The 56391-nt window shown below is 68.2% G+C and carries 51 protein-coding genes, 1 tRNA gene and 1 pseudogene (1 of these 53 cut by a window edge); 29 read left to right on the top strand and 24 right to left on the bottom strand.

What is annotated here, in order from left to right; genetic code table 11:
* The 6 genes in view from ACK3BB_RS14430 to ACK3BB_RS14455 are tightly spaced (at most 7 nt apart) and all read left to right on the top strand, a layout consistent with a single transcriptional unit that may run on beyond the window.
* Window positions 1–679 carry the 3' portion of a hypothetical protein gene (locus ACK3BB_RS14430; protein WP_428925339.1) on the top strand. Its footprint begins 230 nt before the window's first position, so the window shows 679 of its 909 coding nt (coding positions 231–909); its start codon lies off the left edge, out of view; the stop codon is at window positions 677–679.
* Window positions 676–1128: a hypothetical protein gene (locus ACK3BB_RS14435; protein ID WP_428925340.1), complete on the top strand. Its 453-nt coding sequence runs from the start codon at window positions 676–678 to the stop codon at window positions 1126–1128. Before ACK3BB_RS14430 ends, ACK3BB_RS14435 begins: the two co-directional genes overlap by 4 nt.
* 2 nt (window positions 1129–1130) lie before the next feature.
* Window positions 1131–3392, top strand: coding sequence for an ATP-binding cassette domain-containing protein (locus ACK3BB_RS14440; RefSeq protein WP_428925341.1), 2262 nt, complete (start codon window positions 1131–1133; stop codon window positions 3390–3392).
* A 4-nt stretch (window positions 3393–3396) separates the two neighbouring features.
* The gene (locus ACK3BB_RS14445; RefSeq protein ID WP_428925342.1) at window positions 3397–4176 is read left to right on the top strand and encodes a hypothetical protein; all 780 of its coding nucleotides are present in this window, start codon (window positions 3397–3399) and stop codon (window positions 4174–4176) included.
* A gap of 7 nt (window positions 4177–4183) precedes the next feature.
* Complete coding sequence (locus tag ACK3BB_RS14450; protein WP_428925343.1) at window positions 4184–6649, top strand: hypothetical protein; 2466 nt, start codon at window positions 4184–4186, stop codon at window positions 6647–6649.
* Complete coding sequence (locus ACK3BB_RS14455; protein WP_428925344.1) at window positions 6646–9225, top strand: hypothetical protein; 2580 nt, start codon at window positions 6646–6648, stop codon at window positions 9223–9225. Before ACK3BB_RS14450 ends, ACK3BB_RS14455 begins: the two co-directional genes overlap by 4 nt.
* 57 nt (window positions 9226–9282) lie before the next feature.
* On the opposite strand, the gene ACK3BB_RS14460 is transcribed toward ACK3BB_RS14455, so the two are convergent.
* Complete coding sequence (locus ACK3BB_RS14460; protein ID WP_428925345.1) at window positions 9283–9939, bottom strand: TadE/TadG family type IV pilus assembly protein; 657 nt, start codon at window positions 9937–9939, stop codon at window positions 9283–9285.
* 15 nt (window positions 9940–9954) lie between these two features.
* Here ACK3BB_RS14460 and ACK3BB_RS14465 point away from each other — a divergent pair, with 15 nt between their 5' ends.
* Together ACK3BB_RS14465 and ACK3BB_RS14470 are read left to right on the top strand one after the other, a co-directional pair.
* Window positions 9955–10485 carry a hypothetical protein gene (locus ACK3BB_RS14465; protein ID WP_428925346.1) on the top strand — a complete coding sequence of 177 codons (531 nt, stop codon included), beginning with the start codon at window positions 9955–9957 and terminating at the stop codon, window positions 10483–10485.
* A 373-nt stretch (window positions 10486–10858) separates the two neighbouring features.
* A complete protein-coding gene (locus tag ACK3BB_RS14470; RefSeq protein WP_428925347.1) occupies window positions 10859–13327 on the top strand; it encodes a S8 family serine peptidase in 2469 nt (822 codons plus the stop codon).
* A 111-nt stretch (window positions 13328–13438) separates the two neighbouring features.
* On the opposite strand, the gene ACK3BB_RS14475 is transcribed toward ACK3BB_RS14470, so the two are convergent.
* A tRNA-Leu gene (locus ACK3BB_RS14475) sits at window positions 13439–13523 on the bottom strand.
* A 231-nt stretch (window positions 13524–13754) separates the two neighbouring features.
* Between ACK3BB_RS14475 and ACK3BB_RS14480 the strand changes: the two genes are divergently transcribed.
* Window positions 13755–14297, top strand: a complete 543-nt coding sequence (locus ACK3BB_RS14480) for a Hint domain-containing protein (protein ID WP_428925348.1) — start codon at window positions 13755–13757, stop codon at window positions 14295–14297.
* Here ACK3BB_RS14480 and ACK3BB_RS14485 read toward each other — a convergent pair.
* Window positions 14265–15803 carry an NAD(P)H-hydrate dehydratase gene (locus ACK3BB_RS14485; protein WP_428925349.1) on the bottom strand — a complete coding sequence of 513 codons (1539 nt, stop codon included), beginning with the start codon at window positions 15801–15803 and terminating at the stop codon, window positions 14265–14267. The two genes, ACK3BB_RS14480 and ACK3BB_RS14485, sit on opposite strands and share 33 nt — an antisense overlap.
* A 221-nt stretch (window positions 15804–16024) precedes the next feature.
* Here ACK3BB_RS14485 and ACK3BB_RS14490 point away from each other — a divergent pair, with 221 nt between their 5' ends.
* From ACK3BB_RS14490 to ACK3BB_RS14510, 5 genes are all read left to right on the top strand, one after another.
* The gene (locus ACK3BB_RS14490; protein ID WP_428925350.1) at window positions 16025–16363 is read left to right on the top strand and encodes a P-II family nitrogen regulator; all 339 of its coding nucleotides are present in this window, start codon (window positions 16025–16027) and stop codon (window positions 16361–16363) included.
* Window positions 16364–16400: 37 nt separating this feature from the next.
* A complete protein-coding gene (gene glnA, locus ACK3BB_RS14495) occupies window positions 16401–17807 on the top strand; it encodes a type I glutamate--ammonia ligase (protein WP_428925351.1) in 1407 nt (468 codons plus the stop codon).
* Window positions 17808–18066: 259 nt separating this feature from the next.
* Window positions 18067–19314 carry an Hsp70 family protein gene (locus ACK3BB_RS14500; protein ID WP_428925352.1) on the top strand — a complete coding sequence of 416 codons (1248 nt, stop codon included), beginning with the start codon at window positions 18067–18069 and terminating at the stop codon, window positions 19312–19314.
* A gap of 140 nt (window positions 19315–19454) precedes the next feature.
* Window positions 19455–19982 carry a hypothetical protein gene (locus ACK3BB_RS14505; RefSeq protein ID WP_428925353.1) on the top strand — a complete coding sequence of 176 codons (528 nt, stop codon included), beginning with the start codon at window positions 19455–19457 and terminating at the stop codon, window positions 19980–19982.
* A 179-nt stretch (window positions 19983–20161) separates the two neighbouring features.
* Window positions 20162–20956: a lytic murein transglycosylase gene (locus tag ACK3BB_RS14510; RefSeq protein ID WP_428925354.1), complete on the top strand. Its 795-nt coding sequence runs from the start codon at window positions 20162–20164 to the stop codon at window positions 20954–20956.
* On the opposite strand, the gene ACK3BB_RS14515 is transcribed toward ACK3BB_RS14510, so the two are convergent.
* The 4 genes from ACK3BB_RS14515 to ACK3BB_RS14530 all read right to left on the bottom strand — a co-directional run bounded on the left by ACK3BB_RS14515 (window position 20953) and on the right by ACK3BB_RS14530 (window position 24038).
* Window positions 20953–21744 carry a heme-dependent oxidative N-demethylase family protein gene (locus tag ACK3BB_RS14515; protein ID WP_428925355.1) on the bottom strand — a complete coding sequence of 264 codons (792 nt, stop codon included), beginning with the start codon at window positions 21742–21744 and terminating at the stop codon, window positions 20953–20955. The genes ACK3BB_RS14510 and ACK3BB_RS14515 overlap by 4 nt on opposite strands.
* A 390-nt stretch (window positions 21745–22134) precedes the next feature.
* Complete coding sequence (locus tag ACK3BB_RS14520) at window positions 22135–22746, bottom strand: hypothetical protein (RefSeq protein ID WP_428925356.1); 612 nt, start codon at window positions 22744–22746, stop codon at window positions 22135–22137.
* Window positions 22747–22899: 153 nt separating this feature from the next.
* The gene (locus tag ACK3BB_RS14525) at window positions 22900–23499 is read right to left on the bottom strand and encodes a biotin transporter BioY (protein WP_428925357.1); all 600 of its coding nucleotides are present in this window, start codon (window positions 23497–23499) and stop codon (window positions 22900–22902) included.
* A gap of 56 nt (window positions 23500–23555) precedes the next feature.
* Entirely contained in the window at window positions 23556–24038 is a 483-nt protein-coding gene (locus ACK3BB_RS14530) for a DUF6314 family protein (RefSeq protein ID WP_428925358.1), read from the bottom strand.
* 74 nt (window positions 24039–24112) lie between these two features.
* Here ACK3BB_RS14530 and purB point away from each other — a divergent pair, with 74 nt between their 5' ends.
* The 6 genes from purB (at window position 24113) to ACK3BB_RS14560 (ending at window position 30275) form a co-directional block, all read left to right on the top strand.
* Complete coding sequence (purB, locus tag ACK3BB_RS14535) at window positions 24113–25417, top strand: adenylosuccinate lyase (RefSeq protein WP_428925359.1); 1305 nt, start codon at window positions 24113–24115, stop codon at window positions 25415–25417.
* Between the two features lie 172 nt (window positions 25418–25589).
* A complete protein-coding gene (locus ACK3BB_RS14540; RefSeq protein WP_428925360.1) occupies window positions 25590–25748 on the top strand; it encodes a hypothetical protein in 159 nt (52 codons plus the stop codon).
* 194 nt (window positions 25749–25942) lie between these two features.
* Complete coding sequence (locus ACK3BB_RS14545) at window positions 25943–26497, top strand: tetratricopeptide repeat protein (RefSeq protein WP_428925361.1); 555 nt, start codon at window positions 25943–25945, stop codon at window positions 26495–26497.
* A 152-nt stretch (window positions 26498–26649) separates the two neighbouring features.
* On the top strand, window positions 26650–27687 hold the full coding sequence (locus tag ACK3BB_RS14550) for a flagellar motor switch protein FliG (protein WP_428925362.1): 1038 nt from the start codon (window positions 26650–26652) through the stop codon (window positions 27685–27687).
* Window positions 27688–28515: 828 nt separating this feature from the next.
* Complete coding sequence (locus ACK3BB_RS14555) at window positions 28516–29388, top strand: DMT family transporter (RefSeq protein ID WP_428925363.1); 873 nt, start codon at window positions 28516–28518, stop codon at window positions 29386–29388.
* Window positions 29389–29396: 8 nt separating this feature from the next.
* Entirely contained in the window at window positions 29397–30275 is an 879-nt protein-coding gene (locus ACK3BB_RS14560) for a lysophospholipid acyltransferase family protein (RefSeq protein WP_428925364.1), read from the top strand.
* 380 nt (window positions 30276–30655) lie between these two features.
* Here ACK3BB_RS14560 and ACK3BB_RS14565 read toward each other — a convergent pair whose 3' ends face one another.
* Complete coding sequence (locus ACK3BB_RS14565; protein ID WP_428925365.1) at window positions 30656–31369, bottom strand: DUF1223 domain-containing protein; 714 nt, start codon at window positions 31367–31369, stop codon at window positions 30656–30658.
* A gap of 240 nt (window positions 31370–31609) precedes the next feature.
* Between ACK3BB_RS14565 and acnA the strand changes: the two genes are divergently transcribed.
* Entirely contained in the window at window positions 31610–34384 is a 2775-nt protein-coding gene (gene acnA, locus ACK3BB_RS14570; RefSeq protein WP_428925366.1) for an aconitate hydratase AcnA, read from the top strand.
* An 86-nt stretch (window positions 34385–34470) separates the two neighbouring features.
* On the opposite strand, the gene ACK3BB_RS14575 is transcribed toward acnA, so the two are convergent.
* Both ACK3BB_RS14575 and ACK3BB_RS14580 read right to left on the bottom strand, forming a co-directional pair.
* Window positions 34471–35121: a hypothetical protein gene (locus ACK3BB_RS14575; RefSeq protein WP_428925367.1), complete on the bottom strand. Its 651-nt coding sequence runs from the start codon at window positions 35119–35121 to the stop codon at window positions 34471–34473.
* A 102-nt stretch (window positions 35122–35223) separates the two neighbouring features.
* Window positions 35224–35832 carry a glutathione S-transferase family protein gene (locus ACK3BB_RS14580; RefSeq protein ID WP_428925368.1) on the bottom strand — a complete coding sequence of 203 codons (609 nt, stop codon included), beginning with the start codon at window positions 35830–35832 and terminating at the stop codon, window positions 35224–35226.
* A gap of 164 nt (window positions 35833–35996) precedes the next feature.
* On the opposite strand from ACK3BB_RS14580, the gene ACK3BB_RS14585 reads away from it, so the two are divergent.
* The 3 genes and pseudogenes from ACK3BB_RS14585 to ACK3BB_RS14595 form a co-directional block, all read left to right on the top strand.
* Window positions 35997–36614, top strand: a complete 618-nt coding sequence (locus ACK3BB_RS14585) for a trimeric intracellular cation channel family protein (RefSeq protein WP_428925369.1) — start codon at window positions 35997–35999, stop codon at window positions 36612–36614.
* Between the two features lie 19 nt (window positions 36615–36633).
* The gene (locus ACK3BB_RS14590) at window positions 36634–37326 is read left to right on the top strand and encodes an SDR family NAD(P)-dependent oxidoreductase (RefSeq protein ID WP_428925370.1); all 693 of its coding nucleotides are present in this window, start codon (window positions 36634–36636) and stop codon (window positions 37324–37326) included.
* Window positions 37327–37346: 20 nt separating this feature from the next.
* Window positions 37347–37472 (top strand): annotated as a pseudogene (locus ACK3BB_RS14595) (IS3 family transposase); the annotation flags it as partial.
* Window positions 37473–37976: 504 nt separating this feature from the next.
* Here the strand turns inward: ACK3BB_RS14595 and ACK3BB_RS14600 are convergent.
* The 11 genes from ACK3BB_RS14600 to yajC form a co-directional block, all read right to left on the bottom strand.
* Entirely contained in the window at window positions 37977–38780 is an 804-nt protein-coding gene (locus ACK3BB_RS14600; protein WP_428925371.1) for a calcium-binding protein, read from the bottom strand.
* Between the two features lie 154 nt (window positions 38781–38934).
* Window positions 38935–39474: a DsbE family thiol:disulfide interchange protein gene (locus tag ACK3BB_RS14605; protein ID WP_428925372.1), complete on the bottom strand. Its 540-nt coding sequence runs from the start codon at window positions 39472–39474 to the stop codon at window positions 38935–38937.
* The gene (gene ccmD / locus ACK3BB_RS14610) at window positions 39467–39622 is read right to left on the bottom strand and encodes a heme exporter protein CcmD (protein WP_428925373.1); all 156 of its coding nucleotides are present in this window, start codon (window positions 39620–39622) and stop codon (window positions 39467–39469) included. Before ccmD ends, ACK3BB_RS14605 begins: the two co-directional genes overlap by 8 nt.
* A complete protein-coding gene (locus ACK3BB_RS14615) occupies window positions 39622–40356 on the bottom strand; it encodes a heme ABC transporter permease (protein ID WP_428925374.1) in 735 nt (244 codons plus the stop codon). Before ACK3BB_RS14615 ends, ccmD begins: the two co-directional genes overlap by 1 nt.
* 45 nt (window positions 40357–40401) lie before the next feature.
* Window positions 40402–41058, bottom strand: a complete 657-nt coding sequence (ccmB, locus tag ACK3BB_RS14620) for a heme exporter protein CcmB (RefSeq protein ID WP_428925375.1) — start codon at window positions 41056–41058, stop codon at window positions 40402–40404.
* Window positions 41055–41690 carry a heme ABC exporter ATP-binding protein CcmA gene (ccmA, locus tag ACK3BB_RS14625; protein ID WP_428925376.1) on the bottom strand — a complete coding sequence of 212 codons (636 nt, stop codon included), beginning with the start codon at window positions 41688–41690 and terminating at the stop codon, window positions 41055–41057. The genes ccmB and ccmA overlap by 4 nt, the downstream gene beginning before the upstream one ends.
* A 95-nt stretch (window positions 41691–41785) precedes the next feature.
* Entirely contained in the window at window positions 41786–42139 is a 354-nt protein-coding gene (locus ACK3BB_RS14630; RefSeq protein WP_428925377.1) for an Mth938-like domain-containing protein, read from the bottom strand.
* A 4-nt stretch (window positions 42140–42143) separates the two neighbouring features.
* Window positions 42144–42896 (bottom strand): sulfite exporter TauE/SafE family protein, encoded by a 753-nt coding sequence (locus ACK3BB_RS14635; RefSeq protein WP_428925378.1) that lies wholly within the window; start codon window positions 42894–42896, stop codon window positions 42144–42146.
* Window positions 42889–43857, bottom strand: a complete 969-nt coding sequence (gene secF, locus ACK3BB_RS14640) for a protein translocase subunit SecF (RefSeq protein ID WP_428925379.1) — start codon at window positions 43855–43857, stop codon at window positions 42889–42891. Before secF ends, ACK3BB_RS14635 begins: the two co-directional genes overlap by 8 nt.
* A gap of 1 nt (window position 43858) precedes the next feature.
* Window positions 43859–45520, bottom strand: a complete 1662-nt coding sequence (gene secD, locus ACK3BB_RS14645) for a protein translocase subunit SecD (protein ID WP_428925380.1) — start codon at window positions 45518–45520, stop codon at window positions 43859–43861.
* A 33-nt stretch (window positions 45521–45553) separates the two neighbouring features.
* The gene (yajC, locus tag ACK3BB_RS14650) at window positions 45554–45838 is read right to left on the bottom strand and encodes a preprotein translocase subunit YajC (protein ID WP_428925381.1); all 285 of its coding nucleotides are present in this window, start codon (window positions 45836–45838) and stop codon (window positions 45554–45556) included.
* Between the two features lie 282 nt (window positions 45839–46120).
* On the opposite strand from yajC, the gene ACK3BB_RS14655 reads away from it, so the two are divergent.
* The 5 genes from ACK3BB_RS14655 to ACK3BB_RS14675 all read left to right on the top strand — a co-directional run bounded on the left by ACK3BB_RS14655 (window position 46121) and on the right by ACK3BB_RS14675 (window position 51959).
* Entirely contained in the window at window positions 46121–46864 is a 744-nt protein-coding gene (locus tag ACK3BB_RS14655) for a trypsin-like serine peptidase (RefSeq protein WP_428925382.1), read from the top strand.
* Window positions 46865–46936: 72 nt separating this feature from the next.
* A complete protein-coding gene (serS, locus tag ACK3BB_RS14660) occupies window positions 46937–48229 on the top strand; it encodes a serine--tRNA ligase (protein ID WP_428925383.1) in 1293 nt (430 codons plus the stop codon).
* Window positions 48226–48957 (top strand): hypothetical protein, encoded by a 732-nt coding sequence (locus ACK3BB_RS14665; RefSeq protein WP_428925384.1) that lies wholly within the window; start codon window positions 48226–48228, stop codon window positions 48955–48957. The genes serS and ACK3BB_RS14665 overlap by 4 nt, the downstream gene beginning before the upstream one ends.
* 371 nt (window positions 48958–49328) lie before the next feature.
* Entirely contained in the window at window positions 49329–50423 is a 1095-nt protein-coding gene (locus tag ACK3BB_RS14670; RefSeq protein ID WP_428925385.1) for a linear amide C-N hydrolase, read from the top strand.
* Between the two features lie 246 nt (window positions 50424–50669).
* The gene (locus tag ACK3BB_RS14675) at window positions 50670–51959 is read left to right on the top strand and encodes an MFS transporter (protein ID WP_428925386.1); all 1290 of its coding nucleotides are present in this window, start codon (window positions 50670–50672) and stop codon (window positions 51957–51959) included.
* Between the two features lie 151 nt (window positions 51960–52110).
* Here the strand turns inward: ACK3BB_RS14675 and ACK3BB_RS14680 are convergent, their stop codons facing one another.
* The 3 genes from ACK3BB_RS14680 to ACK3BB_RS14690 form a co-directional block, all read right to left on the bottom strand.
* Complete coding sequence (locus ACK3BB_RS14680; protein ID WP_428925387.1) at window positions 52111–53547, bottom strand: helix-hairpin-helix domain-containing protein; 1437 nt, start codon at window positions 53545–53547, stop codon at window positions 52111–52113.
* 311 nt (window positions 53548–53858) lie between these two features.
* Window positions 53859–54845 (bottom strand): fatty acid desaturase, encoded by a 987-nt coding sequence (locus ACK3BB_RS14685; protein ID WP_428925388.1) that lies wholly within the window; start codon window positions 54843–54845, stop codon window positions 53859–53861.
* Window positions 54846–55059: 214 nt separating this feature from the next.
* Window positions 55060–56235, bottom strand: a complete 1176-nt coding sequence (locus ACK3BB_RS14690; RefSeq protein ID WP_428925389.1) for a DUF2235 domain-containing protein — start codon at window positions 56233–56235, stop codon at window positions 55060–55062.
* Between the last annotated feature and the right edge of the window lie 156 nt (window positions 56236–56391).

Below are 56391 nucleotides of genomic sequence, written 5' to 3' on the forward strand. Positions count from 1 at the left end.
CACGTGGGAGGACCAGACCCGGCGGCTCGCCGCCATCGCCGCCCTGGCCGACCGCGCCGAGACAGCGCGCGAGGCGCTGGCCGAGGCCGACCCCGCCGGCGATGACCCGGCCCTGACCGACCTGCGCCTGCTGACGGCCCTGCAACTGGGCGACAGCCCGGACGTGCCCACCGGCGGCTTGCAGGGCCCGGCCCTCTCGGACCGGCTGTTCTGGCGGACCATGGTCGCAGCCCCCGGGGCCACGCCAAATCTCTGGGCCACGACGCTCCTGCCCGCGCTCGACGCGGCGCTGGCCGCCGATCCGACCAGCTTCCAGGTGCGCGCCTGGCGGGTGATCGGCTGGCTCCGGGCCGATGGCGCGGCGCGGGGCACCTGTGCTGCGCGGATCGCCGATTGGTCCACCCGGCTGCTCGACCTGTCCGAGGCCAGCGCCTGCCCGCTGATGCTGGGCCATGTCGCCCATGCCACCGACCTGGCCATGGGATCGCGGCCGGACACCGATACCGACGCCACCCGCGCCACCTGGCGGCGGTTCGGAGAAGCGCTGTTGGCCGTCGTGGCCGGCCGGCCCGAGGTCGCCGCCCACCAGCGCGCCGCGATCGCGCGGGCCGGCACGCCCTGCGCGGGGCCGCTGGTGGCCGAGCTGGACGCGCTGGCCCGGATCGGGGGGCGGCCATGACCGGGCTAACGCTTCTGCCGGCCGGGGCGGCGGCCCTGGGCCTGGCGCTGCTCGACGGGCGCATCGCCCCGGCGCTGTGGCTGTCGCTGCGGGTCGGGCTGGGTGTCGCGGGCTGGGTCGGCCTGTGGTGGGGCCTGGGCGGATGGCTCGCCGCATCGGGCCGGATGGAGGCGCTGCGGTCCGAAGGCGCCGATGCCCTGGCGGTGAATGCCGGGCTGATGCTGGCCGCGGCCATCCTGCCGGCTCTCGCCCTGGCGATCAGCGCCCGGTGGCACATGACCCGGCCGGCGTCGCTGGGCGCCTGGCACGGGCTGGCCTGGTATGGTGGGCTGGTCCTGCCGCAACTCGGCCAGGCGGGCGACTGGCCAATCGCCTCGCTGGTGCTTGCCACGGGGGCTGCGGCGACGGCCATGGGGCTGGGCGCATTGGCCGGCCGGGGAGGCGCCTGACCATGTTCCGCCTGCGCGGGGTCTCTTACCATCATGCCGCCTCTGCCGGGGCCGACGGGCCAGTGCGCGGGATCGAGATCGACCAACTCGACATCCCGGCGCGCGGGGTGACGGCGATCATCGGGCCGTCGGGGTCGGGCAAGACAACCCTGCTGTCGGTGCTGGCCGGGTTCCTGGCCCCGCGCGTGGCCCCGGATGGCGGGCTGTGGTTCGACGGCGCGGCGATGGGGACCCAGGGCCATCCGCCGGGCCGGGTGGCCTTTGTCTTTCAATCCTCGCTGCTGCTGGGCGCGGCCACCGGGCTGACCAATGCGCTGCAGGGCCGGGTTGCGGCGCGGGCGGCGGGTGCTGTGGGCCCGGCGCTGGACCCGGCCGAGATGCGGGGCATGCTGCGCCAGCTGGGCCTGGCCGATACCGGCAAGCGCCTGATCGCCCGGCGCGCCCGGCAATTGTCGGGTGGCGAGGCCCAGAGGGTGGCCATCCTGCGGGCGCTGCTGACCGATCCCCAGGCGATCCTCTGCGACGAGCCGACCTCCAGCCTGGATGCGGCCAATGCCGAGGCCGCGCTGACCGCGCTGCGGGCCTGGGCCGAACGGCGGCAGCGGCCGGTGGTCTGGGTGACCCATAACCTGGACCAGGCGGCGGCCCATGCGGATCATTTCGTCTTTGTCTCGGGCGGGCGGATCGTCGAGGCCCCGGACGAGGTGGCCCGGGCGCTGGCCGCGCCCGATCCCGGCCTGCGCCTGGCCGCGCTGCGCGCGATGGCCGGCGCGCTGACGCGCCCGGCGGCAACTACACCCGAGCCGGAGGCGGGCGCTGACGCGCCCGAAGAGCCGGGGCCGCGCGCTTACGCGCGCTGGATCGCCGCCGCCCTGTCGGCCGACGGAGCCACGACCGAGGTGCTGGAACGGGACCGGCCGGCGGCGCTGGTGCCCGGGCGCGAACGGCGCTGGCTGGCTGCGCTGGCCCCCGGGCTGGGCCGGGCGCCGCCCCTTGCGGGGCGGATGCTGGGCCGGGTCACGGCCTACAGCCGCCATGCGCTGGTGCTGATCCTGCTGGTGCTGATGACCCAGATCCTCGCCGCGTCCTTCTTTGGCGCGCTGGCCCAGCGGTACAGCCGCGAGCGGCTGGAAGACCCGTCGGTGGCGCGGATCGTGCTGGAACATGTCATCGGCGGCGGCGGCATCGGCGCGGTGCAGGCCGAACCGCTCTATCCCCAGGCCGGGCTGGCCGCGCTGCGCGACGGGTTAGCAGAGGCCTTGCAGACCGCCGGGCTGGACCCGGGCCGGGCGCAGGTCTTTGGCCGGCGCACGATCCCCGGATCGGCCCTGCGCTTTCCCGATGCCGGCCCGGCCTGCCAGGGCTGGCAAAGTTTCGAGACGGTGGCCCTGGCCCGGGCCGATCCGCTGCTGGGCCAGACCGTGCTGCGCCCGGACGCCGCGCCGCTGGAGCCCGGGATCGACGTGGTGCTGGCCCGCGACGGACGGGTGGCGCTGCTGGACGGGCGCATCGTCGATCTGTTGCGCTCGCGCTGCGGCCTGCCGGCCGACGGGCCGATCCGGGCCGATTGGGCCGCCGGACAGGCCGGCACGCTCCAACCCCTGCCGCTGGTCATCGCCGGCGCCATCGCCGAGCCGCCGCCGCTATACCCGGTTTCGGCCGACCTGATCGTCTTTGAAGAGGATTACCAGCAGGCGGCCAACCTGATGGATGGCGCGGCCCCCGATCCCTTTCGCATTGCCACGGCCTATTTCCCGATCGACGGGTTCGATGCCGCGCGCCGGGTGATCGAGGCCCGTGGCTATCGCATCCGCGACGACAGCGCGGCGGCGGTGACAACGCTGCGCCGGGTGGCCCGGCTGGCCCGCGAGGGTCCGCGAGCGGTCAAGCTGCTGAACGCGACGGGCTGTGTCGTCGTGCTGATCCTGGTGATCGGCAACATCCTTGAACTGAACAAGCGGGTCTTTGCCCTGTTCCAGGCCCATGGGTTCCGGCTGCGCGACATTCTCATGGTGCTGGGCCTGCACCTGGCCCCGGCGCTGGGATATGCGCTGGTGCTGCTGGCCGGCGGGCTGGCCCTGGCCTGGCCGGCGCTGGCCCGGGCCCTGCCGCAGGACCTGGGCAACCTAGCCCTGCTGCGCAACGCCGCCTTCCTTGAAACCCTCGTCATTGCCATACTGGCCATGATTGTCACCACCTGCGTGGTCGTCACGCTCTGGTGGCAGCAGACCCGGGCCCGGCTGACCCGCTACCTGCAGGAGTGAGACCATGATCCCAGAACGCCCCCATCCCCTGCCCGTTTGCCGTGTCGCCCGATGCCGCGCCGTCCGGTTCACCGTTGCCGGTCTTGCCGCGCTGGTGGCCCTGGGCGCGGGGACATCGGCCATGGCCCAGGAGGCGGGGCCGGACACCGGACAGGTCACCGAGCCGCCCGCGCAGGCCACCGCTGAAACCGAGCCCGACGCGCTGGCCGCCTGCATCACCGATCGCGACCGGCTGGCGCTGTTCACCACCGATCTCTCGGCCCGGCTGAGCGCAGCCCAGGATGCCTGCACCACCCGCATCGACACCGCGCTGGCCCCGGCGCAGGAAGCGATGACCCTCTGCCAGGCCGAGGTGGCCCAGCACCAGCGAACCAACATCACCCTGAACGACCGCCTGCTGGCCTGCGAGACCCGGCCGGCCGAAGACCCCGGGCGCATTGCCGAACTCGAAGCCGAGGTGGCCCGGCTGACCGAACGGCTGAGCAATGCCGGGCTGGGCAGCGAGCCGGGTTATGGCTATGCCGGGGGCAGCGTGTGGTCGTCTTTCGTGGCCGGCGACGAGTTGGAACGGGTACAGGGTTCGCTGCCCCGGCTGGGCATCGATGCCTGCCCGGCCGCGCTGGACTGGCTGGCCGAGCGCGGCGGGGCCGACCGGCCGGTGCGCATCCAGCTCTGGGCCTGGCAGGACGACGACCCCCAGATCTGCCGGCGCAATGCCGATGGCACGACCGGGCTGGCCCCCGCCCGGCCGCAGGACGAAGCCCATGTGGTGATCTTCAGGTGACATGATGATGCGATTTCTCTCCCGCCAGATCCTTGCGCCGATTGTCGGCCTGGGCACCGTCCTGTCCCCCGACCGGCCCTTGCGCCGCGCCCTGTCTGCGCCGGGGCCGATGCCGCCCGTCACCGGGCGCCCGGCCCGTGCCCATGTCCGGCTGCTTGCCTCCGGCCTCGCCCTCACCATGGCCCTGTCGGCCCCGACCATCGCCCACGCCCAGGACAGCCTGCCGCGCTTTGATTGCCCGGCCCTGCTGAACGGCACGGCCACCGGCGATGCGGCCGAGAAGAAACGCCAGGGTCTGATCGGCGCGCCCCTGCGGCTGAGCTGGGAGGGCCGCCCGGCGCCGGCGCGCAAGGCCCCGGTCGTGCTGGTGCCCCTGCGCATGCCGTCCAACGGGGTGACGCCGCTGATTGCCCGGTCCGAACCGGTGGTCACCGAGGACGGCGTGATGAGCTGCACGCTGGTCGGCATGGCCTTCCGCCCGCAGCTGGAAGCCTCTGCGCCCTATGTCCTGGAAGACCTGCGCGGCGGCCCGCGTGCGGCGGAACTGCCGCTCTTGCTGGTTGCCCGCCATGACAGCGTGGCCGAGGCCAACGCGGCCTTTTCGCAATGGGTCGAACGGGGCTTCGAGGTGCCGGTGCAATTTCCCGAACCGATCGAACGGCGCCGGGATGCGGGCGAAGGCGGCGGCACGATCTACCAGACCTTCGGCGATCACACGGTGTTCCGTCCCCTGCCGCTGCTGGGCGGGGCATCGACGACCGAGGCCAGCGTGCTGGCCCTGAACCCCGACCGCGCGCCTTTGGATGCCCAGACCTTCCTGCGCATGGCCGGGCTGGACGATGCCCGGGTGATCCTGGCGTTGTGCGGCAGCGGCGATTGCGCCGATTTCCGCCAGGGCGCCCAGCCCGCCGGCCAGGTGACCGAGGCTCCGTTAGCGCCCGAGCCAGGTCCGGCCCTGCCGGAAGACATGCCCATGGCGGCCAAGAGTGCCACCGAAGACACAGGCGCCAACGCCCCGGGCAACCCGGCCCTTACCTCGACGCCCGACGCCGCCCAAGCGCCCGACACCGCTGCCACCGCCCCGGAACCCGACAGCGCACCGGTGACCAGCCCGCGTCCCGGTGACCGCACGGCCCCGCCGGACGGCAGCGGCAGTCCCGCCGCGCCCCTGCGGCTGACCTACCTGGGCACCGACGGGCGCGAGGAGGCCCTGCCCGACGCCCTCGCCCGCCGGCTGGATTGCGTGCTGGCGGCGCTGGGGGCCGATGTCTTTACCCGCGCGCCCGATTGCGCCGGTCCGGCCTTTGCCGCGCTGCGCGAGCGCCGGGCGCTGATCCGGCCGGTCGACGATGGCCATTGGCAGATCGTGGCCGGTGCCCGTGACCGGCCGCCCCGGGCCGTCATCGTGACCCTGCCCGCCGGCCAGACCGGCGCGGCCTGCAGGATGGACCTGGTCTATGACGGGCCCGACGGCGCCGAGCAGCGGCTGCCGCTGGACCCTGTGCCCGGCGCCGACCCGGCCCAGTTCACGGCCGTTCCCCAGGTGCCGGTGCCGGTGGTGGCCGGGCAGGCCCGGCTGCGTCTCGAGGTGTCGTCGGCCGCGGCCTGCGGCGCACCGGGGCGCGAGATTGCCATGCCCACCGAAGCCGTGCTGTCGGTGCCGCTGAGCGACGACCGGGCGGTGAACCGCGCGGTCCTGAACGTGGTGGCGATGGATGCGGGCGACCTGGACGTGGCGCTGGGGCTGGACGGCCCGGCCCGCCAGCAGCTGGGCGCACAGCTGATCGGCGCGGTCGAGGCGGCCCAGGCCCGGCTGGCCGCGCAATGGGGCGACAGGGGCTGGTCACTGTCATCGGTCGGGCTGGCCCGGCTGGACGAGACCGAGGGGCTGGTGCCCATCCTGGCCCTGCCGGCCGATGCCCTGCGCGGCGGGGCTGCCACGCGTTTTGCCACGATCCCGCCGGCCGCCCGGAGCGCCCTGGCCGAGATGCGCCCGCGGGTCACGCCGGAGACCCTGGCCGCCGCGCTGGCTCCGGCCCTGCGCGATGCGGCGGACCGTGGGGTGGGCGCGCTGTCGGTCAACCTGATCGCCCCGGTCACCCCGCGCACGGCCGTGGCCCTGGGGGATCCCTGCGCCGATCCGCGCCTGGCCAGCCTGTCGCGCGACCTGGCCGACATCGCCGGGCCCGACGGGCCGGAGGTGGCGCTGGCGGTCTATCCGCTGGTCCGGCTGCGCCCCGGCGATGCGCCAGACCTGGCCGGGCTCCAGCCCCTGGCCTTCGATCCCGACGCACCCAGCCGGCCCGCCGGGCTGACCCGCTGCGCGGGCAGCGATGCCGCGCTGACGATCTATCCCTTCTTCATCGAACCCTGGCGCCCCGATGGCGACATCGCCGGGCGCTATGCCGCTGCGCTGGCTGACCGGCTGGCCCTGCACACGGCGGCGCAACTGACCGAGGACAAGGCCCGTTGACCCAGCTTTCCCCGCCCCGTTTCCGCCCGCGATCCGACCGGCGCACCCGGTCCCGCCTGGCGGCCCTGCTCGTCGGCCTCTGCGCGGCCGGCCTCGCCGCCCTGCCCCTGCCGGCCCGGGCCCAGGGGCTGATCGACACCGGCCTGTTGCAGATCGGCGACCTGGCCGATTGCACCGACCTGGCCCGGCTGACCCGCGGCCGCGAGAGCGGCGGGCAATGGCTGATCGGCCCGGATATCGAACTGTATGGCCTGCCCAATGCCCGCCGGCCGATTACCCGGCTGAACCAGAGTTTCGAACGGGTGTCCTGTTACGGCCAGGTCGGTGAAGGCGAGGCCGGCCGGGTCTTTGTGGCCACCGCCGGCGGGCTGTGCGGCTGGGTCACCCGGCGGGCCCTCCTGGATCTGCACCGCAGCGAAGAGCTCAGCCCCTTTGAACGCCAGGCCGAGGCCGTCTGCGAAACGCCCCGGGCGATGACCTTTGAAGATTTCTGCGCCAACCTGCCCACGCTGACCGCCTCGGCCGAGGCCGCCTGCCGGGGCGTGCCCCGGGGGCTGCGGGCCAAGGGCGTGCTGATGGGCTCGACCGAGGCCGCCCTGGCTGAGCCGCATCCGTTCATGACTGCGCCCAGGGGCGGCACCGAACGGGCCGCGCGGCTGTTCTTTTCGGTGCTGGAAATCCATGACGTGGCGCCCGGCGAGCAGGGCCAGGTCATGGTGCTGACCGGCGATGGCGAAGGCCAGATGTTCGGCTGGATCGACCTCGAGGCGCTGGCGCTCTGGCCGACCCGGCTGGGCCTGTTCTATGACCCCGACGGGCGCGGCGCGATGTTCCAGCGCCTGCGCGACCTGGTGCGCAACTGGCGCGAAGGCCGGCCCGACCCCGATATCCTGGCCGGGCTGCCTCCGGCGCGGCTGGCCGATTACATCCACGGCGGTCTGCAATTGCTGAGCTATCCGATCATCCGCACGGTCGATCCCGCCCGCGATCCGCTGGCATCCGATCCGGGCGACACGCCCTATCACGAGGTCATCTTCCTGGGCCAGACCGGCACCGGATCGGCCTCGCAGCTGATGAGCCAGTCGGCCTTTGCCCGCCAGGTCGAGGCCCTGCAGCAGGTCAACGTGATGATCGTCGTCGACACGACCGAAAGCATGCGCCCCTACCTGCCGCTGATCCGCGACGGCATGGCCGATTTCATCCGCGATTACGGCCAGCGCAGCCTGGATGCGGCCAACCGCATTCCCGACCTGCGCCTGTCGGTCGTGGCCTATTCCGATTTCCTCGATCCCGCCCGCACCGGGCCCGACGATCCGATCCGCACCGCCGAGCTGATGCCGCCCACGCGGATCGGCCCGGGCTTTGACGTCTCGGGGCCGCTGGCCGGCATCACCGCTCACCCGGGGCTGGACGATCCGGTCGGCCTGCGCGAGGAAAGCGCGATCGAGGCGGTGACCCAGCTGGCCCGGGGGTTTGACACCGGCCCGGCCTGGTTCGAGGACGGCCCGCGCATCATCCTGCATATCGCCGATCACGGGTCGCGCGCCGGGGTGTCGACCGCCGCCGCGCTGGACCGGCTGGCCGGGCTGAACACCTATTACGTGCCGATTGCCATCGTGACCGACGACAATGGCGATCCGGCGGCGACCATGGCCCGAGAGCGGTTCATGACCCAGGCCACCGACATGCTGGCCCCGCTGGTCCAGGGCACGGCCGGCCCGTCGGACGTGGCGCGGATCGATTTCCAGGATGCCCAGAGCCGCACGCCCGAAGTGGTGCGCGACCAGCTCGACCTGGTGCTGGCCGAGGTGGTCCAGGCCGTGACCTCGCTGCGCGGGCAGATCCTGGGCGACGAGCTGGCGCAAAGCTCGGCCATGGCCCAGGACCTGGCCGCCTCGCGGGTCATCCTGGACGAACGGCTGCTGGCCGATCGCGGGCTGGACCCGGATGCGGGCGAGCCCATCGTGCAGGCGGCCACAGGTTTCGCGCCGCTTTCCACGCGCGCCGACGGGCTGACGACGCCCATCGACTGGACCTATACCGTGTCGCTCGAACCCGGCCAGGCCCGGTTCCTGCGCCAGAATTTCGAAGCCATGTGCGGGCTTGTCGGCTCGCCCGAACAGCGCCGGTCGTTCCGCCAGCTGATCGTGCAGCTGGCCGAGGCCTTCTCGGGTGATACCGCCGACAGCAATGCCGATGTGCGCGCGATCCTGTCGGACCTGCGCGCCCTGCCCGGGGCCGATGCCAGTTTCCTGGCGCAATCGCCCGACGTGCTGCTGGCGCGGGCCGACAGCACCGACCCGGCGATCATCGACGAGCTGCGGCGCGATGTCTGCTGGATCAGCTACCACCTGGGCAACATGGACGCGCGGATCTATGCCCGGCCCGACCAGCTGCAATGGACCGGCCGGGAATTCGCGCTGAAACCGGGCGAAGAGGTCATCCGCCGGCTCTACCGGTTCAAGCCGGTGGTCGGGGCCGAAACGGTCTACCTGCCGGGCTTTTTCTTTGTCCTGCCCTCGATCGTCGAAGACCAGGCCTCGTCGGATGCGCCCTGCGAGTTCTTCTGCAACTAGCGCCCGGGCCGGCAGCCCCCTGCCGGCCTGTCCCCGCCCGTCCTGGCCCTGCCCGGCCTAACCCTGCCAAGCCACGTTCTGCACGAAGCGCGGGCTGGTGAAGACGAAATTGTCCAGCTTCATCTCGCCCAGACCGACCTTGAAGACCGGCAGGTAGGTGTTGCGCGTCTCGACCAGGATCAGCCGTTCGGCATTGGACATGACGGGCAGCTTGGCGGAATGGTCCATGACATTGCCATCCGACAGGATCTCGCCGCCGGCCCAGTCGCGTTCGGTCGACCAGTCGACGTAATAGCGGTCATCCGGCCCGCTCCAGCGCAGGACGCTGATGCGCAGGCCAGTGTCGGTGCCATTGGCGATCAGGAAGTCGAAGAGCGCATGCATGCTGTCGATATAGGTGTCGTCCACCGTCCCGGTTTCGCGCGACAGGATGTCCGAGACGGTATAGGCGGCCTTGAGGTTGATCGAACTCTGGCGGTAGCCGTCGAAATAGACATAGAGCGCCATGAAGGCCCAGAAGATCAGGGGCATCATGATGACAAACTCGATGGTCACGCTGCCCCGGGTGTCGCGCCCGAAACGCCGGGCGGCCCGCTTTGCACTGCCGATCAGGGGCCCCATGTGTCGGGCGATGCCGCGATCCGGGCGGGCAATGGCCTTGGGTGCGGCGCCGGTGCGCCGGGTGGCGCGCCCCGAGCGGAGGGTGCCGGCCATTGGATCTGTGACGCCGTGCGCCCGCCCGCCAAGGTCACGCTGCGCAGCTCGCTTGGGACCGCGCCGCAACGCGCCCTCAAAGCCGCGCTGCACGCCGCCCGCAAGACACCGCAGCACTTCGACGTCGACAGCGCCCTGGGCGTCGCGCTCAAGGTCGAAACGCGCGCCTCTCTCCAGACCACGTTGCACAGCGCCATCAAGGCAACATTGCGCACCGCCATCAAGGCCACGTTGCACACCGCCCTCAAGGCCACGCTGCGCACCGCCCTCAAGACCGCGTTGCACAGCGCCATCAAGCGGCCCCGCCGGGGCGGTCGCTGCATCGTGCGGTCTGGTCCGGGGCCCGCAGGACTCTTGTGTCGGGTCTGGCTGGATGAAACGCGCCATGCCGAAGTCTCCGAAGACCAAAGGCATGACAACATCGCCGCGCCGGTCGCCCAAAGCGACCCCGCCAGCGCCATACCTTCGGCGCGCCCCCGGCAGGAATATGGCGGAACCCGGGCAGAATGTGGCGGCAAATCCGCGAAACCGGCTAACTTTCCGTAAATTCCCGCGCGGCCATGGAGGGTCTGCCGGATGCGGGGCGGATTGTTTCCAAAAGTGATGACGATCCGGTGGTCAAAGGGCACCGGGACTCATGGCGACGCCGTGGCAGCCGCTGATGATCCCCTTGCCGGAACTATCCCCCGGGAACTGGCCGCAGCGCCCCGGTGCAAACCCACCCCGGCCAGGCGCGTGCCCCCTGACACTGCCCATTCTCAAGCCGCGCGTGGCGGCCATCGGTAGGCAGGGCCCGCCATTGACAGAATCGTGTTCTCGCTGACAATCTCCCGCCCAGATTGTGCCTTCTGCCGTGTTGGACCTGACCAGAAAACTCACCGATGCGGCGCTTGGAATTCCGTTGTTTGAGGATTTTACCATGACCTTTTCCCTCTTTCCCAAAGGCCCCCTTGATGACCTGGCCGATACCGGTCTCGCGCAGGACAGTGATGCCGACGCCCTGGCCCCGGTCGACAGCCTTCCCGTGAATCTGACCGCGACCGACGCCACCCCCGCCCTGCGCATGGCCCTGTCGGCCCGGACATTCGGCACCTCCGACGCCTCGGACGAAGATGGCGACGAGGCCAGGACCGTGACCCTCAGCGCACCCGCGATCATGGGCGCCGCGCTGACCGCCGCGACATCGGGCCCGTCCAAGGGCGCAACAGGCGCCGTCGAGATCGGCGCCGGCCTGCGGCAGGCCCTGCAGGATGCTCTTATCGGCGCCGCCACGCTTGCCCCCGACAAGGCTCGGCCCGACGCGGACAGCCGGGGCGACTATGCGGTGACCGTCATCCCGTCGGATGACCTCTTCCCGAACCAATGGCACCTGGACAACACCGGCCAGTCCGGCGGGGTCGACGGGGTCGACCTGAACGTGACCGAGGTCTGGGACGACTATACCGGCGACGGTGTCGTCGTTGGGGTCTGGGACGATGGCGTGCAATACACCCACCACGACCTGGACGACAATTACGACACCAGCCTGCACATCGTCATCGACGGCGTGACCCACAACCCACTGCCCTGGCGGCCGGCCTCGGCCCATGGCACGGCCGTGGCCGGGGTCATCGCCGCCGAGAACAACGGCGAAGGCACCGTCGGCGTGGCCTATGATGCGACGCTGGTGGGCGTCGACATGTTCTATGACCGGCGGCTGGATTTCGAAGCCTCGTTCTACGAGCTCGACAATTTCGACGTGACCAACCACAGCTGGGGCTGGGTCACGCCCTATGCCGACAGCATTTATGACACCAACGGCACCGGCGGGGTCGACTGGCAAAGCTTCTTCGGCGGGTTCTTCGAAAGCGTCGAGACCGGCCGCGGCGGGCTGGGCACGATCAACCTGGTCGCCAATGGCAACGACCGGACCATCGGGCGGCACGGCAACGATTCCAACTTCAACGCCATCCCCCAGACCATCGCCGTCGGCGCGACCAGCCATGACGGCTATGTGTCCTATTATTCGACGCCCGGCGCCAACCTGCTGATCTCGTCGCCGTCCAACGGCGCCGATGGCGCGGGCATCTACACGACCGACCGCACCGGCATCTGGGGCTATGACGACGGTGATTACACCTCGACCTTCGGCGGCACCTCGTCGGCCACCCCGGCCGCCGCGGGGGTTGTCGCCCTGATGCTGGAGGCCAACGACCAGCTGGGCTGGCGCGACGTGCAGGAGATCCTGGCCCTGACCGCCCGGCACACCGGATCGGATATCGGCGCCGCACCCGAGGCGGACGAGCTCTTCAGCTGGGAGTTCAACGGGGCCGAGACCTGGAACGGCGGCGGGCTGCATTTCTCGAACGATTACGGGTTCGGCCTGATCGACGCCCTGGCGGCCGTGCGGCTGGCCGAGACCTGGACCGAGCAGAAGACCAGCGCCAACTGGGAAGACCCGGTCGTGGCCAGCAGCAATGTCAACTCGATCATCCCCGACAACGATGCCACGGGCATCAGCTTCACCTTCGACACGACGGCGGATTTCGACATCGAACATGTCGGTCTGACCCTGGGGTTCTCGGGCGGGTATACCGGCGATTACCACATCGTGCTGATCTCGCCCGATGGCACGGAATCGGTGCTGTCGATCTCGACCAGCGACGGCACGGCGGTGACCGAGCAATGGTTCTACATGTCGAACGCCTTTCGCGGCGAGACCAGCATCGGCACCTGGACGGTCACGATCATCGACGAGGTGGCCGGCGACACCGGCACGGTGACCCAGGCGGATCTGCAGTTCTTCGGGGCCACGGCCGATGCCGATGACGTCTATGTCTATACCAACGAATTCAGCCTCTTCGCTGGCGACGGCAGCCACCTTCTGACGCTTGTGGACGACAATGGCGGCACCGACACGCTGAACGCCTCGGCGGTGACGGCGGCGTCGCTTGTCACCCTGGGCGGGTCGGCGGTGATCGACGGTCAGACGATCACCTCGGTTCAGGGCATCGAGAATGTCTATACCGGCGATGGCAATGACGAGATCTACGGCGATGCCGGGGCCAATGTCCTGTACGGCGGGCGCGGCGACGACATCATCTTCGGCGGCAAGGGCAAGGACACCCTGGGCGACGGGGCCGGCCGCGACATCCTGAAGGGACAGGCCGGCGCCGACATCTATGACATCTGCATCGACGGCATCAAGGACAGCATCAACGGGTTCTATGTCGGCAAGGATGTGATCCGGCTGGCCGATGGCGATCTGGATTTTGCCGACCTGGTCTTCACGGACATCGCTGTGGGCAAGGTGCGGATCGACTATGCCGACGATTTCCTGATCGTGCTGAATTCCGACCTGGGCCTGACCTCGGCCGATTTCGACGCGTCCGACTTCCTGTTCGCCTGAGCGACCCGATCCCGGCAGGGCCTGGTGCCTTGCCGGGGATGCCGTGTGGGCCGGGTGTCCAGACCGGTGATCCGACTGGCCCGTGGCCCGCCGGGCGAAGTGCAAAAGCTGTGGTGCGGGTGAAGGGACTTGAACCCCCACGCCTTGCGGCGCCAGAACCTAAATCTGGTGCGTCTACCAATTCCGCCACACCCGCACATGTCCGACCAGGGGCCGGTGCCGGCGATGATTAGCAAAGCCCGAGGCCCGAGGCGAGAGCAAATCGCGTCAGGCCCGCCCGCCCGGTACCAGATCGATCATCGTCCGATTGGACATGGATATGGGCCAGCAATGCGACAAAAGCGCCAGAAAGAGGACGACATTCACCCTTCCTTATCCTAGACTGGTGCAAAACAAAGACAAGAGCAGTGAAAACGAGGTAGATGTGATGCCGAACAGCGTCAGGGCTGGCTCGGACGTGCAACAGATATCGTTGCCCCGGGATGCGCGCGCGCCGGAACGGATCGGCCCTGCCGGGCTGCCCGTCGGAACTCAGATCTGGACCAGCGACGGCATCCTGCCCGTCGAGTACCTGTCGACCGGCGACCGGATCGTGACGCGTGACGGTGGCTATAGCCGGCTGACCCGGCTGGACACGGTGGCCACGGTCGTGCCCATGGTGCGCATTGCCGCCCGCGCCCTTGGCCCTCAACGCCCCGATACCGACCTGATCCTGCAGGCCAGCCAGGCAGTGCTGTTGCGCGACAAGGTCGCGCGGGACCTGACCGGGCGCGACCGTCATGTCTGCACGGCCGGCGACCTGGCCGAAGCCGGGCTGGCCGACGGGCTGGGCGCCTTTCCGGTCACGCTGATGGTGCTGCACCTGCGCCGCCAGGACGTGATCTATGCCGCCGGGCTCGACGTGGTCTGCGGCATTCGCGGGCCGTCGCGCCGGGCCTCAGCCCGCCAGCCTGCGCAGAACATCCGGTAACAGATCGGGCAGATCCTCGGCGATCAGCCCGGGGCCAAAACGCCGGGCGGTTTCGACATGCAGCCAGGCCCCGGCGCAGGCCGCGTCGAAGGGATCGAAACCACGGGCCAGCAGGCCGGTGATGAACCCCGCCAGCACATCTCCGGCACCGGCCGTGGCCAGCCAGGGCGCCTGGCGGTCATAGGCTGCCGACTGCACGGCGCAACGCCCGTCGGGGGCTGCGATGACCGTGTCGGGGCCCTTCAGCAGCACCACCGCCCCCGCGCGACCGGCGGCCAGCCGCGCGGCATCGATGCGGGAAAAGGCCGGGCCGGTTGCGGAGGGCTCGGCCAGACGGGCGGCCAGATCGGGGAACAGGCGGGCAAATTCGCCGCCATGCGGGGTAAGCACGCAGCCCGGATGCACCATCTCGAACAGGGTGTCGGGCCTGTCGCCAAAGGCCGTCAGCGCATCGGCATCCAGCACCATGGGCCGGGTCTCGACCGCACCGCCAAGCGCCGCGGCCACCAGTTCCGGCGCCCGGTCCAGCCCCAGCCCCGGCCCGATGCAGAGCGCGCTCAGGCGACCGTCGGCCAGCACATCGACCAGCCCCGGCCCGTCGTTCACCCGGCGCAGCATCAGCGCGGTGACCTGGCAGGCGACCTCCATCTGGGCCGAGCCCGGCACGCCCAGGGTCACCAGCCCGGCGCCGATCCGCAGGGCCCCCCGCGCGGCGAGCCGCGCCGCACCGCTGCGCCCGGCCCCGCCCGACAGGACCAGCGCGTGGCCGTGGCTGTACTTGTGGGCCGTCCCGCCCTTGTCCAACGCCCCCGGCCCGGTGATCAGCCCGGCGACGCCCTCCTCCGCCGCCGCAACCGGCAACCCGATGTCGACGACATGCACCCGCCCGCAATGCGCCGGGCCGTCGGCCAGCACATGCCCCGGCTTGGCCGTGTGGAATGTCACCGCCAGATCGGCCCGCAATGCCGCATCGCCCAGCACCCGGCCACTGTCGCTGCACAGGCCCGACGGCATGTCGATAGCCACCACCCGAGGCCGCGAAGACCCGTCGTCGCGCCACGCCAGCGTCCGGGCAAAGCCCGCACCGTCGGGCAGGCCGCGCGTCAGACCGGTGCCGAAAAGCGCATCGACAACAAGAGCATAGCCGGACAGGTCCGGCGCCTCTTCGGCCCGCCAGGGCCGGACATCGCCGGACCAGCGATCATGGTTGGCCCGCGCATCCCCCGGCAGCCGGGCGGGATCGCCAAAGAGCCGCAGGTCGATCTGCCAGCCCTGCGCCGCCAGAAGCCGCGCCACGACAAACCCGTCGCCACCATTGTTGCCCGGCCCGCAAAGGATCAGCGCGCGCTGCCCGGACGTCCCGGCCAGCTCGGGCCATTGGTCGAGGATTGCCGTGACAACCCCCTGCCCGGCCCGCTCCATCAGCGCCAGCCCTGTCACCGCGCCCGAGGTGATCGCCGCCTGCTCCGCCGCCCGCATCTGCCCCGCTGTCAACAGCGGCGCCATCACCGGCCCACGGCCCCGCGCCGGGCCGTTGCCCGGCCCCTGCCCGCCAAGTTGCACCATTTTCGCTCGATTCACTTTCGTCTATATTTTGATCACGACGATCCAAAAACAGGCAATCCCGGAGGAATCTCCGGTGCCCCCCAATTCACCCCACCCTAGCCGATTGTGGCCGGGTACAAGAAATGATCTGCCATCCGGCACATGGTTGCGAGGAGACCCCCATGAAGAAAATCGAAGCGATCATCAAACCCTTCAAGCTCGACGAAGTGAAGGAGGCCCTTCAGGATGTCGGCGTTCAGGGTCTCAGCGTGATCGAGGTCAAGGGCTTCGGACGCCAGAAGGGCCATACCGAACTCTACCGCGGCGCTGAATACGTGGTCGACTTCCTGCCCAAGGTGAAAATCGAGGTTGTGCTGGACGACGAACTGGTCGACCAAGCCATCGATGCCATCATCGGGGCCGCCAAGACCGACAAGATCGGTGACGGCAAGATTTTCGTCACGGCTGTCGAACAGACCGTGCGCATCCGGACCGGCGAGACCGGCTCGGACGCGCTCTGACAAAGCACGACATTCCAGTAAGAGAGGAACACAGGGAATGAGCAAGGACGCAGTTCTTAAGACGATCGCGGACGAGGACGTCGCCTATGTCGACATCCGGTTCACCGATCCGCGTGGCAAGCTGCAGCACGTGACGGTGATGTCGGACCAGGTGGACGAAGACTTCCTGGACGAAGGCTTCATGTTCGACGGCTCCTCGATCGCCGGCTGGAAGTCGATCGAAGCCTCCGACATGAAACTGATGCCCGACACCGACTCGGCCTATATCGACCCGTTCTACGCCGAGAAGACCCTGTGCATCCATTGCTCGGTCGTCGAACCCGACACGGGCGAAGCCTATGAGCGCGACCCGCGCGGCACCGCCGAGAAGGCCGAGAAGTACCTGATCGAAAGCGGCATCGGCGATGCGGCTTACATGGGCCCCGAAGCCGAATTCTTCCTGTTCGACGACGTGCGCTTTGCCGTGTCGATGAACAAGGTCTCCTACGAGGTCGACGCCACCGACGCAGCCTGGAACACGGACACCGAGTTCGAAACCGGCAACATGGGCCATCGCCCGGGCGTCAAGGGCGGCTACTTCCCGGTCAACCCGACCGACGAAGCCCAGGACCTGCGTTCGGAAATGCTCTCGACCATGAAGCGTCTGGGCATGAAGGTCGACAAGCACCACCACGAGGTGGCGTCCTGCCAGCACGAGCTGGGCCTGATCTTCGGCACCGTCACCAAGCAGGCGGACGAGCTGCAGAAGTACAAGTACGTCATCCACAACGTTGCACATGCCTATGGCAAGTCGGCCACCTTCATGCCGAAGCCCATCGCAGGCGACAACGGCACCGGCATGCACGTCAACATGTCGATCTGGAAGGACGGCAAGCCGCTTTTCGCAGGCGACAAGTATGCCGATCTGTCGGACGAGGCCCTGTGGTACATCGGCGGCATCCTGAAGCACGCCAAGGCGCTCAACGCCTTCACCAACCCCTCGACCAACTCCTACAAGCGCCTGATCCCGGGCTTCGAGGCCCCCGTTCTGCGCGCCTACTCGGCACGCAACCGGTCGGGCTGCATCCGGATCCCGTGGGCGGAATCGCCGAAGGCCAAGCGCGTCGAGGCCCGCTTCCCCGACCCGTCGTCGAACCCCTACCTGTGCTTTGCCGCGCTCCTGATGGCCGGCCTCGACGGCATCAAGAACAAGATCGATCCGGGCGAAGCCATGGACAAGAACCTGTACGACCTTCCCCCGGAAGAGCTGGCAGGCATCCCCACGGTCTGCGGCTCGCTGCGTGAAGCGCTCGAAGAGCTGGAAGCCGACATGGACTTCCTGCTGGCCGGCGACGTGTTCACCAAGGACCAGATCGAAGGCTACATCGAGCTCAAGATGGAAGAGATCGAAGCCTACGAACACACCCCGCACCCGGTCGAATACAAGCTGTACTACAGCTGCTGATCGCCGGATCGGAGCAACATGGAAAGGGCGTCCCACGGGGCGCCCTTTTCGCATCCGGGCGGTGCGGCCGGGCCGCCGCCTGTGCAACCGGGTGGCGCGTTGGAGATTGCCACACCCCGCATCCGGGTGGCGTTGGCGGGCGCCACGCCTCGAATCCAGCTGGCCCACCGGCGGCAGGTCCACTGAATTGCTCTTGCGTCATCCGCGCCGCTCGATTATGCGCCTCGGCTCCCCTCAGCCAGTGAAACGGAGCGGCACCATGACCGAACCCGCGACCTTGGGTATCGATTTCGGAACCTCGAATTCCGCGGCGGGCATCGCCCGCGACGGCCGGCCCCACCTGGTCGAGCTGGAACCCGGCGAACAGACCCTGCCCACCGCCGTCTTCTTCGAAGAAGACGGCCGCCAGATGGAGATCGGGCGCAAGGCCACCCGCGCGCTGATCGACGGCGACGAGGGGCGGTTCATGCGGGCGCTCAAGAGCGTGCTGGGCACGTCGCTGATGCACGAGGAACGGCGCATCCAGGGCAAGCGGCTGACCTTTGTCGACATCATCGCCCGCTTCCTGGCCGAGGTGAAGACCCGGGCCGAGGCGGCGACGGGCCAGGATTACACCCATGCGCTGTCGGGCCGGCCGGTGCGCTTTCACAGCGCCGACGACGACCGCAATGCCCGGGCCGAAGAGGACCTGCGGGCCTGTTACCTGGCCGCCGGTTTCCAGGACGTCCGGTTCATGTACGAACCCGAAGCCGCCCTGCGCGCCACGCCGCCCGCGCCCGGCTACGGGCTGATCGTCGACATCGGGGGGGGCACCTCGGATTTCACGGCCTTCGAACAGGGCGCCGGGGGTGATGCGATCATCCTGGCCAGCCACGGCGTGCGCATCGGCGGCACCGATTTCGACCGCCGGCTGAGCATCGACCACGTCATGCCCGAGCTGGGCCGGGGCAGCCAGATCCGCAACACCATGGGCCAGGACACCCTGCCCGCCCCCGCGCGGCTCTTCAACGACCTGGCGACCTGGGCGATGATCCCCTTCCTCTATACGCCCGACACCCGGCGCATGGCCCGCGACCTGGCCCGCCAGGCCGTCGAACCCGCGCGGCTGGCCCGGTTGGAAAAGGTGCTGGAGGAAGAACTCGGCCATGACCTGGCCTTTGCCGTCGAGGCCGGCAAGATCGCCGTCAATGCCGGCGAGACAGGGCGCATCGGGCTGGGCATGATCGAACGCGGGCTGTCGGTGCCGCTGAGCGAGGCCGGGCTGGTCGGGTCGCTGGCCGAGTCGATGACGGGCATCGCCGGGGCGGCAGCCGAAACGCTGGCCCTTGCCGGGCTTGGCGCCGATCGGATCGACCGCATCGTGCTGGTCGGGGGCTCGTCGCTGATGCATTCGGTGCAGGCGGCGGTGCAGGATGTCTGTCCGCAGGCCCGGGTCGAAAGCGGCAAGGCCCTGACCGGTGTGGCCGACGGCCTGGCCCTGGCCGCCGACAGCGCCTTTGCCGTCTGACGCCCCTGGCGTTGCAAACCGTCATGTAATTGTCTCTTTCCCGACAATTCGCTCCGGCATATGCTTGACCCGACGTCATCCAGGCGTCGTGCAGACCCCCGCGAAGGGGGCTTGAGCAGTCCCAGCCAGGAGCTTCCCCGATGACCCGTATCCCTACCCTTGCGGCCGCCGCCGCACTGACAGCCATGACCACCCTGCCCGCCCGGGCCGCCGATCCGCTGCCCGCCGAAGATGCGGTCTTCACGGTTTACGGCACGGTCGGCGACTGGACGGTCTATGCCGACAACCAGCGCCATTCCTGCCTGGTCGAAAAGCTGTTCAACGATGGCGAATACGTCCTGCAGATGGGCGCCACGCCCGACGAGACCAAGGGCTATCTCGGGGTCTTCACCACGGCCGACGTCAAGCAGTTCCGCCGCCAGAATGTCGTGCTCGACATCGACGGCAAGCAGTTCCCGGCCAAGGCCATCGGAACCAAGAGCCGGAAATTGCAGGGCAATTACAAGGGCAGCTATGTGCCCGTTCACACCCGGGCGCTGGCGGATGCGCTGGCCGGGGGCACGATGCTGACGGTTGTGCCGGCCAAGTCCTTCTCGTTCGAGCTGCCTCTCGACGGGCTGGGCGCGGCCATGGCCGAAGGCTCGGCCTGCATCAAGGCCCAGAGCTAGGGGCAGACCCCGGGCCCAGACCCGCCCGATCGGGGCCCGAAGCGCGACCACCCACGCAGGACCGGGGCCACGCCAGGCCCCGGCAAAGCGATCGGCCCGGGCAACGCCGGATTTTTCTTTGGACGAAATCGGGTGCTGAGATACCTTTGGTTCACGTATTTTCCTTAAGGACACTCGGCATGCGCAGATTTTTCGCCTCTCTCCTGGCCGCTTTCCTGGCCACCGGCCCGGCCCTGGCCGCCACCTGCGGCAACACGTCCTCTGGGTTCGAGGCCTGGAAAGCCGATTTCGCCCGCACCGCCCAGGCCAGTGGCGTGGGACAAGCCGGGCTGCACGCGCTGGCCCAGTCGCAATATGCCTCGCGCACCATCTCTGCCGACCGCAACCAGAAGAGCTTCAAGTATTCGCTCGACAAGTTCATGGAGATCCGCGGCGCCAACGTGATCGCCAGCCAGGGCCGCCAGCGCAAGGCCCAGAACCCCCAGTTCTACGCCTCGCTCGAACGGGTCTACGGCGTGCCGGCCGGGGTGCTGATCACCATTCACGGCATGGAAACGGGCTTTGGCCGGTTCATGGGCGACAGCCAGGTCGTGTCGGCCATCGTGACGCTGGCCTATGATTGCCGGCGCTCGGATTTCTTCATCCCCCATGCCCTGGGCGCGCTGCGGCTGGTCGACATGGGCTCGATATCGACCCAGACCCTGGGCGCGCGCCATGGCGAGCTGGGCCATACCCAGTTCCTGCCGGGCAATGCGCTGACCTACGGGGTGGATGGCAACGGTGACGGGCGGGTCAATTTCTATGACCTCTCCGATGCCATGGCCTCGACCGCCAATTTCCTGCGCCAGAAGGGCTGGCGCCCGGGCCAGGGTTATCAACCGGGCGAGCCGAATTATGCCGTGCTGCAGCAATGGAACGCGGCCACGGTCTATCAGCAGACCATTGCCATCGTCGCCGCGCGGATCGACGGCTAAGTCGGCGGCGCGTCGTCCCCTGTCCCTGCGGCGGCTCCGGTCCCTGCGGCGGCCCCTGTCCCTGCGGCGGCTTCGGTCCGGCGCAGGACGAAGGTGTGGATGGTAAAGACCACGGCCCGGGTCACCGGCAGGCGCAGGATGCATTGGCGTTCGCTGCGCAAATAGGGCATCGGCCCGTCGCGGCGCAGATCGGGCTTGGCGCTTTCGCTGAGCGGTTGATGCAGGTCCGGCCGGGCATAGTTCAGCACGTTGAACCGCCACAGCGGGCGCCCGGGCTGGACCCCGTCGAAGAGGCGCTGCACCCGGCGGGCCAGCATGTCGTCATATTCGGCAACCGGCCGGTGAATGGCGATGAGCGGGCGCATGAATTTCTCGGCGAGGGTCCAGCTGGCCGGAAAGCACAGCGCGGCCGCCGTCAGCACGTGTTCATCGCCGCGTTTTTCCAGGATGCAGAGGTCTTCCTGCACCAGCCGGCCCAGCGTGCCCATCGGATCGCCCCGGTCGATGGCCACCACCACCCCGTCGGGCCGGGTGACGCGATCGGTCGCACCGGGGTATTCGGCGGCCAGCACCGCGTCGAGCAGCTCTTCGGCCGCCGGCCCGGCGCCGGCATCCATGGCCAGCACCGCGTCGCGCCGGTCGCGCAACAGCCGGTCGCGTTCGGCCATCTGCCCGGCAAAGGCCTCGTCCCGCATCAGCCAATGGGCCTCGCCCAGGGGCGAGATGCCCGGCAAAGGTTTCTGGGCGCCCGTGTCATAGGGCAGCCTGGTCTGGAAAACGCCTGTCATGCCGGTACATTAGGGGCCTTGCCGCAACGCCGCAATCGCGCCGCGGCGGCAGGGCTCAGCGCGGCCGGTGCAGCGGCGGATGCGGCCGGGGGCCAGGCCCCGGGCCGGGTCGCGGCGGGCGTACACCCGGGCCAGGCCCCGGGCCGGGGCGTGGCGGGCGGATGCCCGGGCCGGGACCGGGCCCCGGACGCGGCGGACGCACCCCCGGCCCCGGGCGCGGCGGCGGCAACGGCCGGTCATAATAATAATCGTTCCAGCCCATCGAATCGTAATAGATCCCGCCGCCCACCGACACGGTGCCCGGCTGGCATCCGGCCAGCAGCAGCGCCCCGGCGACCAGCCCGGCCATCAGCCCCGTCCTGCCTGTGATCCCGCCCATGCGTTTCCCCCTCACCGCGCGGCCCGGAACGAGCCGTAGATCTCGTTGACCGGCCCCAGCCAGGCCGGATCGGCGCCGTCTTCGATCACGGTGACCGACACGGCGACGCGCGGCCCCGGCAGCTCGATCGTGACGGCGGTAAAGGCCACGCCACGCCCGTTGCGCCGGCCCGAACCGGTAAAGCGCATGGCGTCCAGCCCGCCGACGCGGGCGGCCGTGCGACCGGTCATCACCGGGTCGCGCACCAGGTGCGGCCCGATATCGCGCAGGTAATCGGCGGCCTGGTCCATCGTGGTCACGCCCCGGGGCACGATGAAGCCGACCCAGACATGATCATCGGCCGTGGGCTGCAGGCCGATGATGCGGGCGACCGGGCGGGCCACGTCGGTTTCGGGATCGGCGACAAGCCGGTCGCCACCGCTGCGCAGGGTCCAGAAATCGGGGGCATCGAAGGTGAACAGCGCCCGTCCGGCCTCGGTATAGGTCACCGGCACCTGGGCCTCGGCCGGCCGGGCCAGCCCCAGGCCGAACCCCAGCCCAATTCCCGGCACAAGCACCGTGGCACAGGCCAGCGCAAGGCCGCGCCACCCCCGCCGGGCCGGTCTGTCGTCACGCTCACTCATCACCCGTCTCCCTCGTTCGTTGCGGCCATATTCGGGAACCGGGCACGACTTGTAAACCATTGCCAACCCCATGGGCCGGAACGAAAAAGGGCGCGGCGACCCTGCGGCCCCGCGCCCTTGGCATTACTGTCGGGGCATCAAGCCCCGGCCGGGTCAGCCGCGCAGGCGGTTGACCAGCTTCCAGGTGGCCGGCAGCAGCAGCGCCGCCAGGGCCAGCTTGATCGCGTCACCGACCAGGAAGGGCGTCAGGCCCCATTCCAGGATCGGCTTGTCCCAGCCGTACAGCATGCCCAGCCAGATCAGGCCCGGCACGTAGATGATGACATTGCCCAGCAGCAGCGCCGCGGCCATCTTGCCCATCGACCGGTCCCAGCCGCGCTGCGCCAGCGCGCCCAGGGCCAGGGTGGCCAGGACATAGCCCACCAGGTAGCCGCCGGTGCCGCCCATCATGTATTCCAGACCCGCGGCCTCGGCCGAGCTGCCGGCAAAGACATCGAACCCCAATGCGCCAAGCAGCATGTAGCCCAGGATCGTCACCAGGCCGAGCCGCGCGCCATAGGCCGCGCCGACGGTGAGCACGGCGAATGTGCCCATGGTGATCGGCACCGGCCACATCGGCACCTTGATCTTGGCGGCAACCGCCAGCAGGGCAATGCCCAGAACGACCAGCGCCAGCTGGCTCACACGGCGCGCGGCGCCCGAACGGGGGGCCAGCACATCGGCGAGGGTCGGCACGGAAACGGCTTGGGTCATGGGTGTTCCTCCAGTCCTTCTTGTTCAGACGCCGGCTTGATGCCCGTTCGGCATCGTCATCGCAAGCACGATTTCGCGCCTGCAGAATCCGCCATATCGGCCCCGGGGCCGTCCGCCAGGCGCCGGTAGGCCGAGACCATGCGGTAGGACTTGCGCGGGCCGTCGACCTGCCAGGTCGTGTGGAATTCGGCCAGGGCATTGGCGCTCAACAGGAATTCGTAATCGACCACGTAGCGATCGGGATCGCACCAATGATCGGCCCGCCCGCCCCGGGCCGGCACCTGGTGAAAGAACCGGCCGTCGTCGAAGAACACCGCCAGGTCCGCCCCCCAGCGATAGCGCCGCTCGGCCGTGAACCGCCCCTGCCCCTCGATCTGCAACGTGCCCGTCTCGACCTGCACGAACCCATCGCCCTCGGCCGTCCAGCGGGCGGTGCCCGTGAACCGGGCCGGCGGGCCGAGCGCGTCTTCGATGTGCCGCTCCAGCGTCCAGCTGCCGGCGAAATCCCCGGCCACGCAGGGCCGCCCTGTCCCAGTCATCCGCGCCTCCCTTGCCGTTGCGCGGCACACAGTCTATAGCCCCGCACGACTTCCCCACAACCAGGATGCATTGCATGATCCCGCGCTATTCCCGCCCCGACATGGTTTCCATCTGGTCGCCAGAGACGAAGTTCCGCATCTGGTACGAGATCGAGGCCCATGCCTGTGACGCCATGGCCGAGCTGGGCGTGATCCCCAAGGAAAACGCCGCCGCCGTGTGGAAAGCCAAGGATGTCGAATTCGATGTCGCGCGGATCGACGAGATCGAGGCCGTGACCAAGCATGACGTCATCGCCTTCCTGACCCACCTGGCCGAGATCATCGGCAATGACGAGGCGCGCTTCGTTCACCAGGGCATGACCTCGTCCGACGTGCTGGACACGACGTTCAACGTCCAGCTGACCCGCGCGGCCGACATCCTGATCGCCGATCTCGAAGGCCTGCTGGCCGCGCTCAAGCGCCGGGCCATCGAACACAAGGACACCGTGCGCATCGGCCGGTCGCACGGCATCCATGCCGAGCCGACGACCATGGGCCTGACCTTTGCCCGGTTCTATGCCGAGATGGATCGCAACCTCAGCCGCATGCGCGACGCCCGGGCCGAGATTGCCACCGGCGCGATTTCCGGGGCCGTGGGCACCTTTGCCAATATCGACCCGCGGGTCGAGGAACATGTCTGCGACCAGATGGGCCTGGTGCCCGAGCCGATTTCCACCCAGGTCATCCCGCGCGACCGCCACGCGGCCTTCTTTGCCACGCTGGGCGTGATCGCCTCGTCGGTCGAGAACATCGCGACCGAAATCCGCCACATGCAGCGAACCGAAGTGCTGGAAGCCGAGGAATTCTTCAGCGCCGGCCAGAAGGGCTCGTCGGCCATGCCGCACAAGCGCAACCCGGTGCTGACCGAGAACCTGACCGGCCTGGCCCGGCTGGTGCGGTCGATGGCCCTGCCGGCGATGGAGAACGTGGCGCTCTGGCACGAGCGCGACATTTCCCATTCCTCGGTCGAGCGCAACATCGGCCCCGATGCGACCGTGACGCTCGATTTCGCCCTGGCCCGGCTGACCGGGGTGATCGACAAGCTGGTGGTCTATCCCGACAACATGCTGGCCAACATGAACAAGTTCCGCGGGCTGGTGATGTCGCAGCGGGTTCTGCTGGCGCTGACCCAGGCCGGTGTCAGCCGCGAGGACAGCTACAAGCTGGTCCAGCGCAACGCCATGAAGGTCTGGGAAGAAGGCAAGGATTTCAAGACCGAGCTGCTGGGTGATGCCGATGTGACCGCCGCGCTGTCGGCCGAGGAGATCGAGGAGAAATTCGATCTGGGCTATCACACCAAGCATGTCGACACGATCTTCGCCCGCGTCTTCGGCGAGTGATCGCGCCACGGGCGGCGGATCGCGGATCCGCGCGCCCGAACCGGCGGCAAAAGGCCCATCACAGACCCCGGCACGCGCGGCCGGGGTCTTTTTCGTTCGGGAACGGCCCGGCCTCTGTTACCCTCGGGCCACCCGGCGGCGGATGCTCCCTGCCGGCCCACAGGAGGATGCCATGACCGTCAAGACCGCACTTGCCGCACTTGCCCTGACCTGCCTGCCCGCCCTGGGCTTTGCCGAATGCAACTGGAGCAAGCAGCAGGCCCAGAGCTGCGCTCCGGGCACGACCTGGGACAGCGAAGCCATGGCCTGTGTCGACCAGGTGACCAGCTAGGCCACCGCCCCCAAGGCCGGGCGCGCCCGCCGCATGGGCGGGGCGCCTGGCCGGGATGATCACGGTTTCGTGATGAACCGTCAGGGCCCCGGACACGACCCATAAGCGCAAACGATGCACAATCCCGGCGGGTTTCGCCTGCCGTTCCCTTCCTGCGGGTCCTGCCCGACACGCGTCAGACATTGGAGTATCCCATGCGCAAGCTCACCGCCCTCGCCCTGACCTCGGCCGTGACCGCGGCCATTGCCATCCCCGGCCTGGCCCTGGCCGCCGGATCGGGCAGCGACGCCCCGCCCAAGCCGACCGAGACCACCAAGACCTGCCTCTTCGGCAAGGTCTTCGACCCGGCGACCAAGAAATGCGTCAAGGTCGAGAAAAGCTCGGCCCTGGACCCGGACCTGCTTTACGGCGCCGTGCGCGAGCTGGCCTATGCCGGGGAATACGACCGTGCCCAGCAAGTGCTGTCGGTGATGGACCAGGACGACGACCGGGTGCTGACCTACTGGGGCTTCACCCACCGCAAGATGGGCCATGACGCCCTGGCCGAAGAGTATTACCAGCAGGCCCTGGCCAGCAATCCCGACAATATCCTGGCGCGCTCCTACATGGGCCAGGGCTATGTCGCCCAGGGCCGCATCGAAGAGGCCATCACCCAGTGGAAGGAAATCGTCGCCCGTGGCGGGGACAAGACCTGGGCCGAGGCTTCGCTGCGCGAGGCGATCATGACGGGCATGACCTACAGCTACTGAACTTAGCCGTTTCTTTACGCCTGCCGGTCTAGTGTCGGCGTCGACGATACAGGCAAGAGCAGGCTATGCAGAACGAAGTTGGCTCACAGCTTCCCATGGCGATGGACTTCGGTTCATCGCCACTGGAAGATCTATCCTCCGGCCCGTCCCCTATGAACCACGGCGGCGGCAGGGCGTCCTCTCTCAACAGCGTGTCCAAGGCGGCGATTGTCGTGCGGCTGCTGCTCAAGGAAGGCGCGGACATTCCCCTTGAACAATTGCCCGAGGACCTGCAGGCCAAGCTGGCCCAGCAGATGAGCCGGATGGGCCTTGTCGACCGCGACACGCTTGAAGACGTGCTTCAGGAATTCGCCTCGCAGGTCGATGGCGTGGGGCTGCATTTCCCCCACGGGCTGCATGCGGCCATCGAATCGCTGGATGGCCGGATCAGCGTCAAGACGGCGGACAAGCTGCGCAAGGCGGCGGGCATGCCGAAATCCGGCGATCCCTGGCCCCGGCTGATGGACCGAACCGAGGCCGAGCTGGCCGAGATCATGAAGGGCGAAAGCATCGAGGTGGCGGCCGTGCTGCTGTCGAAGCTGAGCACCGAAAAGGCCGCGGCGCTGCTGGGCCTGCTGCCCGGGCCGATGGCGCGCAAGATCACCCATGCGGTGTCGCTGACGCGCAACGTGACCCCCGACGCCGTACTGCGCATCGGCCAGTCGCTGGCCGAGCAATTCGACGACCAGCCCGACCTGGCCTTTGATGTCGGGCCCGACGAACGGCTGGGCGCGATCCTGAACCGCACCTCGGCCTCGGTGCGCGACGAGGTGCTGGGCGCGCTCGACGAGGTCGACCAGCCGTTCAGCACCCAGGTCAAGCGCCACATCTTCACCTTTGAACATATCCCCGACCGGATCGATCCGATGGATGTGCCCAAGATCATCCGCTCGGCCGACCAGATGACGCTGGTCACGGCCCTGGCCGGCTGCGAGGCGGCCGGTTACGGCGAGGTGGCGGAATTCATCTATCGCAACCTGTCGACGCGGATGTCGGACAACCTGAAGGAAGAGACCAACGAGATCGGCACCGTACGGGCCGAGGATGTCGAGGCGGCGATGCAACAGGTGATCGAGGCGATCAACGGCGAGGTGGAAAAGGGCGAGATCAAGCTGATCCCGATGGATGGCCCCGACGTCCAGGTCGACTGACGGCGTGCTCAGGGATGGCCCTGCGCGTCGTTGGCGGCGCTCTTGGTCGAACACGCGCGCCATTGATGGTGTCCGGGCGGACGCGCGCGATACTGATAGCGCCCCCCGGTCGGACCTGGACGCCACTGACGGCGCCCCGCTCGGACCCGCGCGTCATTGACGGCTCGCTCGGTCGGACCCGTGCGTTACTGATGGCGCCCACGCTCGGGCTCGCGCGGCACTGACAGCGCCGCCTGGTCCGACCGGCACACCTCTGACGGCTCCTCCGCTCGGACCCGTGCGTCATTGACGGCGACCCCCGGTTCGACTTGCGCGCCGCTGATGGCGCCCCCGCTCGGACACGCGCGGCACTGACAGCGCCCACCGATCCGACCTGCACGCCACTGACGGCGCCCCGCTCGGACCCGCGCGTCATTGACGGCTCGCTCGGTCAGCCCCGTGCGTCACTGATCGCCCCCACGCTCGGGCTCGCGCGGCACTGACAGCGCCGCCTGGTTCGACCTGCAAACCACTGACGGCCCCTCCGCTCGGACCCGTGCGTCATTAACGCCCCCCCGGTTCGGCTTGCACGCCGCTGATGGCGCCCCCGCTCGGACACGCGCGGCACTGGCAGCGCCCACCGATCCGACCTGCACGCCACTGATGGCGCTCCTGCTCGGACTCGTGCGCCACTGACAGCGATCTCCGGTCCGACCTGCACGCCACCGACGGCGCCCCCCGGTTGGACCCGCGCACCCTGGTGGCGGCATGCGGTGGCAGGTGATGGACAGCGGCCCGCCCCGGCCCTAAGACAGCAGCCATGCCTGCCGTTGCCCTCCTGTCCCGCGTATGACCCATGTTGCCCTGCCCGGCAGTTCCGAGCGCCAGGCCATCCTCTACATGCTCGCGGCCGTCCTGGCCTTTTCGGTCATGGATGCCACGGTCAAGGGCTTTGCCCCGCGGGTCGGCGTGCTGCCCGCGCTCTGGGCCCGCTATACCGGCCAGATGATCGTGGTCACCCTGCTGGTCCTGCCCCGCCTGCGCAGCGTCGCCCGCACCCGCCGGCCGGGCACCCAGATCCTGCGCTCGGCCCTGCTGATGGGCGCCACCGGGTTCTTCTTTACCGGGCTCAGCCTGATCCCCCTGACCGAGGCCAGCGCGCTGATGTCGGTCAACCCGGTGCTGATCACCCTGGGCGCCGCGCTGTTTCTCGGCGAACGCCTGGGCCCGCGCCGCATCGCCGGCATCGTCGCCGCGCTTGTCGGGGCCTTCCTGGTCATCCGCCCGGGTAGCGCGGTCTTTACCCCCGCCGCCCTGCTGCCCCTGGGCGCGGCCTGCTGCTATTCGTCCTACGTGCTGATCACCCGGCGGATCGGCGCCGACGAGGATATCTGGACCTCGCTCTTCTACACCGGCACCGTCGGCACCCTGGTGCTGAGTGCCATCATCCCCTTTGCCTGGACCCCGCTCGACACGACCTCGATCCTGATGATGCTGGTCATCGCCGCCGCAGGCACCACCGGCCAGCTCTTCCTGATCCGCGCCTTCACCGCCGGAGAGGCCGCCATGCTGGCCCCCTATTCCTACCTGGGCCTGGTCCTGGCCGCGCTCTGGGGGCTGTTCCTTTATGGCGAGATACCCGATAGTTGGACCATCCTCGGGGCCATCGTCATCTCCAGCGCGGGCCTGTATGTCTGGTACCGCGAAACCCACCGCAACTGACAGCGACCATGCCTGACAAAGCTTCCTTTCCCAAACGCGCCGGCCAGTACCTGACGAACCTGGCGCTGATGTCGGTCATCGGCACGGCCCGGCTGCTGCCCTATGCCAGCCGGGTGCGGTTCATCGGCTGGCTGACCTCGCGGGTCATTGCCCCGCTGGCCGGGTTCGACAAGCGCATCCGCAACAACCTGGCCCATACCCTGCCCGACATGCCCGCAGACGAGGTCGACCGCATGGTCCGCGCCGTGCCCGACAACATGGGCCGCGCCCTGATCGAGACCTATTCCGGCGCGCCCTTCGTCCGGCTGGCCCAGCAGGCGCCGGTCACCGGGCCGGGGCTGGAGGTGCTGGAACAGGCCCGGGCCGAGGGCAAGCCGGTGATCATCGTCACCGCACATTTCGGCAATTACGACGCCGCCCGCGCCAGCCTGATCCACCACGGGTTCGAGATCGGCGGGTTCTATCGGCCGCTCGACAACCCCTATGTCAACAAGCACTACACCCGGGCGATCACGGCCATCGGCGAGCCGCTTTTCACCCAGAGCCGCAAGGGCATGGCCAACATGGTGCGCCATCTCAAGGGCGGCGGCGTGGTGGCCATCGTGGCCGACCGGCATGCCGTGGGCGGCGAGATCATGCCCTTCTTCGGCAAGCCCGCGGCGACCTCGCTGGTCACGGCCGAACTGGCCCTGCGCTTCGGCGCGCCGTTGCTGCCGGTCTACGGGCTGCGCAAGCCCGACGGGCTGAACTTCGAGATCGTGACCCAGGAGCCGATCCCGCATTCCGACCCCGAGACCATGACGCGCGAGATCACCGACCGGCTGGAAACGCTGGTGCGCGAACACATGGATCAATGGTTCTGGATTCACCGGCGGTGGAAGGTCTGACCTTCGAGGCAACGGGCCGGCTTGGTTGACATGATGAGCCGCGTGCGACCGGCTGTCGGGCTCATCCGTCCATTCCGGTTGTACCTCGCGCCGGGATGATCCGAGCGGGTCAGCAGGTACCGAACGCCGCGATGACCAGACCTGGCAAATTCAGCCGCCCGAATGACTTGCCCGGATCCGGCACAATAGGCCGCCGCGATGATCAATCCGCTGGGATCCAGCTTGGGCGGCCAGATGATCTGATCGGACACATCACGCTCGGCCCCCGGAAGGACCTATCCGATTGAGGCGACCGAGTGCAGGAATGACCGACCCAGAGCGAGATTGGCGGCCCCAAAGACCTGACCGCATCAAGCAACCAGCGGGACAACCCGACCGGTTCAGTCCAGCTCGGCCGCCGCGATGATCTGGCCCGGGCCCTGTTCCTGCACGAGGATCACGGCCGGCCGGTCGCCGTCGATCCGTGCCTCGATCGACTTGACGCTGACCCCGTCCCAATCGCCGATGGTCTCCCAGCCGTCGACCACGTGCAGATAGGTGATGGTCTGGCCGGCATTCTCGCCGCGGGTGATCTTGACCGTGCGTTCGTCGGTATAACGCACCAGCTGCAGCACATAGGCCCCGCCGCGCCCCTCGCCCAGGGGCAGCAGGCCGATGCGCAGCCGGTCGCCATCGCGTTCGACCATGACCTCGGCCCGGCGCTCGGCCCCGGCATGGGCGGTGATCACGTCGGCCAGTTCCATCGGCTTGGCGCCGACAACCTGGTCGATGCCGTTGACGATCATCTGGGGCGTATAGACCATGTTGCGCCCGCTGGACCGGGCATAGGCCTTTTGCCGGGCGGTATAGGCCGGATCGGCAAACCGGTCCTTCCAGCCGATGTAATCCCAGTAATCCACATGCAGCGACAGCGCGATGACGTGATCCTTGGCCACCAGCTTTTCCATCAGCGCATCGGCCGGCGGGCAGGACGAACAGCCCTGCGAGGTGAACAGCTCGACCACCACCGTTTTCTCGCCGGCCCGCAGGGGCGTTGCAACGGCCGCACCAATGGCCAGAGCAAGGGACAGGACGACGGGTTCGAGCATGCGCATTCAGGACGTCTTTCGCGGTTGAAAACAGCATCGGGTTTAGGACCAGCCCGGTTGAAACGCCAATCACCCTTTCGAGATAACCCGGCGATCCTGCGAAAGTGTTGCCATTGCCGGACATTTTCGGTGTGCAACGGTATACAAATTTTGCAGTCGCGGCATCCGACCTGTTGATCGCGCGGATTCCCGGCTACATATGAAGGGCAGCAACATCCCCAACTTCTTGATCTGAGGGAGCCACATATGCCCATCACCGTAGGACAGGACACCGCCAAGACCCGCCGCACGCTCAGCGTCGGCGACCAGAGCGTGGCCTATTATTCGATCCCGGCCGCAACCGAAGCGGGCCTGGGCGATTTCTCGAAACTGCCGGCCGCGCTGAAGGTCGTTCTGGAAAACATGCTGCGGTTCGAGGATGGCAAGACGGTCAGCACCGACGACATCCGGGCCTTTGCCGAATGGGCCACGCTGGGCGGCAACAACCCGCGCGAGATCGCCTATCGCCCGGCCCGCGTGCTGATGCAGGATTTCACCGGCGTGCCGGCGGTTGTCGACCTGGCGGCCATGCGCGACGGCATCGTGGCGCTTGGCGGTGACCCCGAGAAGATCAACCCGCTCAACCCCGTCGACCTGGTCATCGACCATTCGGTCATGATCGACGAGTTCGGCAATCCGCGGGCGTTCCAGATGAATGTCGACCGCGAATACGAACGCAACATGGAACGCTATACCTTCCTGAAATGGGGTCAGAACGCGTTCAACAATTTCCGCGTCGTGCCGCCGGGTACGGGGATCTGCCACCAGGTCAACCTGGAATACCTGGCCCAGACCGTCTGGACCGACACCGACCAGGCCGGCGAAGACGTGGCCTACCCCGACACGCTGGTGGGCACCGACAGCCACACCACCATGGTCAACGGCGCGGCCGTCCTGGGCTGGGGCGTGGGCGGCATCGAGGCCGAGGCCGCGATGCTGGGCCAGCCGATTTCCATGCTGATCCCCGAGGTCGTGGGCTTCAAGCTGACCGGCGAGATGGTCGAAGGCACAACGGGCACCGACCTGGTGCTGAAGGTCGTCGAGATGCTGCGCGCCAAGGGCGTGGTCGGCAAGTTCGTCGAATTCTACGGGCCGGGCCTCGACAACCTGCCGCTGGCGCAACGGGCGACGATTGCCAACATGGCACCGGAATACGGGGCCACCTGCGGTTTCTTCCCGATCGACGATGAAACCCTGCGCTACCTGCGCGTGACCGGCCGCGACGAGGACCGCATCGCGCTGGTCGAGGCCTATGCCAAGGAAAACGGGTTCTGGCGGACGCCGGATTACGATCCGGTCTATACCGACACGCTGGAACTGGACATGGGCACCATCGTGCCGGCGATTTCCGGGCCGAAACGGCCGCAGGATTACATCGCGCTGGACAGCGCCGGCACCGCTTTTGGCCAGTTCATCAAGGGCCTGCGCGAAGGCAAGGACGCCAGCGAAACGGCCGAGGTCCGCTGGGAAGGCGAAGGCGGCGCGCCCGAGCCGCGCGACATTCCCGGCAACGAGGGGCTGCACAAATACGGCTGGGTGCATGGCGAGGACGGGCCCTACCAGCTGCATGACGGGTCCATCGTGATCGCCTCGATCACGTCCTGCACCAACACGTCGAACCCCTATGTCATGATCGGCGCGGGGCTGGTGGCCAAGAAGGCCCACGAGCTGGGCCTGACGCGCAAGCCCTGGGTCAAGACCTCGCTGGCGCCGGGCAGCCAGGTCGTGTCGGAATACCTTGAGGCCGCTGGCCTGCAGGAGCACCTGGACGCCATCGGGTTCAACCTGGTGGGCTATGGCTGCACGACCTGCATCGGCAATTCCGGCCCGCTGGACGCGCCGATTTCAAAGGCGATCAACGATTACGACCTGGTGGCCACCTCGGTCCTGTCGGGCAACCGCAACTTCGAAGGCCGGATCAGCCCCGACGTGCGGGCCAATTACCTGGCCTCGCCGCCGCTGGTCGTGGCCTATGCGCTGGTCGGCGACATGAATGTCGACATCACCCGCGAGCCGATCGGCCAGGACAAGGACGGCAACGACGTCTATCTCAAGGACATCTGGCCCAGCCAGGCCGAGATTTCCGAGCTGGTCGACAAGACCGTCACCCGCGAGGCGTTCCAGTCGAAATATGCCGACGTCTTCAAGGGTGACGAGAAATGGCGGGCGGTGGAAACCACCGATGCCCAGACCTATGATTGGCCGCCGGCCTCGACCTATGTCCAGAACCCGCCCTATTTCCAGGGCATGACCATGGACACCAAGAAGATCGAGAACATCGACGGCGCGCGCATCCTGGCCGTGCTGGGCGACATGATCACCACCGACCACATCTCGCCCGCCGGGTCCTTCAAGGAAACCACGCCCGCCGGCAAGTACCTGGTCGAACACCAGGTTCCACTGCGCGAGTTCAACTCCTACGGCTCGCGCCGGGGCAACCACGAGGTCATGATGCGCGGCACCTTTGCCAACATCCGCATCAAGAACGAGATGCTCGATGGCGTCGAGGGCGGCTATACCAAGGGCCCCGACGGCGACCAGACCTCGATCTACGATGCCTCGATGGAATGGCAGGACAAGGGCGTGCCGCTGGTCATCTTCGGGGGCGAGCAATACGGCGCCGGGTCGTCGCGCGACTGGGCGGCCAAGGGCACGGCCCTGCTGGGCGTCAAGGCGGTGATCGCCGAGAGCTTCGAGCGCATCCACCGGTCCAACCTGGTGGGCATGGGCGTGATCCCCTTCGAATTCACCGGCGGCGACACGCGCAAGACCCTGGGCCTGACCGGCGAAGAGACCGTGGCGATCCACGGGCTGGATGCCATCACCCCGCTGGCCGAGGTGCCCTGCACGATCACCTTTGCCGATGGCAGCGAAAAGACGATCACCCTGAAGTGCCGGATCGATACCGCCGTGGAAATCGAGTATATCGAAAACGGCGGGGTGCTGCATTACGTGCTGCGCAACCTGGCCCGCGCGGCCTGATCCAGGCCACAGCGGACCTTGACAGAACGGCCCCGGGCACCCACATGTTAGTTATGTGCCCAGGAGACCCGAGAGAGAGAAGGAGCCTAGGAATGTCCAGCCCTGACCCGATCCAAGTCTGATTGCAGCTTGCGCAACCGCCCTGCGAGGTGGTCGTCATGCTCATCCGGGCGCGCCAACTTCGGTTCGGCGCGCCTTTTCAATTCCAGGTCACTGTATCGCAGCTGCATCTTGGCCAGGATCTCGCGGCCCAGGGCCTCGCAATCCTCGCTGGTGCCATAGATGTTGCGGATCGTCCCGACCCGCCCGGCCGGCGAGATCCGGCGGAAACTGTCCTGTTGCAGCCCGTCGATCTGGGCCTTGATCTTTTCCAGGTCGCCGTAGAACCGCACGACATCGCCGATCAGCCCGTCCTCGATCGCATGCAATTCGCTGATCCGCGAGCGGTAGACATCGGTGTGGCGGGCATCGGTGATATGCGGCACGAAGTGCGGATCGCGGAACAGGTGTTCGAACCGGGCGATGGACGGCGCGGTATCGAGAAAGCGCTTCATGTCGGCGGCGTTGAAATCAATCTCGGCAAAGAGCGCACGCAGGAGCGACTTGCGGTCGTCCGACCGGCGCTTGCGGGCCTGCCAGATATCCCACCCGCGCGAGCCCAGCCACAACAGGATGGTGACAATCCCCAGCCGGGTGATCGTCACCAGATCCGCAATCACGTCTTCTTCGCCCATCATGGCTGCGGGCCTCCCTGCCAGCGCCGGCCCGGGGCGCGGCCCCTTGGCCATAGCGCGTTTGCGCCCGCCGCAACACCCCGGGCCTGCGACGGGCCGCAGGGGTCAGGCGGCCAGCATCACCCGGTCCTGGGCATTGGCCCAGAGCTGGCTGGGATGCGCGGCGCAGCGCGCCAGCCAGTCGCGCAGGGCCGGGCGATCCGGCGCCCAGTCCGGCGCCCAGAGCCAGACCGAGGCCACCAGGATGTCAGCCGCCGAATACCGCTCGCCCAGCAGCCAGGGCCCCCGGGCCAGCGCGGTTTCGATCCGGTCGGCGATCTCGGCCTCGCCGCGCCACGTCGCCCGCACCAGCGGCTCGTTGCCATGGCCGCCGGCATTGGCCACGTACCAGGGTTCGACCACCCCCGCCGCCCAGCCGAGCCAGGTCAGATAGGCGCCCCGGTCGGGATGGCCGATGCCCCGCCCCAGCGGGCTGTCGAAATGATCGGTCAGGAACAGCATGATGGCATTGCTTTCGGTCATCACACCATGCCCGGTGTCGAGCGCGGGCACCTTGGCCTCGGGGTGCGGGTTGCGCGGGTCGGTCCGCCCGCCGCCGTCCACCCGCAGGATGTCGACGGTGCACAGCCGCACCTTGTCGCGCATACCCATGGCATGCAGCAGCACGTTGATCCGCGTGGCGCGGCTTTGCGGGGCGTAATACAGGGTCAGCATGGGGTGTCCTTTCGATCCGGTCCGTCCGGTCTGTTCCGGTGCCCCCGCCTAGCAGACAGCTGCTGACAGGGTCCTGTCAGCATTCGCCCGGCGCTGGACAATCGCCCCCCGGCCCGCCGATAAGCAGGCCGTCCGACCAGGCGCGCAAAAGGCAGGAACGGCCCATGTGGTTCAGTGTTTTCGACATCATCGGCACGGTGGCCTTTGCCTATTCCGGCTTTGTCGCCGGGGCGCGGCGGCGGCTGGACCTGCTGGGCGTGGTCATCGTGGCCTACCTGACCGCCTCGGCCGGCGGCGCGCTCAGCCAGGTTCTGCTGGGCGAGGTGCCGCGCATCCTGACCGACGAACTGGCCGCCGGGCTGATCCTGGGCACGGTGATCGTCGGGCTGGTCCTGCACTGGACGGGCATCCGCCGGGTCGAGCGGCGCTGGACCTTCGTGGCCGCCGATGCCATCGGCCTGGCGGCCTTTGCGCTGACCGGGGCGTCGCTGGCGCTTGGGCACGGGCTGGGCATGTTCGGCACGACCCTGCTGGCCTTCCTGACGGCGGTGGGCGGCGGGCTGCTGCGCGACAGCCTGATCGGCGACGTGCCGGTCGTGCTGCGCTCGGGCTTTTACGGCATCATCGCCGTGCTCGTGGGCCTGGCCGTCTTTGCCTGCGACCGGCTGGCACTTGCACCCGACGTGGCGCCCGTGGTCATCTTTGCCGGGGCGGTGGTGCTGCGGCTGATCGCCCATGCCCGCGACTGGTCCTTGCCGGTTCTCACCGGGCACGAGGATTGAACAGCGAAAGGACACGCTCATGCGCAGGGTAGCCCTGATCACCGGCGGCGCCAGGGGCATCGGCCGGGCCATCGTGGCCGACATGGCCCGCGATCACGACCTGGCCTTCACCTGGTCCTCGACCCGGCCGGAAGCCGATCCCGAGCTGCTCGCGATCCGGGCCGATTTCCGCGAAGACGCCGCGGCCGGGCGGGTGATCGACGAGGTCATGACGCGTTTCGGCCGGCTGGATGTCATCGTCAACAATGCCGGCATCGTGGCCCATACGCCCCGCGACAGCCACGACCGCGAGGCGCATCGGCAGATCTTTGACGTGAATTACCTGGCGCCCGTGGCGCTGCTGACCGCCGCCCTGCCCCACCTGCGCCCCGGCGCCGCGGTGGTGTCGATCTCGTCGGTCAATGCCGAGATGCCACCGCTCGATGCGGTGACCTACGGGGCGTCGAAGGCCGCGCTCAACCTGTGGACCCGGGGCATGGCCAAGGAGCTGGGGCCGCAGGGCATCCGGGTGAATGCCGTGGCGCCCGGGCCGATCGAGATCCCCGAGGCCCCGCGCCCGCCCGACCTGGTGCGCCAGTTCGTCGACATGACCGCCCTGGGCCGGCCCGGCCAGCCCGAGGACATCGCGGCAGCCGTGCGCTTCCTGGCCTCCGATGCGGCGGCCTTCATCACCGGCGAGGTGCTGACGGTTTCGGGGGGATATCGGCTGTAGCCTGCGGCCAGTCTGGCGGCACGCTGGCCGACCGGACACCGCAGCAAGCGCGCCGGAGGCTTGAGCAGTTTGAAGGCTCATCGCCCGGCGCGGTTGCGCCAAACGGGGAACCCGAATACCCAGATCCAACCTGCAGACTCCCGTTATGGATGAAGGACCAGCAAGGGGCAGGATACACCGTGCAACGTGATCAGGGTTGGGGACATCGATCGAGGGGGGCGTGCGACCCGCCGGCCATGTCGCCCCATGGGATTGCCGCAAGAGCCTTCGATCAACCTGCGCCGCTGTTCTGCGGCCGCCCGTCACGGCAAGCGATCCGCCGCCCCAGCACTCCGGCGACCACCCCATAAAGCCATGCTATCCGTCCGTCGCGCGCTTCCGTGATCACCTCGTCAGGCGATCCTGTCCGTAGATCTCGCAATTCTGTGACCACACAATCAGGAAACCCCATCCAACGGCGTTGCACACCTGTGCTCAAGACGTCCGGGCAGCACTCCCACCGGCGTTCGTCCCTTGGTCAACAATTCGGTCAACCCATCCACCGGCATTGCACCCCATGGTCGACAAGTCCGCGCATCCCATGAACCGGTCCTGCGCCCCGCGATACCACCGGCAGACCACTCGATCCGCCGCCCATACGCATCCGGCGATCACCCCGCCAAAGCATCCTCGGTCAGCAATTCGACGGTTTCCAGGTCGATCCCCTGCACGCCCTGAAGGGCCAGCACCTGTTCGCCGTTCAGCGACAGCTGGGTCTCGTCCAGGTCCTCGTCGTAGGCCGCGGTCATTTCCGGTTCGGCATCGTCGAAATCGGCGGGGTCATAGTACAACGCCAGCGTCTCGGTCTCGGTGTCGAAATCCTCGATCACCGCCGGATCCTCGTCGCCCACCACGACCAGCCCGAACTGGTCGGTGCCCTCGCCGCCGCTGGCCATGTCGCCCGAGGACATCACGATGATGTCGTCACCCTCGCCGCCCGACAGGATCTCGACGTCGCCCCGGGCGAAATCAGCCTCACCGTCCAGCCGGTCGGAGGACAGGATGTCGTTGCCCGCGCCGCCGTCCAGCGTATCGGTGCCCGACCCGCCCAGCAGCACGTCATCGCCCGCCCCGCCGGTCAGGATGTCATCGCCCAGGTTGCCTTCGAGCGTATCGCTGCCCTCGCCGCCATCCAGCGTGTCGTTGCCATCGCCGCCATACAGCACGTCATCACCGGCCAGCCCCGACACCTGGTCGTCGCCCTCGGCGGCAAAGACCGTGTCGGCCCCGCTGCCCCCGGTGAACAGATCATTGCCCTCGGTCAGCGTCACCGTCTGGTCGTCGTCGACCTCGACCGTATCGCTGTCATCCTCGTCATCGTCGCCATCCCAGAACCCGAACGGATCCAGGATCAGACCCAGGGCCATGACGGACAGCAGGGCATTTCCCAATATCGCCAGTGAATAGGAATCCATGACACATTCCCTTCGGCAGTGCAGGTTGGACCGAGCTTAAGACTGCCCCGGAAAGGGGGCAAGAATACGGCGCATTTAGAACAAAAGAGCCAACAATCCCCTAAGAACGGGCAGATTGATGCCGCCCACCCCATGAATTACCGACATTTTGTCGTCAATTGCCCCGGGCCTGGGCCAATGCCGGGCGCAGGCGCTCTTCGATCGCACGCTGGGTCAGCGGGCCGGCAAAGCGCAGGATGACCTGGCCGTTGCCATCGATCACATAGGTTTCAGGCACGCCATAGAGCCCCCAGTCGAGGCCCATCCGCCCGCTGCCATCGGCCCCGATGGCGGCATAGGGATCGCCCAGCTCGTCGAGGAACCCCAGGGCATTGCCCGGCTCGTCCTTGTAATTGACGCCCAGGATGGTCAGCCCCTCGGCCGACAGCGCTTCGAGGTTGGGATGTTCGACCCGGCAGGGCGCACACCAGCTGGCCCAGAAATTCACCAGCTTGACCTCGCCGTCGCGCAGATCGGCATCCGCGAAAACCGCCTTGTCCCCCAGGGCCGTGACCTGGACCGGCGGGGCACTCTGGCCTTCGCGCGCGGATGGCAGGGCGTCGGGATCTTCGCGGAACATGCCCACGCCAAAGGTGATGACCAGCGCGGCAAAGATCGCCGGCGGGGCGATCATCAGGGGAGAGAGCCTAGCCATTGCCGCGAATCCTTTCCTCGACCCGGGCCATTTCGGCCCGCACGCGCCGCCCGCGCCACAGGCTGACGGCCACCAGCGCCAGCAGGACCAGCAGCGAAACCGCGTAGGCCGACAGCACGGTGTCGGCGTATTTCCCCAGGTCAGGCATCACGCCGCCCCCGCCCGTTCACGCGCCAGCAGCGCGCGGATGCGCCGGGCGCGGATCTCGGTGCCGGTGCGATAGAGCACCAGCGCCACGAAGAGCAGCACGAAGCCCGCGATGGCCACGAGCAGCGGGAAATAGAAGACATCGGCCACGTTTTCCTCCTTGTCCAGCGACAGCGACGCGCCCTGGTGCAGGCCCTGGTTCCAGAAATTCACCGCGTAACGGCTGAGAATGGCAAAGACCGATCCGACGATGCACAGCACCGAGGTCAGGTCGGCGGCGGTGTCCGGGTCTTCGATCGCGGCCCAAAGCGCGACATACCCCAGGTAGAACAGGAACAGGATCAGAAAGGACGTCAGCCGCGGATCCCAGGCCCACCAGGTGCCCCACATCGGCTGGCCCCAGATCGCGCCGGTCATCAGGGCGATCAGCGTCATGGCAATGCCCACGGGCGCCGCGGCCCGCGCGGCCAGCGCGCTGACATGGTGGCGCCGGATCAGCCAGATCAGCGAGGCCACGAGCATCATCAGCCAGGCATTGATGGCCATCAGCGCCGAAGGCACGTGCAGGTAGATGATCTTGACGGTGGACCCTTGCCGGTAGTCGTCCGGCGTAAAGAAGAACCCCCAGACCAGGCCGACGACCAGACACAGGGCGGCCAGCCCCCAGAGATACGGCAGGACCGCCTCGGAGGTGCGCAGGAACTTCTTCGGATTGGCGTATTCCCAAAGCGACATGCGGTCTATCTAGCCTCGTGTTGGGTCCGGAACAATGATCAGCACTCAGCGCAGATTGACGCGCAGGGCGGCGGCGGCGGCAAGGGGCAACAGCGCGAAACTGCCCGCCGTGATCCCGCCCAGCATCATAAGCGGCGCCACCGGGTCCAGCCCCTGCGCCCCGCGCCGGGCCACCTCGGCGCCAAAGATCAGCGTGGGCACGTAGAGCGGCAGCACCAGCAGCGACAACAGCAGCCCGCCGCGCTTCAGCCCGACGGTCAGCGCCGCGCCAAAGGCCCCTATGGTGCTCAGCGCCGGGGTGCCGACGGCCAGCGAGGCAAGCAGCCAGGCATAGCCCGGCGCGGGCAGGTTCAGCAGCACGCCAAGCAGCGGAGCGGCCAGCACCAGCGGCAGGCCGGTCGTCAGCCAATGGGCCAGGGCCTTGACGGCCATCACCGCTTCGAGCGGCAGCGGGGCCGTGGCCAGCAGGTCCAGCGTGCCGTCCTCCCAGTCGAGCGCCAGCAGCCGGTCGAGGGACAACAGGCAGGCCAGCAACGCGCCCAGCCACAGCACGCCCGGGGCGATCGTGCCCAGCAAGGCCGCCTGCGGCCCCACGCTGAACGGCACCAGAACGGTGATGATCAGGAAAAAGGCCAGCCCCAGGCCAAAGCCCCCGCCGGCACGAAAGGCCAGGCGGATGTCGCGGATCAGCAGGGCGATCACAGGAAGGCCTCGTCGAACCCGCCGCCCGTGCCCTGCGGCCCGGCCATTGCCCCCGGCGCGACCCGAAAGGGCGACAGGTCGAGCACATCGGCCGACAGGCCCAGGTCGATATGGGTGGCGATCAGCGCCGATCCGCCCTGCCCCAGATGCGCGCGCACGGCATCGGCAAACATGCCGACGGCCCGGGTGTCCAGCGATACGGTCGGTTCGTCCAGCACCCAGACCGGCCGCCCGGTGACCAGCAGCCGGGCCAGGCCCAGCCGGCGTTTCTGCCCGGCCGACAGCGCCCCGGCGGGCCGGTCGGCCAGCCCGTTCAGATCAAAGGCCGCCAGCGCAGCGTCGATCCCCGGCATGGCAAAAACGCTGGCCCAAAAGGCCAGGTTCTCGGCCACGCTCAGCGTCGGCTTGATGCCATCGGCATGGCCGGCATAGGCAATCCGGTCCTCGGCGCCCTCGATCGCCCCGGCCAGCGGCGGCTGCAGCCCGGCCAGCGTGCGCAGCAGCGTCGTCTTGCCGATCCCGTTCGGCCCGCGCAGGATCAGCGCCCGGCCGGGCTCCAGCGTGAACGACAGGCCGGCCAGCACCGGCACGCCCCCCCGGGCAATGGAAAGATCGACCAGTTTCAGTGTCATACCGCCCGCTTAGCCTATTCCCGCCCGTCGCGGAAGCGCGCCAAAAGTCGTCATCGTCGCACCCCGGCGCGGGCGCGTACCAGCGCCGTCGGTCCTCAGACCGGCAGCAGCGCCACGGCCACCCGGCGGCCCTCCGACAGAAGCACGTTGTAGGTGCGCGCGGCGGCCGGCGAGGTCATGCCTTCGACGCCGATGCCCGCGGCATCCAGCATGGCCCGCAGCCCGGCCGGCAGATGGGCGATCTCGGCGCCGGTGCCGATGAACAGCACGTCGACATGATCGGCCAGCGCCAGCAGCGCCGCGCTGTCGTCATAGCCGCCCCAGGACGACGTGCCCCGGGGCCCGGTCAGGATCGGGCCCGACCAGACCTCGCCGGCGATGCGAAAGAACCCGGGGCCATAGCCGTCGACCGGATCGCTGTCGTTGAACTCGATCTCGTTCAGGCGCATTGCGTCACTCCCATATCCGCAGGGCCGACAGGGCCGAGGCCGTGATGATCACGTAGGCCACGACCCGATAGGCCTTTTCCAGCCCCGGCCGGAACAGCCAGCCGCCCAGCATGTTGCCCAGCACGTTGGGCAGCGCCAGGCCCAGGCCCAGCAGCACGGGCACCAGGGTGACCACGCCCTTGGCCGCCAGGATGCCGCCCAGGAGCAGGTCATAGGCAAAGAGGTAGATCATGACCGAGGCGCGGACCACCCCCGCCGGGTTCGGGCTGGCCATGTAAAGCAGGATGACCGGCGGCCCGGGAATGCCCGACACGCCGCCCAGGAACCCCGCCAGGCTGCCGGTGCCGAAGATCAGCCCATGGCCCAGCCGGCCCTGGTAGCGCAGGCCCAGGATCATGCAGCCGACCATGGCCAGGGCCACCAGCGCGGCCGAGACCTGGAACATCTCGGGCGCGACATGGCCCAGGGCCAACAGCCCCAGCGGCAGGAAGATCAGCGTACCGGCCAGCAGCCGGGCCAGGTCGCCCTTGTCGGCGGTGCGCCAGGCGGCGGGCAGGTTGGGGATCGGGCCGAAGAGGTCCATGACCATGACGACCAGCAGCACCTGGAACGGGTCCAGCACCTGCGCCGCGGCCGGCACAAAGATCATCCCCGTGCCGAACCCGGCAAAGCCGCGCACCGATCCGGCGACCAGCGCCGCGAGGAACAGCCAGCCCAGCCCCGGTTGCCCCAGGGCCGTGGCTATGGCGTCAGGCATCGATATTGGCGAACTGGTTGCCTGCGGTGTTGCCCGGCTTGGACCAGTCGCGCTTGACCCCCAGCCACAGCAGGATGGTCGAGGCGACAAAGACCGACGAATAGGTGCCGACGATCACGCCCCAGATCATGGCAAAGACAAAGCCCCGGATCACGTCGCCGCCCAGCACGAAGAGCGAGACCAGCGCCAGCAGCGTGGTGACCGAGGTCATCATCGTCCGGCTGAGGGTCTCGTTGATCGACATGTTCAGCACGTCTTTCAGATCGCGCGACTTGTACTTGCGCAGGTTCTCGCGGACCCGGTCAAAGACGACCACGGTGTCGTTCAGCGAATAGCCCACGATGGTCAGCAGCGCCGCGATGATGGCCAGGTCGAACCGGATCTGCAGCTCGGAGAAGATGCCGATGGTCAGCACGACGTCGTGCACCAGCGCGGCCACGGCGCCCAGGGCAAATTGCCATTCGAACCGCAGCCAGATGTAGACAAGCACCGCGCCGATCGCCAGCACCACGGCAATGACCGCCGTCTGGATCAGCTCGCCCGAGACCTTGGGCCCGACGCTTTCTACCTGCACAAAGGCGATGTCGGGCGCAATCGTGGCCAGCGCGGCCTGGATCGCCTCGATCGTGTCGGCGGCCAGCGCCTCGCCGCCTTCCTGGGCCTGGATGCGGATCATGGCGACGTGCTGGTCGTCGTCGAAGGACGGGTCAAAGACCTCGGTGATCGTGGCATCGCCCAGCTCCAGCGGGGCCAGGGCATCGCGATAGGCGCCGACATCGACGCCGGTCGAGGCCTCGGTGCGGATCGTCGTGCCGCCGCGGAAGTCGATGCCGAAGTTCAGCCCGCGCGCGGCAAAGGAGCCGAGCGCCAGCAGGATCAGAACACAGGAAATGCCCAGCCAGAGCTTCCACTTGGAAAAGAAGTCGAAATTGGTTTCCTGGGGGACCAGCCGAAGGCGCATGTCAGACCTCGATCGTCTTGGGGCGGCGGCGTTCGAACCACATCACGACGATCAGGCGGGTCACGAAGATCGCCGTGAAGACCGAGGTGAGGATGCCGAGCCCCAGCGTGATGGCAAAGCCGCGCACCGGGCCGGAGCCCATGACGTAGAGGATCACGGCCGTGATGAAGGTGGTGATATTGGCGTCGAGAATGGCCGAAAGCGCCTTCTCGTAGCCCAGTTCGATGGCCCGCGACGGTCCGCGCGCTGTCTTGAGCTCTTCGCGGATGCGCTCGAAGATCAGCACGTTGGCATCCACGGCCATGCCGACGGTCAGCACGATACCGGCAATGCCCGGCAGGGTCAGCGTGGCCCCGATCAGCGACAGCAGGCCGAAGATCAGGATGACGTTGATGATCAGCGCGACATTGGCAAAGAGCCCGAACAGCCCGTAGCTGAGGAACATGAAGACCAGCACCGCGACAAAGGCCACGATGGTCGCGATCTTGCCGGCCTCGATGCTGTCCTGGCCCAGCTCGGGGCCGATGGTGCGCTCTTCGAGGAACTCCAGCTCGGCCGGCAGGGCGCCCGCGCGCAGCAGAACGGCCAGGTTGGTGCTTTCCTCGATGGTGAAATTGCCGGTGATGATGCCCGAGCCGCCGGCGATATGAGCCTGGATCACGGGGGCCGAGATGACCTCGTCGTCCAGCACGATGGCAAAGGGCGAGCCGATGTTGTCGCGGGTGTAATCGCCGAACTTGCGGCCGCCATGGGCGTTGAAGGTGAAATTGACCGCCGGCCGGCCGTTCTGGTCAAAGGACGGCTGGGCATCGGTCAGCTCTTCGCCGGTCACGACCGGTGCGGCCTCGACGACGTAATAGAGCCCTTCCTGCGACAGGTCGGGCAGCAGCTTGTTGCCCGTGCCCGGTGCGGCATCCGCATCGGTGGTGCGGCTGACAACCGGGTTGAAGGTCAGCTGGGCGGTGGTGCCGATGATGTCCTTGAGTTCGGAGGCCGAGCCGATGCCGGGCACCTGGATCAGGATGCGGTCGGAGCCCTGGCGCTGGATCGTGGGTTCGCGGGTGCCGACCTCGTCGATCCGGCGGCGCACGATTTCAAGCGCCTGGCGCACGGTGCGATCGTCGGAGGCCAGTTTCTCGGCCTCGGACAATTGCACGACGATCTCGTCGCCCTGGGCGGTGACATCCAGATCCTGGGCGCCGACACCGGTGACGGAAGTCACCGGGCGGGACAGGCCGCGCACCACGGTCAGGGCGCGCGACATGCCGTCGGGGTTCGAGATCTTGACCCGCAGCTCGGTCGGTTGCGACGGCTGCTTGCGGATGGTGCCAACGGTCTCGCGCTCGGGGCGCAGGGCGTCGCGGACCTCGGGCCAGAGGCTTTCCATGCGCGTGGCATAGACGTCCTCGACCTTGACCTCGGCCAGCAGGTGGGCCCCGCCGCGCAGGTCCAGCCCGAGGTTGACCAGCGACGAGGGCAGCCATTCGGGCCAGGCGGCCAGTTCGGCGGCGCTGTCCGGCGTGGACAGCCCCGCGTCAATCGCCTTGGCCGCGTCGTTGTGACTTTCGACGCGCCCATAGAAGGCATTGGGCATTGCCAGCCAAAGGCCCACCGCACAGGTGAGCCAGATCAGCACCCGTTTCCAAAGCTCGATCTGCAGCATTTATGCCCCTGCCCTGTAAGGAATTGTTCCGGCTTATTCTTTTGCCGGTTCGGTCTTGGACAGCACCTGCGCGATGGTCGATTTCACGACGCGGACGCGGACACCTTCGGCCAGTTCGACTTCCAGCTCGCCTTCGTCCTTGACCTTGGAGACCTTGCCGATCAGCCCACCCTGGGTGACAACCTGGTCACCGCGGCGCAGGGCTTCGACCATGGCCTTGTGCTGTTTGACCTTTTGTTGCTGGGGGCGGATCAGCAGGAAATACATGATCGCGAAGATCAGGATGAGGGGAAGGAACTGAGCGATTGCGCTTTCCATTAAGTCTGTCCTCTTGGGGTTGTCTGAGGGCAGCCTTTGGCACCCCCTGTCAAGGTTGCGCGGAACATATGGGCGATGTGCAGGAGGCGCAAGGCGGTGCCGCGGGGAATTCATGGCCCGTGGTCCGGGCGGGGAATTCGGGGCTTTCGCCAGAAGCGCGGGCGCGGTTTCCGGGGGCTTTGGCCCGGGTTTCCGGGCGGTGCACGGGGGTGGCAGTGTCGCGGGCGTATCGGCGGCGGGGGGTGCCCTTATGCTGATGGTGGCGTGGCGGAGAGGATGGTGATGGGTATTGGGGCCAAGAAGAAGACAGGGGGTCTGGCCCTTGTCCTGATGGCGGGCATGGGTGGCGGCGTGGCGGGCATGGCCGCGGCGGAGGGGCTGCCGGCGCTGCCCGAAGAGGCGCATGACATCTGGGCGGCGGTGGGACGGGTCAATGCCGGGGGCTACCGCAGCCGGGGCATGTGTTCGGGGGTGCTGGTGGCTCCCGACCGGGTGCTGACCGCGGCGCATTGCGTCTTTCGCGACGACGGGCGGGCAGTGGCGGTGGAGGACCTGCATTTCGTGGCCGGCTGGCACAGGGGCCGGGCCCGGGACGATGCCGGGGTGGTGGCTGTAGCGTTGCATCCCCAAGCGCTGGAGGACGGGCGGATCGACCCGGGCCATGACCTGGCCCTGTTGCAGCTGGACCGGGCCCTGGAGGTTGCGCCGATCGGGCTGATGGGGCGGCGCATGGGCGCGGGGCCCTTTGCGCTGGTGGCCTACCAGGGGTCGCGGCCGCATGTGATGGGCGGGCGGTTCGATTGCGCGTTGCGGCTGCAGAAGTTCAGCCTGGCCCTGACCACCTGCCCGGTCGAGGGCGGATCGTCGGGCGGGCCGCTGATGGGACAGGTCGACGGGCAATGGGCCGTGGTCGGCGTGGTCTCGGCCCGGGCCGGCGGTTGGACGCTGGTGCCCCGGGCGCTGGACTGGGTGGCCGGTGCGTTGGCGGCAGAGAGACCTGCGACATCGGCGGAACCGGAGCGGTGACCGGGCACCCTACCCCTTTGCCGCCGGACTTGTCATAAGGCGCATACCGATTCACCAAAGGAGTGCCGAGACATGCACGATATCCGCGCGATCCGCGAGAACCCGGAAGGCTTTGACGCCGCCCTCGCCCGTCGGGGAGACGCGTCGATGTCGTCGGAGATCCTCGGCCTTGACGAGGCGCGCCGCGCCAAGATCCAGGCGGCCGAGACGGCCCAGGCCGAGCAGAACAAGGCCTCCAAGGAAGTCGGCGCGGCCAAGGGGCGCGGCGACGAGGCCGAGTTCGAGCGCCTGCGCGCGCTGGTCGGCGAGAAAAAGGCCGAGGTTGCCGCGATGCAGGCCGAGGCCAAGGCGCTGGATGCGCAGCTGACCGACATGCTGGCGCGGATTGCCAATGTGCTGGCCGATGACGTGCCGGACGGGGCCGACGAAGACGGCAATGTCGAGGTCCACCGCTGGGGCGCGATCCCGAATTTCGCCTTTGCGCCCAAGGAGCATTACGAGATCGCCGGCGTGGCCGCCGGGATGGATTTCGAAACCGCGGCCAAGACCAGCGGATCGCGGTTCGTCTTCCTCAGGGGTGGCGTGGCGCGCATTCACCGGGCGCTGGCGCAGTTCATGCTCGACACCCATGTCGACAAGAACGGCCTGACCGAGGTGCAAAGCCCCGTGCTGGTGCGCGAAGAGGCGATGTATGGCACCGACAAGCTGCCCAAGTTCGGCGACGACAGCTATCAGACGACCAATGGCTGGTGGCTGATCCCGACGTCCGAGGTCACGCTGACCTATTCGGTGGCCGGTGACACGCTGGCCGAGAGCGACCTGCCGATCCGGCTGACGGCCCATACCCAATGTTTCCGGTCCGAAGCCGGCAGCGCGGGCAAGGACACCGCCGGCATGCTGCGCCAGCACCAGTTCGAGAAGGTCGAGATGGTGTCGATCACCCATCCGGACCAATCGGACGCCGAACAGCAGCGCATGATGGGCTGTGCCCAGGGTATCCTCGAGGCGCTGGGGATCCATTACCGCACGGTGATCCTGTGTTCCGGCGATACGGGCTTTGGCGCCCGGCGGACCTATGACATCGAGGCCTGGCTGCCCGGCCAGAACACCTTCCGCGAGATTTCCTCGGTCTCGACGACCGGGGCGTTCCAGGCCCGGCGGATGAACGCGCGGTTCAAGCCGGCGGCCGGGGGCAAGCCCGAATACGTGCATACGCTGAACGGATCGGGCCTGGCCGTGGGGCGTTGCCTGATCGCGGTGCTGGAGAATGGCCAGCAGGAAGACGGATCGGTTGTGTTGCCCGACGTTCTGGTGCCCTATCTTGGGGGTAAGACGCGACTGACACCGGACGGAACGCTTGCATGAATGATCGCCCCTCGCCGCTCATGGCCCTTGTCGTCCTGCTGGCGACGGGGGCTTTCATCGCCTCGCCCTTCTTCACCGGGGAATTCCGGGGCTATCAGCCCGACCAGTTCCCGGTGCCCCTGGTCGATCCGCTGATCCAGCCCCCGGGCTGGACCTTTTCGATCTGGCTGGTGATCTATGGCTGGATGGCGGTCAGCGCGGTCTATGGGCTGATTTACCGTGCCAGCGAGCCGGACTGGGCGGCGATGCGCCCGTCGATGGCCGTGGCCGTGGCCGTTGGTGCAACCTGGCTGCCGGTGGCCATGGCCAGCCCGCTGCTGGCCGCGGTGCTGATCCTGGTGATGATGGTCGCGGCCATCGTGGCCCTGCATGATGCGCCCTTCCTCGACCATTGGTGGGCGCGGGCGCCGGCCGGGCTGTTTGCCGGCTGGCTGACGGCCGCGGCCTTTGTCAGCCTGGGCCTGATCCTGGCGGGCTACGGGCTGATGAGCGGGCGCACGGCGGCGATCGTCTGCCTGGTTCTGGCCCTGCTGGTTGCGGCTTTCGTGATCTGGACGGTGCGCGACACGGCGATGTATTCGGCGGCCGTCTGCTGGGCGCTGACCGGCATCTTCCTGTCGACCCTGACCGATGATCGCACCGTTGCGGTGATCTCGGGTGCCGGAGCGCTGATCACCGGGCTTCTGGCGCTGCGCGGCGTGCAGAAGCTGACCCTGACGGGCAAGTAACCCCCGGGCCGGCGCCGTCACCCGGCGCCGGCCTCCGACACTCGGCCCTTGCCATCCTGTCCGATGAGCATGGCCCATGGGCACCCCGGTGCATTGGTCCGGCGCATGTGTCTGACCGTTCCCCCCCCGACACTCAGCCCCGATCGTCCTGACCGATGCGCCTGCCCATTGGGCGGGTGCGACGCGCAAAGATGATCGGTCAGCCCTGCGGTTGCGGGGCCCGGACGCAGCGCAGCGCATGGCTGAGCGGCGGAATATATGTCCATGAAATACTTGGGATTTTCCCGTTTTCGCCCTTGCACCGCCGCATTTCGCTTGCAAGACCTCCGCATCTATCCCGGCCCTTTCGGCCGACTTTCGGAGCCTTTGTGATGAACCTGCGTAACCTGTTGAAACAAGTGGCCGCCGCCAGCGTGGCCGTGGGGCTGGCCAGCCAGTCGGCCCTGGCCTGTACCGGTATCCTGCTGCATGCCAAGGACGGCAGCACGATTGCCGCGCGCACCATGGAATTCGGCATCGATCTCGAATCCGACCTGGTGGCCGTGCCGGCGGGCACCAAGCTGGAGACCCTGTCGCTGAACCCCAAGGAAAAGGGCTTTGACTACGAGGCCAAGTACGGCTTTGTCGGGGCCAACGGCTTTGACATGCCGGTGGTTGTCGACGGGATCAATTCCGAAGGGCTTTATGCCGGGATCTTCTTCTTTGCCGGCTCAGCCGTCCTGCAGGACCTGACCGCAGAGAACCAGGACCATGCGGTGTCGTCCGAGGAATTCGCCACCTGGGCGCTGAGCCAGTTCGCCACCGTCGCCGAGGTCGAGGCCGCGCTGCCCGACATTGCCGTCGTGGGCACCGATATCGAGGCGCTCGGCGGGCCGGCCCCGGTACATTACGCGCTGACCGATGCCACCGGCGCGTCCATCGTGGTGGAATATGCGGCCAACGGGCTGACGGTGCACAAGAACACGGTCAACGCGGTGACCAACAACCCGACCTATGACTGGCACCTGACCAACCTGCAGAACTACATCGGGCTGAGCGTGCAGAACCACGAGGAAATGACCGTGGGCAGCCAGGTGCTCAAGCCCTTCGGCCAGGGTACGGGCATGGCCGGCCTGCCCGGCGATTTCACCTCGCCGTCGCGCTTCGTGCGGGCCGCGGCCTTTGCCAACGGCGCCCTGCCGTCTGACACCGGCGCCGAAGCGGTGTTCCAGGCCTTCCACATCCTGAACAATTTCGACATCCCCAAGGGCGCGATCCGCGAGGACGGCCAGACCGGCGAGATCTATGATTACACGATGTGGACGGCGGCGTCCGACCTGAAGAACAAGGTCTATTACATCAAGACCTATGACGGCCAGGCCATCGAAAGCCTGGACGTGATGCAGGTGCTCGACGGGCTGGACGCGCCCAAGGCCATCAAGCTGGACCATGAGTTCGAGATCATGGACCGGACGGCCAAGTTCTGATCGCGGGCCCATCGCCACGGCCCCGCGTGGTCCGGGTCTTTGACTTGATGAGTTGAATGCCTGGTCCCCGGAGCGGGCTGATCGAACGAACACCCTCGCAGGTTTCTGCGAGGGTGTTTTCGTTTGGCATGCCAGCTGTGCGATCAGGCCGGGCGGGCGCCGGAGTGATGCACAGGCGGGATGCGCGGCAGATCGCGGCGCAGGCATAGACTTGCGCCGGGGGCGGGCACATCCGAAGGTGCCGCCATGGCATCCGACCTGGACTTCTCCTTTTCTGCGCTGAACGATCCGGCGAAACGGCACATCCGCGTGTTTCAGCTTCACCAGTTCCTAGATCGGTTCGCGATGGGCCTGACGGTTGCCGTTGTGGCCCTGGCCTTGACCGATCGCGGCATGGACCTGTTTCAGATCTCGCTGCTGTTCGGGATCTATTCGTTGACGACCATGATGATGGAGCTGCCCTTCGGCGGGTTGGCCGATGCCATCGGGCGCAAGCCGGTGTTCCTGGCCGCCGTTGTTGCCAGCGTGACCTCTCTTGCACTGTTTCTGGCGACCAGCGATTTCCGCGTTCTCGCCCTGTCCTTTGCCTTTATCGGGTTCGGGCGGGCCTTGCGGTCGGGCACGCTGGACGCCTGGTTCGTCGAAACCTTCCGGGCCGCCGCTCCCAATGTCGATGTCCAGCCCGCCCTGGCCAAGGCGCAATGGGCCAATGCCATGGGCCTGGCCATCGGGGCCGTGCTGGGCGGGCTTCTGCCCGATCTCCTTGGTCCGGCAGCCGTGACCCTGGGGTTCAGCGCCTATGACGTGTCCTATGCCGCCAGCCTGGCCGTGATGATCGGGGTCTTTGTCTACACCCTGGTCTGGATCGTCGAAGCCCCTCGCCCGCTGAACCCCCGCGCCCTGCGACAGGGCTTTGCCTCGGTCCCGCAGGTGATCAGGGAGGCCGGTCTCCTCGCCCTGAGACATCCCGCCCTGTCGATGCTGCTGGCCGCCCTGGCGTTCTTCCTGATGGCGACCAATCCGGTCGAGGTGATCTGGCCGACCCATGCCAAGCCCATGCTGGAGGACGGCCATGCGAACACGGTCATCGGCATCCTGACAGCGGGCTATTTCTTTTCGATTGCCTTCGGCGCGTCGCTGTCGCCGCGGATCAGCCGGCTGTTCGGGCGGCGGCATGCGGTGACACTTGCGGCGGCCTTTACCGTCCTGGCCGGCGTTCAGATCGCGCTGGCCCTGCAGGGCGGCATCGCCGGTTTCGTGGTGATGTTCCTGCTCTATTCGGTTGTGCTCGGCATTTGCGAGACCCCGGCCAGCAGCATCCTGCACAGATGTGTCGAAGACCGTCAGCGGTCGACCATGCTGTCCCTGCGCTCGCTGATCCAGCAGCTGGGGGCGGCCCTTGGCCTTGTCCTGGCCGGGGCCATAGCCGAGGTCCATTCCACGCCCGTGGCCTGGATCGTCGGCGCGGTGTTCCTGTTCATTGCCGTGATCCTGATCGCCATCCTTGCCAGGCGGCTTGCCGGCGGGGCTGGCTAGCGGCCGGTCTTTCGACGGGCCGCATCGGCAATTGGGAATCTGCGCCGGGCGCCCGGCCGCACGCGGGATGGGCCGCCCGGGCTAGGGGGCGCGACGCAGCCGGTTCCCCTTGCCGGTGAAGACGCGGCCGGGTTTCCTGCCGGTGGACGTGTCAGTCCTTGGCGGGCTTCTTTTTCTTCTTCTTGCCCCCGGCCTTGGCCTTGCGGGCCTCTTTATGGGCGTCCTTCTGGGCCTTGAGCTTGCGCGCGCCTTCCTTGCGGCGCTTGGCGGTGCCGGCCTTGTCCGAGAGTTTCTTGCGGGCCTTGGGGCCGGTGCCGTCGGGCGGCGGGTCGGCAGGCGTTTCCTTGGGGGGCGCATCCGGGGCTTCGGGCGGAATGTCGTCGGGGGCCTCGGGCGGTGGGGCGGCAGGGGTTTCGGTTGGGCTGTCGTCCGGTGTTTCAGGCGGGGTGTTGTCCGGAACTTCGGGCGGAGCGGCGGGCACCTCGGACGGGGTGGCTGGCGGCGTGTCGGCAGGATCGCCTGGCACCCCCGGGGGCACATCGGACGGCAATTCGGGCGGGATCGTCCCGGGCAGCTCGTCCGGGGCCGTGGGCGACGGCACCTCGACGGGCGGTGGGCCGTCGGGGGACGGGTCCTGCGGCTGGGGGATCTCTCGGGGCGCAGGCGGCGGCGTGGGATCGGCGGGCGGCTCGGGCTCGCCGGCGGGGCCCATGCGGCCGGGGATCATCCCCAGGTCGTGTTGCGCCTGTCCACCGGTCGCCGGGGGCTCGGCCCGAGCGGCGGGTTGCGGCGCGGGCGGTTCGGGTGCGGAGGCTGCGCTCGCCGGGGCCGGGGCGGCCCCCCTCGCCGCCTGCGCATCGCGCGGGGGCAGATGGCGGATCGTGCCGTTGTCGGGATCGGTCTCGATCTCGGTCACCCAGGTCATCGGACCGGGATGGATGAAGAACACGGGCGGCTCGCGGCGGCGGCGGGGCCTGTCGGGGGTCATGGCTGTCTCCTGCCGGGGGGGCGGATCATCGGGTGTGGCCGGGGGTGCGGGCATCGACGGCGGGGATGTGGGCGCCGTGGGACTGGCCGGCCGTGCATGCGGGGGCGCCGATGGTTGCGGTTGCGATGCGGACGGCTCGGGCACCAGCGCAGGGGGCGTTGGCTCGGCCACAGGCACGGGGGGCGTCGGCTCGGCCATCGGCGCGGGGGGCGTCGGCTCGGGCACCGGCACGGGGGGCGTCGGCTCGGGCACCGGCACGGGTGGCGTTGGCTCGGGCGCCCGTCGCGCGCGCCGTTTTCGCGGTTGCGGCGCGGGCCGGGCCTTTTGCACATCGGGCATGGGCGTTTCGGCGGGGCTTTCGGGTGGCGGCGAGGTGGCCTTGCGCCGGCGCCGGGCCGGGCGCGCAGGTGGGGCCGCGGGATTGGCCAGGCGCTGGCGGGCCGTGTCGATCAGCTTTTGTGCCCGGCGTTCGCCGATCCCCGGAATGGCAAAGAGCCGCTCGACCGGCGCGGCTGCCAGGTCCTCGGCGGTGTCCAGCCCCAGGTCGCGCAGATACCGTTCCAGGACCGGCCCGATGCCGCCAATGTCGGACAGTTTCACCGCTGAACTTCCTTTTCACCACGTCCCGGCCCCCGGCCGCCGTGCTGGCAGCCCGTTTCCCTGTATAAACCGGGGTCGGATCAAGGCAAGCCGGGCCACCCTGCCCCGGGCCGATCCCCCGGCCGGTCGATGCGCCCCTGCCAGGAGAGAGGCAGTGACGCCCCCGGCGAAACGCGCGGTGCACCGGCCCGATGACGTCGGCCAACCGACACGCAACCCTCCACCAAACCGATCCCGACCTGCGGACATGACAAGGGGCGGCACGGGCCGCCCCCTGGCAGAAATCGTCGGGCATGCGGCCGGAAGCGCCGTCACCCCGGCTGGGCCACCCGTTCGGATGCCCGGGCCGCCGGGAAGGGCACCAGCCGCTCGCTTTCCTCGTCCCAGAGCTTGAGATGCATGGCGTAGAGCGCCTCTTTGAACTTGATCCGGCGCAGGCCCATCTCTTCGGGGATGGCATAATGGCACTGGCGCAGGCGATAGCTGGGGATGCGCGCGTTGAAATGGTGGATGTCGTGCAGGGTGATGTTGGCCACCATGAAATCGAAGAACCAGCCGAAATCCAGGCAGGACGAGCCCTGCAGCGCGGCGACCTGCGGATCAAGGTCGGGCCGGCGGTCCCAGTAGGTGTCTTCGAAATTGTGCTGCAGGTAGACCAGCCAGACGCCGAACATGCCCCCGGCATAAGACGAGCCCAGCCAGACCCAGATGCCCGTCCAGCCGAACAGCAGGTAGATCACCCCGGCCCAGGCCAGAACGGCGAGATTGTGCAGCACCACGCCCTTGACGCCGAATTGCGCGGCGTTCTTGGGCCAGCGGTAGCGGAAGAAATAGGTGAACAGCGCGCCCAGCGGGATCAGCACCAGCGGGTTGCGATACAGCCGGTAGCCCAGACGTTCCCAGAACCCGGCGGCATTCCATTCCTTGACGGTCATCGTGTGGATCTCGCCGGTCTCGCGGTGATCGAGATTGCCGATGAAGCCGTGGTGCATGTTGTGATTCTGCTTCATCGCCTCGAAAGGCGCGAAGGTGAAGACCGACAGGGCATGCCCGGCCAGCTCGTTCTGCTTGCGGGTCTCGAAAAGCGAGTGATGGCCGGTGTCATGCTGCAGGACATAAAGTCGCACCGCCGCCAGGCCCATGACCGCGCCCATCGGCACCAGGATCCACCAGGTCGAGACGTAATGCACGGCCAGGTAGAAAGCAGTGAAATAGACCGCGAAGGTGCCGAAATAGCTCAACGCCGCCAAGCGGTTGTCCTTTTCGACATATTTCCGGGTGTGGGCTCTGATATCCATGGACATTCATCCGGTCTCCTTATGACCGCGTACCTGACACTTTACGTCAATTAAGCGCGGACCCTCGGTCCGCAAGGGGGCTGACGGGTGCCACGGGCGCTCTGAGGCCCAAGTGCCACAACCCGATTACACTCTTGTAACGATTTAGTAATCTCTTTTCTGTCGACAACCGGACGTCACGGCAATCCCTCGCGCAGATCTGCATGGATGATGGTCAGAAGAGCCCCGGCCGGACCTTCCGCAGGCTGAGCGGACGGTAATTGGCATGGGCGGCGATGCGGGCGTCGACACTGGGCGACAGGGCATAGGGTTTGTCCAGTTGGGTACGCCATTCCAGGAACCGGGCCGGCGTCTTGTCCAGCTCGGTGTTCGAAAGAATATCCGTGGCGGCGGTGGGATCGGGCGCGACATCGGGCACCTGCACCGCCGGATCCAGCCAGAGCCCGGCATTCACCGCACCGTCCAGCACCCATTGCAGGGTCACGGCCGACACCTTCCTCAGCTCTCCGTCGATGCCCGAACCGCCGATGGTCCCGTGATCGCCCGCGAACCACATCTGCTGATAGCGCCGGTCGGGCCGGATGTCGTCGGCACCCTGCCCCACCTTGCTGGACAGCGTGCCGAGGTTGTCCCACAGGGCCGGCGGATAGAACGCCCGCCGTTCGTCGACCGACACGGCATGGCGGGCCGAGCCGATCAGGCTGGACAGCTCGGTGTCGTGGAATTCGTGGCGAAAGTTGATGATCTTGTCGAGCGATCCGGCGATGCGCTGGGGGATGCCAAGCGCGCCGACCGTGTCCCAGATGCCCAGGTAAGCGATACGCACCAGGGCCGCGCCGTCATCGCCCAGCGAGCGGCGCCAGGCCAGGTCGTCGGCCGAGGTGGCAAAGCCGGGCGACAGGCGACGGCGGGCCTCCTGGATATGGCGCTTGTCGGGGCCGTTGTTCCTGCCCGGTTGCTTGTAGAGCCGGAAGGCGCGGTTGACGCTGCCCCGGGTGACGTCCGGGGGAAAGCCGGCCTTGCGGATCATGCCGGCCAGCGACCGGGCGGTATAGGCCCCGCGCGAGAACCCGAAGATGAAGATCTCGTCGCCCGGCGTGTACTGGCGGGCGAGCCAGGCATAGGCTTCCTTGATGCGCTGGTTCAGGCCCCAGCCAAAGGCACCGCCGCCGTATTTGTTGATGGTCTGGCCGATGACCGTGGCGAAATCGCCCTCGGTGCCGACGCCGGGGAAATAGACCGAGACCTGGCCCGGCCCGGTGCGCATGTCCGGGTTTCCGGGGGCGTCATGGGGTGTGCCCGTGGCCCCGAACAGCTCGCAGACATGGGTGGCCTCGGGGATCGCCATGTCGTTCCAGGTGCCGTCACAGAAGACCGCCAGCCGCGCCATGTTCCCCCACCATCGTTAACCACTCCACCGACCGTAGGAAAACCGCCCAGTGCCGCCACGTCAAGACCATTGCGCGGCAGCCAGGTGCCGGCCCCGTGGGGGACCGGGCGACAGAGGATCACGGACCATGGCCGAACGGCCGGGCGCAGCGATGCG

It is taken from the genome of Marinibacterium sp. SX1 (genome assembly GCF_050389775.1).
Classification (GTDB): Bacteria; Pseudomonadota; Alphaproteobacteria; order Rhodobacterales; family Rhodobacteraceae; genus Marinibacterium.

What these genes read in the sequence shown, in the direction of transcription:
- ACK3BB_RS14670 (WP_428925385.1), top strand. Translation starts at nt 49,329, where the DNA reads ATGAACCTGCGTAACCTGTTGAAACAAGTGGCCGCCGCCAGCGTGGCC.
- ACK3BB_RS14440 (WP_428925341.1), top strand. Translation starts at nt 1,131, where the DNA reads ATGTTCCGCCTGCGCGGGGTCTCTTACCATCATGCCGCCTCTGCCGGG.
- ACK3BB_RS14560 (WP_428925364.1), top strand. Translation starts at nt 29,397, where the DNA reads ATGCCTGACAAAGCTTCCTTTCCCAAACGCGCCGGCCAGTACCTGACG.
- secF (WP_428925379.1), bottom strand. Translation starts at nt 43,857, where the DNA reads ATGCGCCTTCGGCTGGTCCCCCAGGAAACCAATTTCGACTTCTTTTCC.
- secD (WP_428925380.1), bottom strand. Translation starts at nt 45,520, where the DNA reads ATGCTGCAGATCGAGCTTTGGAAACGGGTGCTGATCTGGCTCACCTGT.
- ACK3BB_RS14600 (WP_428925371.1), bottom strand. Translation starts at nt 38,780, where the DNA reads ATGGATTCCTATTCACTGGCGATATTGGGAAATGCCCTGCTGTCCGTC.
- ACK3BB_RS14635 (WP_428925378.1), bottom strand. Translation starts at nt 42,896, where the DNA reads ATGCCTGACGCCATAGCCACGGCCCTGGGGCAACCGGGGCTGGGCTGG.
- ACK3BB_RS14630 (WP_428925377.1), bottom strand. Translation starts at nt 42,139, where the DNA reads ATGCGCCTGAACGAGATCGAGTTCAACGACAGCGATCCGGTCGACGGC.
- ACK3BB_RS14655 (WP_428925382.1), top strand. Translation starts at nt 46,121, where the DNA reads ATGGGTATTGGGGCCAAGAAGAAGACAGGGGGTCTGGCCCTTGTCCTG.
- ACK3BB_RS14460 (WP_428925345.1), bottom strand. Translation starts at nt 9,939, where the DNA reads ATGGCCGGCACCCTCCGCTCGGGGCGCGCCACCCGGCGCACCGGCGCC.
- ACK3BB_RS14550 (WP_428925362.1), top strand. Translation starts at nt 26,650, where the DNA reads ATGAACCACGGCGGCGGCAGGGCGTCCTCTCTCAACAGCGTGTCCAAG.
- serS (WP_428925383.1), top strand. Translation starts at nt 46,937, where the DNA reads ATGCACGATATCCGCGCGATCCGCGAGAACCCGGAAGGCTTTGACGCC.
- ACK3BB_RS14575 (WP_428925367.1), bottom strand. Translation starts at nt 35,121, where the DNA reads ATGATGGGCGAAGAAGACGTGATTGCGGATCTGGTGACGATCACCCGG.
- ACK3BB_RS14450 (WP_428925343.1), top strand. Translation starts at nt 4,184, where the DNA reads ATGCGATTTCTCTCCCGCCAGATCCTTGCGCCGATTGTCGGCCTGGGC.
- ACK3BB_RS14605 (WP_428925372.1), bottom strand. Translation starts at nt 39,474, where the DNA reads ATGGCTAGGCTCTCTCCCCTGATGATCGCCCCGCCGGCGATCTTTGCC.
- purB (WP_428925359.1), top strand. Translation starts at nt 24,113, where the DNA reads ATGATCCCGCGCTATTCCCGCCCCGACATGGTTTCCATCTGGTCGCCA.
- ACK3BB_RS14590 (WP_428925370.1), top strand. Translation starts at nt 36,634, where the DNA reads ATGCGCAGGGTAGCCCTGATCACCGGCGGCGCCAGGGGCATCGGCCGG.
- ACK3BB_RS14580 (WP_428925368.1), bottom strand. Translation starts at nt 35,832, where the DNA reads ATGCTGACCCTGTATTACGCCCCGCAAAGCCGCGCCACGCGGATCAAC.
- ACK3BB_RS14685 (WP_428925388.1), bottom strand. Translation starts at nt 54,845, where the DNA reads ATGGATATCAGAGCCCACACCCGGAAATATGTCGAAAAGGACAACCGC.
- ACK3BB_RS14565 (WP_428925365.1), bottom strand. Translation starts at nt 31,369, where the DNA reads ATGCGCATGCTCGAACCCGTCGTCCTGTCCCTTGCTCTGGCCATTGGT.
- ACK3BB_RS14545 (WP_428925361.1), top strand. Translation starts at nt 25,943, where the DNA reads ATGCGCAAGCTCACCGCCCTCGCCCTGACCTCGGCCGTGACCGCGGCC.
- ACK3BB_RS14470 (WP_428925347.1), top strand. Translation starts at nt 10,859, where the DNA reads ATGACCTTTTCCCTCTTTCCCAAAGGCCCCCTTGATGACCTGGCCGAT.
- ACK3BB_RS14505 (WP_428925353.1), top strand. Translation starts at nt 19,455, where the DNA reads ATGACCCGTATCCCTACCCTTGCGGCCGCCGCCGCACTGACAGCCATG.
- ACK3BB_RS14675 (WP_428925386.1), top strand. Translation starts at nt 50,670, where the DNA reads ATGGCATCCGACCTGGACTTCTCCTTTTCTGCGCTGAACGATCCGGCG.
- ACK3BB_RS14530 (WP_428925358.1), bottom strand. Translation starts at nt 24,038, where the DNA reads ATGACTGGGACAGGGCGGCCCTGCGTGGCCGGGGATTTCGCCGGCAGC.
- ACK3BB_RS14490 (WP_428925350.1), top strand. Translation starts at nt 16,025, where the DNA reads ATGAAGAAAATCGAAGCGATCATCAAACCCTTCAAGCTCGACGAAGTG.
- ACK3BB_RS14485 (WP_428925349.1), bottom strand. Translation starts at nt 15,803, where the DNA reads ATGGCGCCGCTGTTGACAGCGGGGCAGATGCGGGCGGCGGAGCAGGCG.
- ACK3BB_RS14520 (WP_428925356.1), bottom strand. Translation starts at nt 22,746, where the DNA reads ATGAGTGAGCGTGACGACAGACCGGCCCGGCGGGGGTGGCGCGGCCTT.
- ACK3BB_RS14445 (WP_428925342.1), top strand. Translation starts at nt 3,397, where the DNA reads ATGATCCCAGAACGCCCCCATCCCCTGCCCGTTTGCCGTGTCGCCCGA.
- ACK3BB_RS14515 (WP_428925355.1), bottom strand. Translation starts at nt 21,744, where the DNA reads ATGACAGGCGTTTTCCAGACCAGGCTGCCCTATGACACGGGCGCCCAG.
- ccmA (WP_428925376.1), bottom strand. Translation starts at nt 41,690, where the DNA reads ATGACACTGAAACTGGTCGATCTTTCCATTGCCCGGGGGGGCGTGCCG.
- ACK3BB_RS14500 (WP_428925352.1), top strand. Translation starts at nt 18,067, where the DNA reads ATGACCGAACCCGCGACCTTGGGTATCGATTTCGGAACCTCGAATTCC.
- ACK3BB_RS14615 (WP_428925374.1), bottom strand. Translation starts at nt 40,356, where the DNA reads ATGTCGCTTTGGGAATACGCCAATCCGAAGAAGTTCCTGCGCACCTCC.
- acnA (WP_428925366.1), top strand. Translation starts at nt 31,610, where the DNA reads ATGCCCATCACCGTAGGACAGGACACCGCCAAGACCCGCCGCACGCTC.
- ccmD (WP_428925373.1), bottom strand. Translation starts at nt 39,622, where the DNA reads ATGCCTGACCTGGGGAAATACGCCGACACCGTGCTGTCGGCCTACGCG.
- yajC (WP_428925381.1), bottom strand. Translation starts at nt 45,838, where the DNA reads ATGGAAAGCGCAATCGCTCAGTTCCTTCCCCTCATCCTGATCTTCGCG.
- ACK3BB_RS14585 (WP_428925369.1), top strand. Translation starts at nt 35,997, where the DNA reads ATGTGGTTCAGTGTTTTCGACATCATCGGCACGGTGGCCTTTGCCTAT.
- ACK3BB_RS14435 (WP_428925340.1), top strand. Translation starts at nt 676, where the DNA reads ATGACCGGGCTAACGCTTCTGCCGGCCGGGGCGGCGGCCCTGGGCCTG.
- glnA (WP_428925351.1), top strand. Translation starts at nt 16,401, where the DNA reads ATGAGCAAGGACGCAGTTCTTAAGACGATCGCGGACGAGGACGTCGCC.
- ACK3BB_RS14690 (WP_428925389.1), bottom strand. Translation starts at nt 56,235, where the DNA reads ATGGCGCGGCTGGCGGTCTTCTGTGACGGCACCTGGAACGACATGGCG.
- ACK3BB_RS14665 (WP_428925384.1), top strand. Translation starts at nt 48,226, where the DNA reads ATGAATGATCGCCCCTCGCCGCTCATGGCCCTTGTCGTCCTGCTGGCG.
- ACK3BB_RS14540 (WP_428925360.1), top strand. Translation starts at nt 25,590, where the DNA reads ATGACCGTCAAGACCGCACTTGCCGCACTTGCCCTGACCTGCCTGCCC.
- ACK3BB_RS14480 (WP_428925348.1), top strand. Translation starts at nt 13,755, where the DNA reads ATGCCGAACAGCGTCAGGGCTGGCTCGGACGTGCAACAGATATCGTTG.
- ACK3BB_RS14525 (WP_428925357.1), bottom strand. Translation starts at nt 23,499, where the DNA reads ATGACCCAAGCCGTTTCCGTGCCGACCCTCGCCGATGTGCTGGCCCCC.
- ACK3BB_RS14510 (WP_428925354.1), top strand. Translation starts at nt 20,162, where the DNA reads ATGCGCAGATTTTTCGCCTCTCTCCTGGCCGCTTTCCTGGCCACCGGC.
- ACK3BB_RS14555 (WP_428925363.1), top strand. Translation starts at nt 28,516, where the DNA reads ATGACCCATGTTGCCCTGCCCGGCAGTTCCGAGCGCCAGGCCATCCTC.